The organism is Streptomyces sp. NPDC031379 (assembly GCF_055569615.1).
In genome coordinates this window covers 12144-68306 of sequence record NZ_JBVIIT010000016.1, presented here as the reverse complement: position 1 = coordinate 68306, position 56163 = coordinate 12144, and the positions used below count along the sequence as shown (strand labels likewise).

50 protein-coding genes and 3 pseudogenes (1 of these 53 cut by a window edge) are annotated in these 56163 nt (G+C 72.2%); 28 read left to right on the top strand and 25 right to left on the bottom strand.

Annotation, left to right across the window (positions count from 1 at the left end; genetic code table 11):
• A protein-coding gene (locus ACZ5CW_RS23180; RefSeq protein WP_468604452.1) for a helix-turn-helix transcriptional regulator crosses the window boundary here: on the bottom strand, positions 1-667 show its 5' end (the start). 2081 nt of this gene lie to the left of the window's left edge; only the first 667 of its 2748 coding nucleotides appear in the window; its start codon is at positions 665-667; its stop codon lies beyond the left edge, outside the window.
• Positions 668-1108: 441 nt separating this feature from the next.
• On the opposite strand from ACZ5CW_RS23180, the pseudogene ACZ5CW_RS23175 reads away from it, so the two are divergent.
• Positions 1109-1393: pseudogene (locus ACZ5CW_RS23175) on the top strand (WhiB family transcriptional regulator); the annotation flags it as partial.
• Between the two features lie 298 nt (positions 1394-1691).
• Here ACZ5CW_RS23175 and ACZ5CW_RS23170 read toward each other — a convergent pair.
• Positions 1692-2270 carry a TetR/AcrR family transcriptional regulator gene (locus ACZ5CW_RS23170; protein ID WP_468604249.1) on the bottom strand — a complete coding sequence of 193 codons (579 nt, stop codon included), beginning with the start codon at positions 2268-2270 and terminating at the stop codon, positions 1692-1694.
• A 175-nt stretch (positions 2271-2445) separates the two neighbouring features.
• Between ACZ5CW_RS23170 and ACZ5CW_RS23165 the strand changes: the two genes are divergently transcribed.
• The 6 genes from ACZ5CW_RS23165 (at position 2446) to ACZ5CW_RS23140 (ending at position 8592) form a co-directional block, all read left to right on the top strand.
• Positions 2446-3648: an acyl-CoA dehydrogenase family protein gene (locus tag ACZ5CW_RS23165; protein WP_468604247.1), complete on the top strand. Its 1203-nt coding sequence runs from the start codon at positions 2446-2448 to the stop codon at positions 3646-3648.
• A gap of 484 nt (positions 3649-4132) precedes the next feature.
• The gene (locus ACZ5CW_RS23160) at positions 4133-5104 is read left to right on the top strand and encodes a 2-hydroxyacid dehydrogenase (protein WP_468604245.1); all 972 of its coding nucleotides are present in this window, start codon (positions 4133-4135) and stop codon (positions 5102-5104) included.
• A gap of 4 nt (positions 5105-5108) precedes the next feature.
• Positions 5109-6044: a hypothetical protein gene (locus ACZ5CW_RS23155; RefSeq protein WP_468604243.1), complete on the top strand. Its 936-nt coding sequence runs from the start codon at positions 5109-5111 to the stop codon at positions 6042-6044.
• Entirely contained in the window at positions 6041-6877 is an 837-nt protein-coding gene (locus tag ACZ5CW_RS23150) for a prephenate dehydratase (RefSeq protein WP_468604241.1), read from the top strand. The genes ACZ5CW_RS23155 and ACZ5CW_RS23150 overlap by 4 nt, the downstream gene beginning before the upstream one ends.
• 136 nt (positions 6878-7013) lie before the next feature.
• The gene (locus tag ACZ5CW_RS23145; RefSeq protein ID WP_468604239.1) at positions 7014-7664 is read left to right on the top strand and encodes an HAD-IA family hydrolase; all 651 of its coding nucleotides are present in this window, start codon (positions 7014-7016) and stop codon (positions 7662-7664) included.
• Positions 7665-7674: 10 nt separating this feature from the next.
• Entirely contained in the window at positions 7675-8592 is a 918-nt protein-coding gene (locus ACZ5CW_RS23140; RefSeq protein WP_468604237.1) for a TIGR03619 family F420-dependent LLM class oxidoreductase, read from the top strand.
• 49 nt (positions 8593-8641) lie between these two features.
• Here the strand turns inward: ACZ5CW_RS23140 and ACZ5CW_RS23135 are convergent, their stop codons facing one another.
• A complete protein-coding gene (locus ACZ5CW_RS23135) occupies positions 8642-12304 on the bottom strand; it encodes a S8 family serine peptidase (protein WP_468604450.1) in 3663 nt (1220 codons plus the stop codon).
• A gap of 304 nt (positions 12305-12608) precedes the next feature.
• On the opposite strand from ACZ5CW_RS23135, the gene ACZ5CW_RS23130 reads away from it, so the two are divergent.
• Positions 12609-12767 (top strand): hypothetical protein, encoded by a 159-nt coding sequence (locus ACZ5CW_RS23130; protein ID WP_468604235.1) that lies wholly within the window; start codon positions 12609-12611, stop codon positions 12765-12767.
• Positions 12768-12857: 90 nt separating this feature from the next.
• On the opposite strand, the gene ACZ5CW_RS23125 is transcribed toward ACZ5CW_RS23130, so the two are convergent.
• A complete protein-coding gene (locus tag ACZ5CW_RS23125) occupies positions 12858-13346 on the bottom strand; it encodes a TetR/AcrR family transcriptional regulator (protein ID WP_468604448.1) in 489 nt (162 codons plus the stop codon).
• Positions 13347-13587: 241 nt separating this feature from the next.
• Here ACZ5CW_RS23125 and ACZ5CW_RS23120 point away from each other — a divergent pair, with 241 nt between their 5' ends.
• On the top strand, positions 13588-15129 hold the full coding sequence (locus ACZ5CW_RS23120; protein ID WP_468604233.1) for an MDR family MFS transporter: 1542 nt from the start codon (positions 13588-13590) through the stop codon (positions 15127-15129).
• A 131-nt stretch (positions 15130-15260) separates the two neighbouring features.
• On the opposite strand, the gene ACZ5CW_RS23115 is transcribed toward ACZ5CW_RS23120, so the two are convergent.
• From ACZ5CW_RS23115 to ACZ5CW_RS23105, 3 genes are all read right to left on the bottom strand, one after another.
• Entirely contained in the window at positions 15261-15749 is a 489-nt protein-coding gene (locus tag ACZ5CW_RS23115) for an SRPBCC family protein (RefSeq protein WP_468604231.1), read from the bottom strand.
• A gap of 165 nt (positions 15750-15914) precedes the next feature.
• Positions 15915-18707: a helix-turn-helix transcriptional regulator gene (locus ACZ5CW_RS23110; protein WP_468604229.1), complete on the bottom strand. Its 2793-nt coding sequence runs from the start codon at positions 18705-18707 to the stop codon at positions 15915-15917.
• 328 nt (positions 18708-19035) lie between these two features.
• Entirely contained in the window at positions 19036-20550 is a 1515-nt protein-coding gene (locus ACZ5CW_RS23105) for a GMC family oxidoreductase (RefSeq protein ID WP_468604227.1), read from the bottom strand.
• A gap of 281 nt (positions 20551-20831) precedes the next feature.
• On the opposite strand from ACZ5CW_RS23105, the gene ACZ5CW_RS23100 reads away from it, so the two are divergent.
• The 4 genes from ACZ5CW_RS23100 (at position 20832) to ACZ5CW_RS23085 (ending at position 25090) form a co-directional block, all read left to right on the top strand.
• The gene (locus ACZ5CW_RS23100) at positions 20832-22217 is read left to right on the top strand and encodes an FAD-binding protein (protein WP_468604225.1); all 1386 of its coding nucleotides are present in this window, start codon (positions 20832-20834) and stop codon (positions 22215-22217) included.
• 349 nt (positions 22218-22566) lie between these two features.
• A complete protein-coding gene (locus ACZ5CW_RS23095) occupies positions 22567-23307 on the top strand; it encodes a GNAT family N-acetyltransferase (protein WP_468604446.1) in 741 nt (246 codons plus the stop codon).
• Between the two features lie 55 nt (positions 23308-23362).
• Complete coding sequence (locus tag ACZ5CW_RS23090) at positions 23363-24007, top strand: peptide deformylase (protein ID WP_468604223.1); 645 nt, start codon at positions 23363-23365, stop codon at positions 24005-24007.
• Between the two features lie 189 nt (positions 24008-24196).
• The gene (locus ACZ5CW_RS23085) at positions 24197-25090 is read left to right on the top strand and encodes a Bax inhibitor-1/YccA family membrane protein (RefSeq protein ID WP_468604221.1); all 894 of its coding nucleotides are present in this window, start codon (positions 24197-24199) and stop codon (positions 25088-25090) included.
• Here ACZ5CW_RS23085 and ACZ5CW_RS23080 read toward each other — a convergent pair.
• On the bottom strand, positions 25084-25431 hold the full coding sequence (locus ACZ5CW_RS23080) for a hypothetical protein (protein WP_468604219.1): 348 nt from the start codon (positions 25429-25431) through the stop codon (positions 25084-25086). The two genes, ACZ5CW_RS23085 and ACZ5CW_RS23080, sit on opposite strands and share 7 nt — an antisense overlap.
• The gene (locus ACZ5CW_RS23075) at positions 25428-26018 is read right to left on the bottom strand and encodes a TetR/AcrR family transcriptional regulator (protein WP_468604217.1); all 591 of its coding nucleotides are present in this window, start codon (positions 26016-26018) and stop codon (positions 25428-25430) included. The genes ACZ5CW_RS23080 and ACZ5CW_RS23075 overlap by 4 nt, the downstream gene beginning before the upstream one ends.
• A gap of 284 nt (positions 26019-26302) precedes the next feature.
• On the opposite strand from ACZ5CW_RS23075, the gene ACZ5CW_RS23070 reads away from it, so the two are divergent.
• Together ACZ5CW_RS23070 and ACZ5CW_RS23065 are read left to right on the top strand one after the other, a co-directional pair.
• On the top strand, positions 26303-26683 hold the full coding sequence (locus tag ACZ5CW_RS23070) for a hypothetical protein (protein WP_468604215.1): 381 nt from the start codon (positions 26303-26305) through the stop codon (positions 26681-26683).
• A gap of 225 nt (positions 26684-26908) precedes the next feature.
• Positions 26909-27274: a hypothetical protein gene (locus tag ACZ5CW_RS23065; protein ID WP_468604213.1), complete on the top strand. Its 366-nt coding sequence runs from the start codon at positions 26909-26911 to the stop codon at positions 27272-27274.
• Between the two features lie 78 nt (positions 27275-27352).
• Here ACZ5CW_RS23065 and ACZ5CW_RS23060 read toward each other — a convergent pair whose 3' ends face one another.
• From ACZ5CW_RS23060 to ACZ5CW_RS23025, 8 genes are all read right to left on the bottom strand, one after another.
• A complete protein-coding gene (locus ACZ5CW_RS23060; protein WP_468604211.1) occupies positions 27353-27883 on the bottom strand; it encodes a hypothetical protein in 531 nt (176 codons plus the stop codon).
• A 24-nt stretch (positions 27884-27907) separates the two neighbouring features.
• Entirely contained in the window at positions 27908-28768 is an 861-nt protein-coding gene (locus ACZ5CW_RS23055) for an alpha/beta fold hydrolase (RefSeq protein ID WP_468604209.1), read from the bottom strand.
• A 75-nt stretch (positions 28769-28843) separates the two neighbouring features.
• Complete coding sequence (locus ACZ5CW_RS23050) at positions 28844-29716, bottom strand: helix-turn-helix domain-containing protein (protein ID WP_468604444.1); 873 nt, start codon at positions 29714-29716, stop codon at positions 28844-28846.
• Between the two features lie 257 nt (positions 29717-29973).
• Positions 29974-30834: an alpha/beta fold hydrolase gene (locus tag ACZ5CW_RS23045; protein WP_468604207.1), complete on the bottom strand. Its 861-nt coding sequence runs from the start codon at positions 30832-30834 to the stop codon at positions 29974-29976.
• Positions 30835-31029: 195 nt separating this feature from the next.
• Positions 31030-31815 carry a creatininase family protein gene (locus ACZ5CW_RS23040; RefSeq protein WP_468604205.1) on the bottom strand — a complete coding sequence of 262 codons (786 nt, stop codon included), beginning with the start codon at positions 31813-31815 and terminating at the stop codon, positions 31030-31032.
• 67 nt (positions 31816-31882) lie between these two features.
• Positions 31883-32950 carry an alpha/beta fold hydrolase gene (locus tag ACZ5CW_RS23035; RefSeq protein ID WP_468604203.1) on the bottom strand — a complete coding sequence of 356 codons (1068 nt, stop codon included), beginning with the start codon at positions 32948-32950 and terminating at the stop codon, positions 31883-31885.
• A 459-nt stretch (positions 32951-33409) separates the two neighbouring features.
• A complete protein-coding gene (locus ACZ5CW_RS23030; protein ID WP_468604442.1) occupies positions 33410-36163 on the bottom strand; it encodes a helix-turn-helix transcriptional regulator in 2754 nt (917 codons plus the stop codon).
• A gap of 267 nt (positions 36164-36430) precedes the next feature.
• A complete protein-coding gene (locus ACZ5CW_RS23025; protein WP_468604440.1) occupies positions 36431-36919 on the bottom strand; it encodes a TetR family transcriptional regulator in 489 nt (162 codons plus the stop codon).
• Between the two features lie 188 nt (positions 36920-37107).
• Here ACZ5CW_RS23025 and ACZ5CW_RS23020 point away from each other — a divergent pair, with 188 nt between their 5' ends.
• Complete coding sequence (locus tag ACZ5CW_RS23020) at positions 37108-38550, top strand: aldehyde dehydrogenase (protein WP_468604201.1); 1443 nt, start codon at positions 37108-37110, stop codon at positions 38548-38550.
• A gap of 103 nt (positions 38551-38653) precedes the next feature.
• Here the strand turns inward: ACZ5CW_RS23020 and ACZ5CW_RS23015 are convergent, their stop codons facing one another.
• Positions 38654-40009: an amidase family protein gene (locus tag ACZ5CW_RS23015; RefSeq protein WP_468604199.1), complete on the bottom strand. Its 1356-nt coding sequence runs from the start codon at positions 40007-40009 to the stop codon at positions 38654-38656.
• A gap of 414 nt (positions 40010-40423) precedes the next feature.
• Between ACZ5CW_RS23015 and ACZ5CW_RS23010 the strand changes: the two genes are divergently transcribed.
• The 3 genes from ACZ5CW_RS23010 (at position 40424) to ACZ5CW_RS23000 (ending at position 42848) form a co-directional block, all read left to right on the top strand.
• On the top strand, positions 40424-41359 hold the full coding sequence (locus ACZ5CW_RS23010; protein ID WP_468604197.1) for an SDR family NAD(P)-dependent oxidoreductase: 936 nt from the start codon (positions 40424-40426) through the stop codon (positions 41357-41359).
• Positions 41360-41444: 85 nt separating this feature from the next.
• Positions 41445-42164 (top strand): alpha/beta hydrolase, encoded by a 720-nt coding sequence (locus tag ACZ5CW_RS23005; RefSeq protein WP_468604195.1) that lies wholly within the window; start codon positions 41445-41447, stop codon positions 42162-42164.
• A gap of 48 nt (positions 42165-42212) precedes the next feature.
• Complete coding sequence (locus ACZ5CW_RS23000) at positions 42213-42848, top strand: TetR/AcrR family transcriptional regulator (RefSeq protein ID WP_468604193.1); 636 nt, start codon at positions 42213-42215, stop codon at positions 42846-42848.
• A 171-nt stretch (positions 42849-43019) separates the two neighbouring features.
• Here the strand turns inward: ACZ5CW_RS23000 and ACZ5CW_RS22995 are convergent, their stop codons facing one another.
• Positions 43020-43625, bottom strand: coding sequence for a TetR/AcrR family transcriptional regulator (locus ACZ5CW_RS22995; RefSeq protein WP_468604191.1), 606 nt, complete (start codon positions 43623-43625; stop codon positions 43020-43022).
• Between the two features lie 154 nt (positions 43626-43779).
• Positions 43780-44139 (bottom strand): hypothetical protein, encoded by a 360-nt coding sequence (locus ACZ5CW_RS22990; RefSeq protein WP_468604189.1) that lies wholly within the window; start codon positions 44137-44139, stop codon positions 43780-43782.
• A gap of 287 nt (positions 44140-44426) precedes the next feature.
• Here ACZ5CW_RS22990 and ACZ5CW_RS22985 point away from each other — a divergent pair, with 287 nt between their 5' ends.
• Together ACZ5CW_RS22985 and ACZ5CW_RS22980 are read left to right on the top strand one after the other, a co-directional pair.
• The gene (locus ACZ5CW_RS22985) at positions 44427-44624 is read left to right on the top strand and encodes a hypothetical protein (RefSeq protein ID WP_468604187.1); all 198 of its coding nucleotides are present in this window, start codon (positions 44427-44429) and stop codon (positions 44622-44624) included.
• A gap of 124 nt (positions 44625-44748) precedes the next feature.
• The gene (locus ACZ5CW_RS22980; protein WP_468604185.1) at positions 44749-45231 is read left to right on the top strand and encodes an SRPBCC family protein; all 483 of its coding nucleotides are present in this window, start codon (positions 44749-44751) and stop codon (positions 45229-45231) included.
• Between the two features lie 100 nt (positions 45232-45331).
• Here the strand turns inward: ACZ5CW_RS22980 and ACZ5CW_RS22975 are convergent, their stop codons facing one another.
• Positions 45332-46531 carry a helix-turn-helix transcriptional regulator gene (locus ACZ5CW_RS22975; RefSeq protein WP_468604182.1) on the bottom strand — a complete coding sequence of 400 codons (1200 nt, stop codon included), beginning with the start codon at positions 46529-46531 and terminating at the stop codon, positions 45332-45334.
• A gap of 180 nt (positions 46532-46711) precedes the next feature.
• Between ACZ5CW_RS22975 and ACZ5CW_RS22970 the strand changes: the two genes are divergently transcribed.
• The 3 genes from ACZ5CW_RS22970 (at position 46712) to ACZ5CW_RS22960 (ending at position 49444) form a co-directional block, all read left to right on the top strand.
• A complete protein-coding gene (locus ACZ5CW_RS22970; protein ID WP_468604180.1) occupies positions 46712-47272 on the top strand; it encodes a TetR/AcrR family transcriptional regulator in 561 nt (186 codons plus the stop codon).
• Positions 47273-47439: 167 nt separating this feature from the next.
• Positions 47440-48903, top strand: a complete 1464-nt coding sequence (locus ACZ5CW_RS22965) for a catalase (RefSeq protein ID WP_468604178.1) — start codon at positions 47440-47442, stop codon at positions 48901-48903.
• 154 nt (positions 48904-49057) lie between these two features.
• Positions 49058-49444 carry an ankyrin repeat domain-containing protein gene (locus ACZ5CW_RS22960; protein ID WP_468604176.1) on the top strand — a complete coding sequence of 129 codons (387 nt, stop codon included), beginning with the start codon at positions 49058-49060 and terminating at the stop codon, positions 49442-49444.
• A gap of 109 nt (positions 49445-49553) precedes the next feature.
• Here the strand turns inward: ACZ5CW_RS22960 and ACZ5CW_RS22955 are convergent, their stop codons facing one another.
• The 3 genes and pseudogenes from ACZ5CW_RS22955 to ACZ5CW_RS22945 form a co-directional block, all read right to left on the bottom strand.
• On the bottom strand, positions 49554-50420 hold the full coding sequence (locus ACZ5CW_RS22955; protein WP_468604174.1) for a L,D-transpeptidase family protein: 867 nt from the start codon (positions 50418-50420) through the stop codon (positions 49554-49556).
• Between the two features lie 57 nt (positions 50421-50477).
• Positions 50478-51755 (bottom strand): M20 metallopeptidase family protein, encoded by a 1278-nt coding sequence (locus tag ACZ5CW_RS22950; RefSeq protein ID WP_468604172.1) that lies wholly within the window; start codon positions 51753-51755, stop codon positions 50478-50480.
• A 104-nt stretch (positions 51756-51859) separates the two neighbouring features.
• A pseudogene (locus ACZ5CW_RS22945) lies at positions 51860-52677 on the bottom strand (LysR family transcriptional regulator); the annotation flags it as partial.
• Between ACZ5CW_RS22945 and ACZ5CW_RS22940 the strand changes: the two are divergent.
• From ACZ5CW_RS22940 to ACZ5CW_RS22930, 3 genes and pseudogenes are all read left to right on the top strand, one after another.
• Positions 52646-53350 (top strand): annotated as a pseudogene (locus tag ACZ5CW_RS22940) (AraC family ligand binding domain-containing protein); the annotation flags it as partial. The pseudogenes ACZ5CW_RS22945 and ACZ5CW_RS22940 sit on opposite strands and share 32 nt — an antisense overlap.
• Positions 53351-54133: 783 nt before the next feature.
• Complete coding sequence (locus ACZ5CW_RS22935) at positions 54134-54460, top strand: helix-turn-helix transcriptional regulator (RefSeq protein ID WP_468604438.1); 327 nt, start codon at positions 54134-54136, stop codon at positions 54458-54460.
• A 38-nt stretch (positions 54461-54498) separates the two neighbouring features.
• A complete protein-coding gene (locus ACZ5CW_RS22930; RefSeq protein ID WP_468604170.1) occupies positions 54499-55338 on the top strand; it encodes a dioxygenase family protein in 840 nt (279 codons plus the stop codon).
• A gap of 149 nt (positions 55339-55487) precedes the next feature.
• Here the strand turns inward: ACZ5CW_RS22930 and ACZ5CW_RS22925 are convergent, their stop codons facing one another.
• Positions 55488-55661, bottom strand: coding sequence for a CsbD family protein (locus tag ACZ5CW_RS22925; RefSeq protein WP_468604168.1), 174 nt, complete (start codon positions 55659-55661; stop codon positions 55488-55490).
• Positions 55662-55837: 176 nt separating this feature from the next.
• Here ACZ5CW_RS22925 and ACZ5CW_RS22920 point away from each other — a divergent pair, with 176 nt between their 5' ends.
• Positions 55838-56008, top strand: a complete 171-nt coding sequence (locus ACZ5CW_RS22920; protein WP_398172262.1) for a DUF5670 family protein — start codon at positions 55838-55840, stop codon at positions 56006-56008.
• Positions 56009-56163 lie beyond the last annotated feature (155 nt).

Sequence of the window (56163 nt, the reverse complement as noted above, 5' to 3'; positions counted from 1 at the left end):
CATGGGGCGGCAGTTCCAGCAGGGCCAGCGGGTTGCCGTGTGCCTCGTCCAGGACCAGGCGGCGGATCCGGGGATCCAGCCCGGGGTGGTGCATGTCCAGGAGCTGCTCGGAGGCCTTCTCCGACAGGGTGGTCACCGGCAGTTGGGGCAGCGCGGCGGTGTCGAAGCCGGAGGAGACGTCGGAGCGCAGGCCGACGGCGAGCTTCACCGAGCTGCCGGTGAGCCGTCGTCCGACGAACCCGCACACCTCGGTGCTGGAGGTGTCGAGCCACTGGCCGTCGTCGAGCACCAGCAGGAGGGGTTTGTGCGACGCCGCGAGCGAGAGCAGGTCGAGGACGGCGATGCCGAGGGTCATGACCGAGGGAGGCGGGCCCTCGCTCCTGCCGAAGACGACGTCGAAGACCCCTCGATGGCTGTCGTCCAGCCGGTCGATGTAGGAGAGCAGCGGGTACAGGAACTGGTGCAGGCCGGCGAACGGCAGCTCCGACTCCGCCTCGACCCCGGCCGCCCTGATCACCCGGTGGTTCTCGCCCGTGGCGAGGTCGGTGACGTGGTCCAGCAGGGCGCTCTTGCCCACACCCGTGTCGCCCCGCAGGACGAGAGCCCGGCCCCCGGAGGCCGTCACGAAGCCGGACAGCACCTCCTGCTCGCGTTCGCGGCCGACCATCGTGCCGTCGATCGACTCCACCCGTCCCCCACTCCCTTCCCCGTTGCACAGCCCGGCCCGCCGAACGCCGCCGCGCCCGTACGTACGGATCGCGCCAGGCGCAAGGGCGAGGGTACGTGGCGCGTTCACATGCTCCGTGCTGCCTCCTGAGCAGTGGTTGTACCCCATGACGTGTGCCGGCCGCCCGGTGAGGCGCCTTGAGCCAGAAGACTAGATGTACCCAGGAGGTTCGTCACCTGGTATGGCCGAAAATGTTCTTGATATGCGACCTTCGCCGAGGATTGCGACCCTGGCCGGACGGCTCGCACCCTGTACCGCGCCGTTCCTTGCACTGCGAGACACATGTCGTTGTGGGCTAGTGTCATACGTATCTATTGAGTACGTGTGTACAGACGCAGCAGGCGGGCCCCGGCCGGGGCGCCGCAGGGGAGCGAGGCGGGCATGGACTGGGTCGACCGTGGGCTGTGCCGGACGGAGCCGGACCGGATGTTCGCCGAAGGCGCCGCACAGAACGAGGCCAAGATCGTGTGCATCGCCTGCCCGGTCCGGCTCGACTGCCTGGCCTACGCCCTGGACCACCGCGAGGAGTACGGCGTGTGGGGCGCGATGACCGAGCGGGAGCGCCGGGCGCTGCGGCGCAGCCGCCCGTCCGTGACGTCCTGGGCGGAGGTCTTCCGTACGGCCGGCCTGAACCAGGAGCCGGCCCCGGCCGGGACACCTCCCGGGCCTGCCGCCAGGCCCCACCGCCCGACTCCGGCCGACCCGCACCACGACTCGGCGCGGCCCGGCCCGCACCACGAGCAGGCGCCGGCCCGGACGCGTCGCAGGACGGCGGCGGCACGGGGGAGCCAGGACGCGGCGTCGGCACGGCCGCGTCAGGACCCGGCGTCGCCCCGCGGTCCTCAGGCGGCCGACCGGACGCCGTCCGGGCCGGTTCAGGCACGGGTGCGGCGACCGGGCACGGCGCCGGCGGGGCTCGACCGCTGAGCCCCCGGCGGGTTCAGGGCCGTAGCGCCTGGAGGGTTCAGGGCCGCAGCGCCTGGAGGGTCAGTTCGCCGTACCTGCGCCACAACGCCGGATCCCGCTCCGCGAGGCCGACCAGTTGCAGGCACATGCCGCACAGCACCACGCGCAGGTCCAGCGGGCTCGCGTCCGGGCGGATCCGGCCGGCGTTCTTGGCCTCCTCCATCAGGGCGGCCAGCCGGTCGAGCAGGGGGCCGGTGTACGCCGTCGACCGCCCCTCCGCGAGCGCCTCCGACAGCAGACGGTCCCGGGCGAGGTTCTCGAAGAGCAGGAGCACGTAGGTGTCGAAGGCCCGCGCCGGCTCGGCCTCGGCCAGGGCGGGCGCGGTGATCCGGTCGAGTTCCCCCAGCCGATGCCCTACGACCGCTTCGACCAGGTCTTCCTTCGCCGGGTAGCTGCGGTACACCGTTGCCTTCCCCACGTCGGCGCGCTCGGCGACCTGCGGCACGGTGCCCTGGAGCCCGAACTCCTCGAAGACCTCCAGCGCCGCGGCGAAGACCCGCTCGTGGTTGCGCCGGGCGTCGGCCCGTCTGCGGGGCGCGTCCTGCCGGTTCTGCGGACTCGTCTGCACCGGATTCACCCGCTCATTGTGCCCGCCCCTGTTTGTGCGGGGACGCCGTGCCCGGAGACTACGAAGGGACCGCCGTGCCCCAGGGGTCACGACGGACCGCGCGGCAACCGGACCAAGGGGTCCGGTTACGCTGGTGAGAGAGAACCGGACCCCTGGGTCCGCATCCTGCTGTCCTGGAGTGGTGATGACCGCATCGACCAGCGGCGAGCGCGCCACGCTCACCGATCCGACCCGCCGACTCATGGCGGCGGCCCGAGAGATCGCCCCCGTGCTGCGCCGCGCCGCGAACGCGGCCGAGCGCGACAGCCGGCTGACACCCGAGGCCGAGCGGGCGCTGCGGGAGGCCGGCCTGTTCCGCCTCGGCGTGCCGAAGGCCTCGGGCGGCGAGGAACTGGCGCCCGCCGACAGCCTGGAGGTGACGGCCGAAGTGGCGTCGGCCTGCCCGTCGAGTTCCTGGGTGGTGATGGTCTCGTACGTGGCACAGCAGATCGCCGCGTCCTTCGGGGAGCAGGCGCGGCAGGACCTGCGGGGTGACGGCCCCGACGTCCCCATGTGCGGGGTGTTCGGCAGCGTGGGAGTCGTCGCCGCGCCCCTCGAGGGCGGGCTGCTCGTCTCCGGCTCCTGGGCCTGGGCGTCCGGCGGCCACCACGCCGACTGGGCCGTGCTCGGCGTCCCGCTGCCGGGGGAGCCGGGCGCCGCTTCCGAGCGCGGACTGGCGCTCGTGCCGGTCTCCGCCCTCGCCATCGAGAAGACCTGGGACATGGCGGGCATGCGCGGCACGGGCAGCGACACCCTGGTCGCCGACGAGGTGTTCGTCCCGTACCACCGGCTCCGGCGCTTCGACGACATCGTCCGGGGCAGGGGGCTCCCCGAGGAGCCGTTGTACCGGATTCCCCCGGGATCCATGACGCTCGTCTCCATGGGACCGCTGCTGGGCATCGCGCAGGCGGTCCTCCAGCTCACCCTGCGGACCGTCGAGGACGGCAAGCCGATGGCCATGTCCCTGCACGCCCGGCTCGCCGACTCGCCCAGCGTGCAGGCGGCGCTCGCCGAGGCGGCCACCCTCATCGACTCCGCCCACCTGCACCTGAGGCGGTCGGCGGAGTTCATCGGCACGGCGGCGGCCTCCGGGACCACCCCCACGCCGGTCGAACGGGCGCGGGTGCGCATGGACGCGGGACACGCCTCCATCTGCCTGCGCCAGGCGGTGCAGGCACTGCTGACCGTCAGCGGAGCGGGCAGCTTCTCGCTCGCCAAGACCATCCAGCGGCACTGGCGCGACCTGGAGACCGCGTCCCGGCATCCCACGCTCAACCCCGGGCTCGCCAAGGAGATGTACGGCCGTGCGCTGGTGGGCGACGGGCGGCCGGTCAGCCCCATGGTCTGAGGCACGGCCGCGTCCCGCCTGCGCCCGTACGCCCGGCGGGCGCGCACACGGCCGCCCGCCGGGCAGCGCGAGGTGCTCGGGCACTTCGCGACGGGCGTCGTCGTCACGGCCCGCGGGCCGCTCGGCCTCACCTGCCCCCTCGGCCCACCCGGGCGGCACGTCGTGGGGGGACCGGAACACGCCGCCGGGACCGTGACGCCGCCGCCCGGCCGTCGGCCGTGCGCGGCGGGCGCCGACACATATGTCGTCCGTGCGGCCGATTCACACGCCTTAGTGGCGAGTCTCACGTGAACCTCCGCCGATGACACACACGTCCCCGGAGTGAGGGAACGACCACATACCGACCGAGGCGGCCCGGACACCGTCCGCCGCGCGGACAGGCTCCGCGGGGACGCGGTCCGGCGCGAAGAACCCACCGCTTCACGGACGGCGGCACGTCGGTGCCGTCCCACACGGCACCCGAGCGGGAAGAAGCTGATACACGATGAAGGACGGCACGACCGTCTGGCTCCCGTACCACCGAAGCCGGCTCCCCGGCCTGCCGGAGGGGCTCTCCTACGCGTACTGGGACGGGTCCGGCCCGTTGCCGGGTGACCCCGGCAAGGTCCGCTTCCTCGTCGGCCCGCCCGCGCCCGGTGCCGAACGCGTCCTGGGACCCGTCCTGCCGCGGATGCGCAACCTGGAGGTGCTCCAGCTGCTGAGTTCCGGTTACGAGCACATGCTGCCGCTGCTGGGCGCGATGCCGCCCGGCACCCGGCTGGCCACCGGGCGCGGCGTGCATCGCGAGGCCACCGCCGAACTGGCGGTCACCCTGCTGCTGGGCCTGTGCCGGGGACTCGACGTGTTCGGTGCCCGTCAGGCCGAGGGAGTGTGGCAGCCCGAGTTCCGCACCACGCTGGTCGGCAAGCGCGTCCTGGTCATCGGCTACGGCGCCGTCGGCGCGGCCGTCGCCGCCCGGCTCGGCGCGTTCCGGTGCGAGGCGGTCCTCGTGGCCCGGACGGCGCGCACCACACCGGTCGGCCGGGTGCACGGGGCGGCGGAACTGCCCGAACTCCTGCCCACAGCGGACGCGGTGGTGCTGTGCGCACCGCTGACCGAGCAGACACGCGGCCTGTTCGGTGCGGACGCGCTGGCGCTGCTGAAGGACGGGGCCCTGCTGGTGAACGTCGCCCGCGGAGAACTGGTGGACACCGGCGCACTGGTCCGGGAGGTGCGCGCGGGCCGGCTCCGGGTCGCGCTCGACGTCACCGATCCGGAACCGCTGCCGCCCGGCCATCCTCTGTGGCACCTGCCCGGCGCCCTGATCACCCCGCACGTGGCGGCCTTCACCGACGCGTTCCCGGCGATGACCGAGGACTTCGTGCGCCGGCAGCTGCACCGCTACGCGCGGGGCGAGCAGCCGCACAACGTCGTCCTGACGACGACCGCGGCCGATCGTGTCGAGCAGGCTGCCTGAGCCCATGACGACGTTCACGCACGACGACCATCTGCAGGTGTTCGGACCCCACACCGGCCTCGCGCAGGTGTTCGCGTTCCACGAGGAGCGCGCCCATGGCGACCCGTCCGCCGCCTGGCAGGCGTTCACCACCGCCTGGAACTGGGCCGCGCCACTGACCACTGCCGTACCCGGCGCGGACGTCGCGGACCGGCCGGTGGTGCGGTCGGCCGTCGGCGGCTTCACCCTGTCCGGACTGTGGCACCTGCCGTCGCCCGACGGAACCGGACCGTGGCTGGCGCTGCCGCTCACCGGCGGCGCACGGCGGTCCGTGCCGGTCATGGCCACGCGCGGCGGCCCGGATCTCTTCGCGGTGCCCTCCAGGGCGCTGTCGGGTGCGGCCTGCGCCGACACGGGCGACGCCGATGTGCCCGGACCGGTTTTCCGGCTGGAGGACGTGCACGTGCCCGCAGGGTTCGTCACGCACACGGCGGCCACGCCGCTGCGCGCCGGGGACGCTCCGTTCCTGTGGACGGCGGTCGCGGCCCAGGCCCTGGGCGCGGCCCGGCGCATGACCGACGTACTGGCCGGCCCGGACCCGGCGTCCGGCGCGGCCCGGGGACGGGTGCCGACCGACGCTGTGGCCGCCGAACTGGCCGCCGTGCTGCACGACGAGCGACTGAGCCTGGCGGCGGCCCTGCACGGCGCCCCCTCCGCGCGGCAGGGCTTGCCGCCGGCCGTCCAGGAGCGGCTCGCCGCGCGCGTCCAGCGGGCCGGCAACGCGGTCCACCATGTGGTCGCGTCGGCGTACGAGCACGCGTCGGCGCCGTGCGGGAGCGGCGGTCGGCACCCCCTGGTGCACCTGATGGAGGGCAGTGCACCGATACTTCAGCAGGTGCGGTACGCGATGCAGCTTCTGCCGCCCGACGACGGGACCTCCTGGAAAGGTGCAATACGGTGACAACCGTCACATATCAGGGTGAGCCTGGATCCAACTCCGCGACCGCCGCACGTGCCCTGTACCCCGAGAGCGCTGAACTGCCCTGCACGAGCTTCGAGCAGGCCCTGGACGCGGTGACACTCGGCGCCGCCGACGTCGCCGTGATCCCGGTGGACAACTCCGCGGCCGGACGCGTCGCCGACGTGCACCATCTGCTGCCCGAATCGGGGCTGTTCATCGTCGCCGAGTACTTCCTCGCCATCCGCTTCGACCTGATGGCGGTGCCCGGCACGACCCTGGACCAGGTGGAGTGCGTACGTAGCCATGTCCATGCCCTGGGCCAGTGCCGCAAGCTGCTGCGGGAGGGCGGCTGGCGCACCCTCGTCAGCGACGACACGGCCGGGGCGGCGCGGGAGGTGGCCGAGCTGGGCGACCCGCGGCACGCGGCGCTCGCCCCGCCCGCCGCGGCCGGTCTCCACGGCCTCGAGGTACTGCGCTCCGGCGTCGAGGACGACCCGGACAACACCACGCGGTTCGTCGTGCTGTCCCGGGACGCCGCCCCGGCCCCGGACACGGGGGAGCCGACGATGACGAGTCTGTTCTTCTGCGTGCGCAACATCCCCAGCGCGCTGTACAAGGCACTCGGCGGGTTCGCCACCAGCGGCGTGAACCTCACCAAGATCGAGAGCTACCAGATGGGCGCGGGGCTCAACGCCAGCCGCTTCTACGTCGAGATCGAGGGGCACCCCGACGACCAGCGCGTCGCCCTCGCCCTGCACGAGCTGCGGTTCTTCTCCTCCGAGGTGCGCATCCTGGGTGTGTACCCCGCGCATCCGCACCGGCTGAAGGGCTGAAGGGCTGAAGGGCTGAAGGGCTGAAGGGCTGAAGGGCTGAAGGAGCACCGTCACGGCCGTCACACATGTTCCAGGTCGGCGAGAAACATGGCGACCTGGCCGCAGGCCGGATCCGGCGCCCTTCTAGGGTGTGAGCATGACTCAGCACCGCAAGGGCCTCGTCCTCGACTTCGGTGGTGTGCTGACGACCCCTCTGCTGCCCGCCGCGCTCGCCTTCGAGAAGCGCGCGGGACTGGCCGAGGGGACGCTGCTCACCGGCCTCTACCTGAATGCCGAGGGGATCCGGCTCACCGAGGAGCTGGAGCGTGGCACGCTCACCCAGACGCAGTGGAACGAAGCGGCCGGACGGCTCCTCGGTGTCGCACCGGACAACCTGATGGGCCGCATCTTCGCCGACCTGCGCCCCGAGACCTCGGTGATCTCCGCGGCCGCCGCCGCCCGCCGGGCCGGGGTGAAGGTCGGCATCCTCTCCAACTCCGTCGGCCTGACCCCGTGGAACCTGTACGACGGATACCAGGTGGACGCGCTCTACGACGCCGTGGTGCTGTCCGAACTCCACGCGACGCGCAAGCCCGAGCGGGAGATCTTCCGGCTCGTGCTCGAGCAGCTCGGCCTGTCGGCCGAGGAGTGCGTCTTCGTCGACGACACCGAGCAGTACCTGCCCCCCGCGGCCGAACTCGGCTTCACCACCGTCCACGCGGTGGAGCCCGCACGGACGGTCGCCACCCTGGAAGAGCTGTTCGGCATTGCGCTGACCGGCGTGCATGCCGAGCGGACGACCTCATGAGGAGACACCTGTGCGACTAGGCCTGGCCCTTCCGACCTTCGGTCCCGACGCCACGCCGGAAGGCATGCTCCGCGTCTGCCGCACCGCGGAGGAGATGGGATACGACTCCCTGTGGACGGGCGACCGGGTCCTCGCCCCCCGCGTCCCGAGCGCCCCCTATCCGAGCCCCGACGGCAGGATGCCGCGCGTCTACGAGAACCACATGGACCCCCTGGTGGCCCTCACCTTCGCCGCGTCGCACACGAGCCGCGTCCGCCTGGGCACGAGCACGCTGAACGGCCTGTGGCAGCCGCCGATCATGCTGGCCCGGTCGCTGACCACCCTCGACGTCCTCAGCCGGGGACGGCTGACCGTGGGCCTCGGCCTGGGCTGGATGCCCGACGAGTACGCCGCGGTCTCCGTGCCCTGGAAGGACCGGGGCGCGCGGCTCGACGAGACGCTGGACGTCCTGGAGGGGTACTGGGCCGACGACGTCTTCGCCCACCAAGGACCGCTGTTCACCATCCCTCAGACCGTGGTGGGGCTCAAGCCGCGCCAGCGGCCCGGACCCCCCGTGCTGCTCGCGGCGTTCACCCCCAGGGGCCTGCGGCGGATCGGGCGCAGGCTCGACGGCTGGCTGCCCGTCGCGATGCCGCTCACGCACCTCATGGGCATGTGGGACACCGTCCTGAAGGAGGCGGTGGAGGCGCAACGGGACCCGTCCGCCCTGCACATGGCGTTGCGCGTCAACCCCGAGCTGACCGACACGAGGACCGGCCCGGAGCAGATGCCCCGGGCGGGCACGCTGGGCCAGTACATCGACTACGCGCGCGCCGCGGCCGAGGCGGGGGTGCACGAACTGTTCGTGGACTTCGGGCAGACTCCCGCCACCCTCGCCGAGCGCGTCGACCTGGCAGGCCGCTTCCTCGAAGGGGTCCGCGCGGGCTGAACGCACCACGATGAAGCCGCGCGGCTCCCGGCCGGCCGCCCCGGTGCCGCTACTTGAGCCCGAAGGCCCGTACGACGCTCTGCCGCACGCTGTTGCCGCGGGCGTCGCGCGCACTGGTGCGCAGGGTGACGAACCGGGCGGCACGAGGGGCGTCGAGCCGTGTCCGCCACCCCGTGCCCGAGTGCCGGAGCGCCGCGCGGTGCCAGGTGACCCCGTCGTCGTACGAGACCTCCAGGCCCACCGCGTCGACGGCGGCGGTGCCGGTGGACCCCGGCAGGTGCGAGGCGGTCACCGTCAGGTCGGCGTGCCGCCCGGCCCGCCCGGAGGCATCGGTGGCGATCCCGTAGTCGAGCTGGATCAGCGGCAGTTGGGCCTGCTCGCCCGCCGCGCCCGCCCGGGAGGTGAACCCCCACTCGGTCCGGGTGGCGGTGGAGTAGGGGGCGGCCCAGGCGTCACGGGAGTTCTGCGAGACCAGACGGTAGGGGAGCGGGGCCGGACGCAGGCCGGACACCGTCATGGTGAGCTGGTAGCGGCCCATCTCACGGACGAGTGTGTCCCCTTGGTAGAGCCTCACCTGGTTGTCGACGTCGAAGTTGCCGTACGTGCCGCCCAGATGGTCGGTTCCCGAGTCGCCCCAGCCGGGGACGGACACGTACAGCCTGTCGTCCTGGCGGACCGGTGCGTCGCCGTCGATGAGCCGGGGCCGCTGGACCGGACCGAACCAGCCGACCCGGGCGGCGGATCCGGCGCGGTAGGTGACGGCCGGGGCGTACTGCTGCTGCTCGCCCGGGATCTGCGCCCGGTCCGACCAGGGTTCGCCCGCCGTGACCCAGTCCGTGCGGTCGCCCCGTGCCGGGGCGTCCGAGGGGTTCAGGGCGCTGCCGCCGGCCGGTGTGACGTCGTCGCGGTTCTCCAGCGCCCGCCCGGCACGGTAGTTGCGGAACGAGACGTCGACGCGGGCGAGTTCGCGCCGCTCGGCCCGGTGGACCAGGTCGGCGGGGACGGCGTCCCGGTAGTCGTGGGCGAGGTCGTAGACGTACTCGGTGACGGGGTGCGAGGTGATCTCGAGCCGGGTGCGGCCGAGGCCGGACGCCCGGGCGATGAGCCGCTCGCCCTCGTCGTGGGTGAGCGTGGCGACGGTCAGCGGCGGCGGATCCGCCGGCAGCCAGGGGGAGTCCTCCCACGGTTGCAGGCGGCCGTCGCCGTCGTTCACGACCAGGAGCAGCCGGGCGCCCGCCGCGGCCGCCGCCACGGCCTGCTCCGTCACGGGCACCGTGTCGGTGCGGCGCACCACGGCGGCCTTCCCCCGGACGTCCACCGAGCTGTACGCGGGTGCCGCGCCGTCTCCGGCGAGGACCGTGTCGAGGCGGTGGTGTCCTTCGGGCAGCGGGGTCGCTCCCGCTACGACGCGCAGATCGTCGAAGACGCCGTCGCCGGAGGCCACCGTCAGGGTCGGCTGCCGCAGTCGCCACCGCGTACCGAACACGAACTCCCCTTCCGCCACCTCGCGTCCGGTGGGCAGGGCCCAGACGCTGTCGTAGGAGGCGTCGGTCCAGCGGGAGGACGAGGACCAGTCGTCGGCGGCGAAGCCGCGGTAGAGGTCCACGCGGGAGTCGTCGGGCGTGCTCGGATCCGGCGTGACGGCCCGGACCTGGCGGGCCTTGGTGCCGTCGAAGACCGCCGTGCGGTCCTGTCTCAGGTCGATGTCGGTGACGGCCAGCAGGCCCTGACCGATCGAGTGCGGACCGTGGGCACCCTCCAGGGGGGTGTCCAGCCACGCGGTGTACGAACCCGGCGGCAGCCGGAGGTCCAGGGTTCCGGAGCCGTCGAGCGCCAGGGGCAGCCACAGCTTCTTCGCCGTGAGGATGACGGTGCCGCCGACCGGCCGGCCGCCGCGGTCCTTCGCCTTCAGCGTCAGCCGGTGGCGCTCGCCCTCCTTGGCCGCGCTCAGGGACGTACGGGCGCGGACGGTGCCCGAGTCGTCGGTCGCCGTCAAGAAGGCGGCCGTCGCCCGGTCGGCGGGGACCTGGTCGTAGTGCGCGGTCACGGTGACCGCGGCGGTGCCGTGCGCCGGGACGGAGAGCCGGTCGGCGGAGAGGGTGAACGGACCGTCGGCCGTCAGACGCAGGGCGACCGGGCGGTCGGCGGTGTTGGTGTACGTCACCTTCCGCTCGGCGGTCGTGCCGGCCGGGATCGGCCAGGCGTGGAAGCCGAAGTCGGCGCCGCCGGAGGCGAAGACGGTCGCCGTCGTGGTGGCGGCCACGTCCAGGCGGCCGGCGCCGGCCTCGAAGGGGGTGTACCTGGGCGTCGCCTCGGTCGTGCTGACGAGGGCGTCCTTGAGCTGACGGCCGCTCCAGTCCGGGTGCTCCGCGGCCAGCAGTGCGGCCGCCCCGGCGACATGCGGCGTGGCCATCGAGGTGCCGCTCAGGGTCTGGTACGGGCCCGAACCCTCCGGCGCGTACCGGGACCGCGCCGCGAGGATGTCCACGCCGGGAGCGGTGAGGTCCGGCTTGACGTCCCGGTCGCCGGGACGCGGGCCCCGGCTGGAGAAGTCCGCGAGCGTGTCGGAGCCGTCGACGGCGCCCACGGTCAGGGCGGCATCGGCCACGCCGGGGGCGCCCACGGTGTAGCCGTCGGGGCCGGAGTTGCCCGCGGCCACCGTGAACAGCGCCCCGGTCTCCTCGCTGAGCCGGTCGACGGCCATGCTCAGCGGATCGGAGCCGTCGGTGGACGGGCCGCCCAGGCTCATGCTGATGATCTTCGCGTGCTGGTCGCGGGCCGCCCACTCCATGCCGGCCAGCAGCCAGGAGTCCTGGCCCGTGCCGTCGTCGGAGAGCACCTTGCCGATGTGCAGCCGCGCGCCCGGCGCGACGCCCTTCTCCCGGCCGCCGGACGCGGCACCGGTCCCGGCGACGGTGGAGGCGACGTGCGTGCCGTGGCCGTTCCCGTCGGTCACGGACTCACCGGGCACGAAGTCCTCGGCGGCGGCGATCCGCCCGGCGAGGTCGGGGTGTTCGGTGTCCACGCCGGTGTCGAGGACTGCGACGTCCACACCCTCGCCGGTGTCGCCGGACGCCCACACCCGCGGCGCCCCCACCTGCGCGGTGCTGTCGGCGAGAGCGGCCTTCACCTTGCCGTCGAGCCAGATCTTGGCGATGCCGCCCCGGAGCCGGGGGCGCCGGTTCGCGTCCCGTGCGACGGCGCCGTCGGTGACCGACGTCCAGAACGCCGCCGAACGGTCCACGGAGAGCGCCGCACCCCCGATGCTCTCCAGCGGGCGCGACGTACGGGCGCCCCGCGGTGACGCCTGGCGGCCGGAGTGCCGGACCGCGTCGGTGTAGGTGACGATCAGCGGCAGCCGGTCCCGGTGCGCGTCGTCGTAGCCGTCCGCCAACAGCTGTGTGACGTCGAACAGTTCACGGTCCAGCAGGCCGGCGGCGACGTACGGCAGCGCGTCGCGGGGATAGACGTAGGTGTTCCGTCCGCTGCGGTGGGTCTCGAAGCCGGTGTAGCGGCCCTCCGGGTCCCGCACCAGATGGCTCTGCGTGCCGTCGGCGGCCCGTACGACGGTGACCGTGTCGCCCGTCACCAGGGTCACCCTGGGGGCGTCGGGCGGGACCGTCGCGGGTGCCGCGGAAGCGGTGGGCGCAGGGGCGGGTGGTTCGGCGGCCGGGAAGGCCGGGGCGGGTGACGCCGCCAGCACCGCGACCACGGTGCACAGCGTCGTCCACCCGCCCCTGCGCGAAGGCAGAGGCGACACGACGGGTCCCTTCGTCGGACGGGGGAGGGGATACCGGAATCATCCGACGGCCGGCCCCCGCACATGTCGCTGCGCCCTGGCGCGGTTGTGCCGTGACGCCATGTGGACACATCGATCCGGCCGGCCGGCGCGAATCCGGACCGAACCGGAATGTGTGCGCGCCGTCGCCGGTTTCCCATAACACTCACCCGTCCACCCCCTCGGCGCCGCGCCCGCCGGGGGGTACGGCATGTCGAACGCATCGATGGGAGAAGCCTTGAAGCGCCCCGACTCCGACAACGAGCCGTCCCGGCTCCGCCGCGTCCGTCTCCCCGGAACCGTGCCCCTGCCCTCGTCGGCGGCTTCCCGGCGCCCTCGCGAGGAGGAGGGCCGGGAGGCCTCCGGCGCGGACACGGCACGGCAGGTCGTGGAATGAGATGAGCCGCGGCGATCCCACCGCCGCCACAGAGGCCGACGGGCCCCCGGGAACACATGGACACATGTGTTCCCGGGGGCCCGTCAGGTGTCAGGAGGCCCCGAGGCCGTTCAGCAGAGTGTCGACGACGACGTCCGCCGCCTGACCGGGACTCAGCTCGGGCAGCTGCCGGGACACCAGGTGCATGAGCTGGGGCAGCAGCGCGCTCGCCCACCCCTCGGGCACACCGGGACGCAGGAGGCCCTCGTCGGTGGCGCGCGCGAGGAAGGCGTCGACCTCGCGGACGGACGCGTCGCGGCGCGCGCGGACGGTGTCGTCGGCGAGCATGCGGGTGAGGTCGACGGGCCAGGTCCGGTTGACGGCGATGATGTTCTCGACGTAGCGGTGCAGCGCGACGGCGACGGGTGCCTCGCGCAGCCGTGCGTCCTCGATGGCCTGCTCGATGGCCGTCAGGCGGGATGCGTAGATGGCGGCGAGGAGTTCCTCGCGGGAGGCGAAGCGCCGGTAGACGGTGCGCCGGTCCACCCCCGCCTCGGCGGCGATGCTCGCGATGCTCGCGCCCGGGTCGGCGGCGAGCATGCGCGCCCCGGTGGTCAGGACGGCTTCCAGATTGCGTGCTGCGTCGGCTCTCACCGCACCGAGTCTAGCGGGCTGATTGTGAAACCTGAGACACCTAACGCCTCTCGTGTGTGAAGCACTCTCTGATAAGTGCTACATTGAAGTGGCAGTTAGTTCAGATAGTGCCAGCCGAGTGAGGCTCCATCGCCGTGTCCCGGCAGGCGTACCGCTCCGGCCCACCCCTTCAGAAAGGCAAGTTCCGATGTCGAAGGCACAGCAGTCCCCCTCACCCAGGGCGGGTGGTGTCGCCGCCGCGATGAGCGCGCTGATCCTGGCCGTCCTCCTGGCGGCCCTGGACCAGACGATCGTCTCGACCGCGCTGCCCCGCATAGCGCAGGACCTCGACGGGTTCGACGACATCGCGTGGGTCAGCGCCGCCTATCTCCTCGCGTCGACTGCGGTGACGCCGCTGTGGGGCAAGCTCGGCGACATGTTCGGCCGCAAGCGCCTGTACCTGGCCTCGACCACGATCTTCCTGATCGCGTCGGTGGCCTGCGGCCTGGCGCAGAACCTGCCCGAACTGATCGGCGCCCGCGTGCTCCAGGGCGTGGGCGGCGGCGGCATGATCGTGCTGACCTTCGCGCTGGTCGGCGACATCGCCGCCCCGGCCGAACGCGGCCGCTACCAGGGCATGTTCGGCTCGGTCTACGGCGTCGCCAGCATCGTCGGCCCCCTGCTGGGCGGTGTCTTCACCGACCAGCTGTCCTGGCGGTGGGCCTTCCTGGTCAACCTGCCCATCGGCGCCGTCGCCCTGGTCGTCGCCGCGCGGGCGCTGCCCGCGGCCACCAGGGGAGCCAAGGCCCGCATCGACTACCTGGGCGCCACCGTCCTGGCCGCGATCGCCACCGGCCTGGTCCTGGTCACCTCGTTCGGTGAGCGCTGGGGCTGGGGTTCGCCGGCCATCATCGGCCTGATCGCCGCCACCGTCGCGCTGGCGGCGCTGCTGGTGCCCGTCGAGCGCCGCGCCGCCGCCCCGGTCCTGCCGCCGGCCATGCTCGGCTCCCGGACCGTGGTCTTCTCCTCGCTGATCGGGTTCTTCGCCAACGCGGCGATGTTCGCCGTCCTGGTCTACCTGCCGACCTACCTCCAGATCGTCCACGGTGTCTCGGCCACCCTCTCCGGCATCTACATGCTGCCGCTGGTCGCCGGCCTGGTCATCAGCCAGTCCCTGGCCGGACGCTGGGCCGCGCACGTCGAGCGGCTGCGGGTGATCCTGCTCGCGGGTCTGGTCGCCAACCTCGCCGGACTGCTCCTGCTGGGCACCATCGGGGCCGCCACCGGCACCCTCGTGCTGAGCGTCTACTTCCTGATCACCGGAGTCGGCATCGGCATGGTGCCCATGGTCGTGCTGACCACCGTCCAGAACAGCGTGCCCGCCGGCGACCTCGGCGCCGCCAGCGCCGTGGTCACCTTCGCCCGCTCCATCGGCGCGGCCTTCGGGGTCGCCGTCTTCGGCACCCTGCTCAACAGCGGCTTCGCCGACCGCACCCGCGGCCTGCCGACCGCGACCGGCTTCGACGCCGCCCGCCCCGACACCATCGGCCGGCTCCCGGCCGCCCTGCGCGACACCGCGCTGGACGCCTTCGCCCACGCCACGGCCACCGGCTACGTCTACGTCGCCCCCGCCCTCGCCGTCGGCATCCTCCTCGCCGTCTTCCTCAGGCCCGCCCGCAAGCCCGGGGGCACGACCCCTGCCCCTGCCGCCGGCCCCGCCGCCGTCAAGGACACCGTCCCCGCCGCCTGAACCACCGCACACCGCGCCTCGACCGGCCGACGCCCGCACCGGGCGCCGGCCGTCGGCGTGTCCGGCCGCCCGCGACCCGGTGGCGCCGGCCCTCGGCGGATACCGACGCCCGCGCCGCTCGGTGGTGCCGGCTACGCGCCGCCCTCCTCCGGAGCGCTCTCGGAGAGTCTCTTGAGCTGCGCGACCCACAGGGTGTTCAGGCGCTGAGCCCACACGGGAGACAACGCGCTCAGGGACCTGGCGGCGGGACCACGGACGACGTTCGCGGTCACCACATGGGTGCCGTCCGCGACGGCGGTGAGCAGCCAGCCCTGGTACAACTGCACGCCGGCGCCGACGCCCGACCAGCCGAGCCGGTGGGGCGGCAGGTGCTCTCCCACGAAGATCTCGAACCGCTGCCCGTGGAAGACCACCTCGAAGGTCCGCACGAGCGGCCCGGGCCGCACCTCGGTGATGCCCGGAACCCAGCCGGGCCACCGCGTCACATCGGCGAGCAGGGCGAAGGCCGCGGCGGGCGGGGCGTGCACGACGCCCTGCGCCTGGCAGAAGCTGTGGGCCTGGTCGGGCGAGAACCCCGACGGCCAGTGGATGTCCGGATGACTGTCGGAGGCATCGAGCATCCGGTTCCCCCTCTCACGTCGCCCCGGCGGCTTCAGGTGCGGCCGCCGACGGGGGGACGGCCCCAGAAGGCCGCTCCCGCGTCCACTGTGCGCGGGGGCCCGCTGCCCGGCATACGTCAAATGACTGAGCGGACGGCCACCGCCGTCAGCCTTCGCCGGCACGCGTCAGCCGTCTCGGTCGAGGTCGAGGCCGGAGAGCGCGTCCCGCAGCGCGGCACGCGAAGTGATGCCCAGTTTCGGATAGATCTGGTAGAGGTGCGTGCCGATGGTGCGATGGGACAGAAACAGCCGCTCGGCGATCTGTTTGTTGGTCAGTCCCGTCGCCGCGAGCGTGGCGATCTGCAGTTCCTGCGCGGTCAGCGTCACGCTCCCCGGCCTGGCGGCGGTCGGCGCGGACAGTCCGCTCGCGCGCAACTCGGCCGCCGTGCGCGCCGCCCAGGGTTTGGCACCCAGCCGCTGGAAGGCCTCCAGCGCCTGGGTCAGCTGCTCCCTGGCCTCCGTCGTGGCACGCAGGCGCCTGAGGCGTTCACCGTGGAAGAGACGGACGCGTGCGGCGTCGAAGGGCCAGCGTTCCGGTCCGGGCAGGGACAACGCCCGCTCGAACAGGGCGACGGACTCCTCGCCGGGAGTGGTCAGCGCCTCGCAGGCCAGGACCAGCAGTTCCAGCCGGGGCGACAGCCCGGCCATCGCGGACGCGCGCATCGCCGCCGCGTGGGCGGCGGCCTCCTTTTCCCGGCCGGTCCGCATGGCCGCCTCGACCAGGTCCATCGTGCCCCACATGGCGATCGGCACGTAGGGGGCCACGGTCCCGGGCGGGCTGAGCGTGCAGGCGTGCTGGTAGGCGGTCTCGAAGTCGCCGTTGCCGAGGGCGGCCAGCGCTCTCGCGTGGCAGGCGAAGTACCGTGCGCCGTGGGCCCCGCGGGGCGTCGCCCACCGGACGATCTCCTCGGTCAGCGCGGCAGCGGTGTCCGCGTCGCCCTGCGCCGCGGCCACGGCCGCCTGCACGTACTGGAAGTACCACGCGAAGAAGCGGTAGTCGTGGTTGGTGCACAGGGTCAGTCCCTCGGCGGCCAGTTCCGCGGCGTCGTCCCAGCGCCCCAGGTGGTAGTAGTCCAGGCCCATGTGCATCAGCGCACCCAGGTGCCGGCGGACGGGCGCGGTGCCGGCGCGGCCCTGCTCGATCAGCCGGCGCGTCGCCCACCGGAAGTTCCCGAGCAGGTCGGGGAAGACCGAGGCGGTGCCGACACGCACCACCTGGGTGGGATCGTCCCCCACGGTGGCGATCAGCTCCGCGAGGCGTGGCAGCGCCGGGGGACCGGTGCGCGCCGGGTCGGCGAAGGTCTGGGCGATGACCCAGAGCAGCTCCGGCGGTTCGGGGGTCAGCCGGTCCAGGAACGTGAACAGCGGCTGCCACAGCTCGGGGGCACCGCCGTACCAGCACAGCAGCACCAGGAGGTGCAGGGCCTCGATGAGCCCGGCGTCCGAGGCGTCGTAGCCGTGGTTCCCGCCCTCGATCGCCCCGACCAGCAGCCGGTACGCGGTGTCGATGTCGCCGTCCCTGTTGATCAGCAGGAACGCGGACGCGGCCGCCGCGTGCAGCGACTGCTGTCCGGTGCCGGGATGGACGAGCCGGGCCCCGGCGAGCAGGCGCGAGGCGTCCTCCAGTTCACCACCGGAGTCCACGCCGACATAGGCCGCCTCGGCCAGCCGGCGGCTCTCGTCGGCCGCGACGGGGCTGAGCCCGGCGGCCCGGGTCATCGCCGTCACCGCGCCGAGCGCGTCACCGCGCCGAAGCCGGCGGCGCGCGGCCTCCTCCAGCAGGGCCGCGACGGTCTCGTCCGGGCCTACGGCCGCCTCTCCCAGGTGCCAGGCGCGGCGCTCCAGTTGGTCGCCGAGCACCCCGGCGAGCGCCTGGTGTGCTCTTCTGCGTTCCGAGGCGGTCGCCAGCTCCACCACCGCGGAGCCGATCAGCGGATGCCGGAAGGACAGCCGCCGGTTGTCCGCCGAGATCGTCACCAGTCGGTTGCGTTCGGCGGGGGCGAGGTCGTCGACGGTGGCCCGGCCGGTCGCGGCGGCCTCGATCGAGGCCAGGTCGCCGGTGCCGTCGAGGGCGGCGATCAGCAGCAGCTCCCGGCTGCGGTCGGGCAGTTCGGCCACCCGCGAGGCGAACATGGCCTGCAGACGTTCGGTCAGGGGCAGCACGGTGGGTATCGCCGCCAGGGTCGCGCGCTGCTCGCTGGAGAGCGCCACCGGCAGCTCCACCAGCGCCAGCGGGTTGCCGCGTGCCTCGGCGGCGATGCGACGCCGTACCGCGGGGGAGACCTCGGGGTGGGCCAGGGCGAGCAGTTCGGCCGACGACGCGTCGTCCAGCGGCTTGAGCCGGTGCTCGGACAGGCCGCTCGACTCGAAGAAGCTGTCGGAACCCTCACGGGAGGCCGCGAGGAAGCCGATACGGCTGCCGACGAGCCGCCGGGCCACGAAACCGAGCACGGCGTTGGTCGCCCGGTCCAGCCACGGCAGGTCGTCGACGACGAGCAGCAGCGGCGTCTCGACGGATATCAGCCGCAACAGCAGCAGCACCGCGGTCGAGGTCAGGAGGCGGTCGGGAGCCGGCCCGCTGCCGATGCCGACCGCGACCCGCAGGGCGTCGCGGTGCGGGTTGTCCAGAACGTCGAACTCGTCGAAGAGGGGCACGAGGAGCTGGTTGAGGCCCGCGAAGCTGATGTCCGCCTCGAACTGCACGCCGGCCGCGCGCAGGACCCGGACGCCGTTGCGCACGGCGCCCTTCGCCACCGCGTCGAGCACCGCGCTCTTGCCCACGCCGGCCTCGCCCGAGAGCAGCAGGGCAGCTCCCTGGACCTCGGGGTTGCTGAAGAAGGACTCGATGAACGAGAGGTCCGTGTCTCGTCCGACCAGCCGTGTCGACGCAGGGCAGACGGTCGAGTCCAGGTCATTCATCGGGCTGCCTCCAACGGCCGACGCATGGAGGCCCGGTGTTCTGTGCTGACCTGGTTGTGCCTGCACCCGGCTCCGTGCGGCCCATGCAATCACTGCAGTGTAAAGGACGTCCATATTCGGCCGTTCCCGTGACACCGGCTCGGCCACACGGGGCGGGGCCGGGAACGTCCCTGGTGGAGTCGTACCTATTACGGCGTAATAGGCGGCAGCCCGTGGGGCCGTGGAAAGAGGGGGCTCGTGCGGACGTCGCGGCGGGCGCCGGTGAAGGGCCGCGGCCGGAACGGGTGCGGGCCGTTCCGTGCGACCGGTTCGCCGCGCCCCGGGCGGATCAGGAACGGCGCAGCAGGTTGGCGGCGCGCTCGGCGATCGCGTACACGGTGGCATTGGTGTTGTTGGAGGGGATGGCGGGGATGACGGAGGCGTCGGCGACACGCAGGCCGTCCAGCCCCCGCACCCGCAGCTCGGAGTCGACGACGGACACCTCGTCCTCGCCCATCATGCAGGTGCCCACCGGGTGGCAGTACGAGCCGAAGTACCTGCGGGCGTGGTCGGCGATGGACTCCTCGTCCACCGCGGCGAGCCCCGGACTGACCTCCTCGATCCCCCATTCGGCCAGCGAGCGGGACCAGGCGATCCTGCGGGCCGCGGTGATGCCGGACAGCACCGCCCGGACGTCCTCCTCCTCGGTGAAGTAGCGGGGATCGATCACCGGCGGCGCGTACGGGTCGGCCGAGCTGATCCTGAGCCGGCCGCGGCTCGCCGGTCGCATCGGCGAGATGCCGATGGTGAAGCCGTTGTGCACCGGGGCGACCGGATTGGGCAGTGGGATGTCGATGAAGATGATCTGCACGTCCGGCCCCTCGGCGGCGGGAGTGCTGCGCAGCAGCCCCAGGATCTCGCCGTGGTTGTTGCGTGCCGCGGGCACCGGCCGCTGAGCCCGGTAGACGAGGTTGGCCCGCGGGTGGTCGTGCAGGTTGTGCCCCACGCCGGGCAGCGCGTGGAAGACCTCGACCCGGGCCTGCCGCAGATCGTCCTCCGCACCGACGCCGGAGCGCTGGAGGATCAGCGCCGATCCGATGGTCCCCGCCGTCAGCACCACCTCCGCGGTCGCTCGCGCGGTGTGGCTCCGGCCGCCGACGGCGTACTCCACCCCGACGCAGCGGTTGCCCTCGAAGAGCAGCCGGTGTGCCGTCGCTGAGGTGACCACCTGGAGGTTGGGGCGGTTCAGTGCCGGGGTGAGGTAGGCGTCGGCGGCGCTCTGCCGGCGTCCGCCGACGATGTTGAGGTCGACGGGGGCGAACCCCTCCTCCAGGCCGCCGCTGATGTCGAAGGCGCGGCGGTGTCCTGCCTCGACGGCGCCGTCGAGGCAGGCGAGGAGAACCTCGTTGGGCTCGGCCGCCGGGGCGACGACGAGCGGGCCGGCGGTGCCGCGGCCGGGGGCGCCGCTGAGGGCGGTCTCGGTGCGCTGGAAGTAGGGGAGCAGGTCGTCGAAGGTCCAGCCCTTGGCGCCGTGCGCGCTCCAGCTGTCGTAGCCGGTGCGGTGGCCGCGGGCGAAGACCATGGCGTTGATGGCGGACGAGCCGCCCAGGCCCCGGCCGCGCGGCAGCAACACCGGGGCACCGGAGACCTGCTGGACCACGGTCGTGTCGCCCCAGCCGGCTTCCGAGGCGGCGAGCGTGGGCCAGGCCGGGGGATGGGCCACGGCGTCCGGGAGCCGGGCCGGGCCGGCCTCCAGCAACAGCACGCGCAGGTCGGCGTCCTGGGTCAGACGCGCTGCGAGCACGCAGCCGGCCGTTCCGCCGCCGACGATGACGATGTCATGGGCAGGTTTGTGTGAAGACATGGTGATCCATTCTGACTGAATCAGCGATCCGCGATCAAACGTACCATTGATACGGATCAGCGCTCCGTAAACACATATCGCTGAACGGCGGATGTTCCGAAGGCGGCACACGTATTCATCAGCGGTTCCCGTCCACAGGGACGGAACAAATGACTCCGTCCCTGTGGACGGGCGCACGCCCATGTGAACGCCGAAGCACACCCGGCTCGTGTAGCTGGCGACAGGGCATGTGCGAGTGAGGTTGTGATCAGGTGAGTGCGGAAAACCCCGGTGGGACGAGTGTGGACCTTCGGCCGGAGGACGTGGCGGCGCTGCGGCGTTCCGTTCGGGGACCGGTCCTGGAGCCGGGAGCGGAAGGGTACGAGGCGGAGTGTGCCACGTTCAACCTGTCCTGCGGTCTCCGCCCGGCCGTCGTGGTCGGTGCGACCGGCGAGCAGGACGTCCGCACGGCGGTCCGGTTCGCCGTGCGGCACGGGCTGCCGGTCGCGGTGAAGGCCTCGGCCCATCAGATGGTCTCGCCGGCCGAGGGCGGGCTGCTGATCACGACGGAACGGATGAAGAGCGTCTCCGTCGACGCGCGGGAGCAGACCGTGCGGGTCGAGGCGGGCGTGCGGTGGCGTGACGTGCTGCCGCGCACCGCGAAGTTCGGCCTGGCCCCGATCGTGGGCTCGGCCCCGGACGTCGGCGTCGTCGGGTACACGCTGGGCGGCGGCCAGAGCCCGCTGCTGGGACGGTCGCTGGGGTACGCCGCCGACCATGTGCGGTGGCTGAACATGGTCACGGCGGACGGAGAGCTGCGCCGGGTGACCCCGCAGAGCGAACCCGACCTGTTCTGGGCGGTGCTGGGCGGCAAGGGCAACTTCGGTGTGGTGACCGAGATCGAGTTCGCGGTGTTCCCGCTCTCACGCTTCTACGGCGGCTGCCTCTACTTCGCGGGTGAGCACCTGGCCGAGGTGCTGGAGGCCTGGCGGACCTGGCTGCCGGGGACGGGGGAGGAGATGACCTCGTCCATAGGTGTCCAGCGGCTGCCGGACGTCCCCGCACTGCCCGAGCCGTTGCGCGGTGCCTTCGTGGTCCATCTGCGCATCGGCTACCTCGGGTCGGCGGCCGACGGCGCCGAACTGATCGCTCCGCTGCGTGCGTGCGCGCCGGTGCTGGTCGACCTGGTGGGGGAGAAGCCCTTCACCGCGATCGGGGAGATCCACATGGATCCGGTGGATCCCATCCCGTACTTCGACCGCAGTGTCTGTCTGGAGGAGTTCTCCGAGAAGACGGCGCAGGCCCTGGTGGACCTGACGGGCCCGCAGTCGGGATGCACGCTGGCGAACGTGGAGATCCGGGCGCTCGGCGGCGCGTTCGACCGGGAGCCCGCGGTGCCCAACGCGGTGTCCAGCCGTGGCCTTCCGTACGTCGTCTTCGCGTTCGCCGTGGGCGCCCCGGACCAGGCGGACACGCTGCGGGCCGACCTGGCGCGGGTCATGGACGGACTCGCGCCCTGGGAGGCGCAGCGGAACATGGTGAACTTCCTGTCACCGGACGAGGCGACCGACGCCGACGCAGTGCGGGCGGTGTACGGAGCGGAGCGGTTCGACCGGCTCGCCGCGGTGAAGAAGCGCTACGACCCGGCCAACGTCTTCCGCTTCAACCACAACATCACACCCGCCTGAGACCCGGCCCCGACGTCGCACATGACGCGCAGTGAACCCACCGCGGCCCCGCATCCGTGTGGAGGACGGCAGGTCCCCGCCGTCGGCCGCGGCGAGGACGGCGGCCGTCGGCGTGGTGCCACTGCGACGGCCGCCCACCGGGCTTCCGCTTCGTCCCGCGGTGGGGGGCGGGGCGCGAGCGGAGGCCCGGGACTGTCCGGAACGGGGCCGGTGACCGAACCCCTTGGCCGGTGAGCATCGTCGGGCCGGGGTAGGACGTACGCACACACGACACGATGAGGGAGCTGCGGTGACGGATCTCGAGGCTGCGGTCGAATCGGTGGCACAGCTGTCCACGGTCTGGCGCGCCATGGTGCTCGACCGGGACGAGGGAGCGGACGTACGGGATCTGCCGGGTCTCGCCGTCCGCTGGGCCGACTGCCGCTTCGCCTTCTGGAACGCGATCACCCTGACCGAGACCGGGGCGGACGCGGCGCTCCTGGAAAAGCGCCTGGGCCAGGCGGCGGACGTCATGAGGTCGAAAGAACGGCCGGGCTTCCTGTGGCTCTTCGAGGACCTGCTCGCGGACGACGCGCGCGAGGCGCTCGCGGAGGCGGCGCGGCGCGCGGGCCTGGTCCACGCCTTCCCCGGCACCGGCATGGCCGGCGACCTGCTGCCCGTCCCCGAGCCCCACCACCCGGACCTCACCTTCGAGCGGGTGACCACCGACGAACAGCTGCGGGCCTACGCGGACATCAACTCCCGGGCCTACGGCTTCGACCTGGAGGACGGCCGCGACGGGCTGGCCGGCTCCACGCTGTGGAAGCGGGACGTCTACGCCTACCTCGCGCTGCGGGACGGGGTCCCGGTCGCGTGCGCCGCGACCGTCGAGGCGGAGGGCCGCCTGTTCGTGGTGCTCGTCGCCACCGAACCGGACCAGCAACGCCGGGGGTACGGCGAGGCGGTGACGCGCAAGGCACTGCACGAGGGGGCCCGCGCCACCGGGCTGACCCGGGCCACCCTGCACGCCACCGTCGCCGGGGCACCCGTGTACCCGAGGATCGGTTTCGAGCCGAACTCCCCCATGCACTTCTACGCACTGGCGGACTGATCCGAAGACACCTGTGGTCAACACCCGCCCACGAGCGAACTGGCAAGCTGACACCATGACTGCTCCCACGACACACATATCCCTGTCCGAGCGCGTCGAGGAACTCCTCGAGACCGGCGGCCCGCTGCCCATCGTCGCCGCCGGCGATCCCGTACTGCGCGGCGTCGCCGAACCGTACGACGGCCAGCTCGACGACGCGCTGCTCGAGCGTTTCCTGGCCGCGCTGCGCGAGACGATGCACGCGGCCCCGGGCGTGGGACTGGCCGCGCCCCAGGTCGGGATACCGCTGAGCGTCGCGGTCGTGGAGGACCGGGCACGCGGGCCGCAGGAGGCGCTCGAGGCGCGCGGACGCACCCCCCTGCCGTTCCGGGTGCTGGTCAACCCCTCCTACGAGCCCGAGGGCGACACCAGGGCCGCGTTCTTCGAGGGCTGCCTGAGCGTGCCGGGCTGGCAGGCGGTGGTGGCCCGCCACGCCCAGGTGCGGCTGCGCGGGCAGGACGAGCGCGGTCACGCGATCGACGAGGTGTTCACCGGCTGGCCGGCGCGCATCGTGCAGCACGAGACCGACCACCTGGGCGGCACGCTCTACCTGGACGTGGCCGAGCCGCGGTCGCTGTCCACCAACGAGGCCGTCGCGCGGCGCTGGTCGCAGCCCACTCCCGAGACGGCCGCGCACGCGCTGGGATTCGAGATGCCGTGACTGCCCTTCGGCGGCCGGGGAGGGCCGCGCAACCCACCGTCAAGTGACTGATGCACACGGTTTGTCCCCTGCGACAGGCTGAGGCCGGCCGACACCCTGGCGAGCCCGTCGGCACCCGGGAACACACGACTGCCGGGAGTGGTACGTCCGACACGTCCGACACGTCCGACACGGAGAAGAGGATCCGGCGTGACACCGGTCGAGCAGCAGCGTTCGCTGACGAGCAGCAATCCGATACTCACCCGGCCCCAGTTCGAACGGCGGGGCGGGCAGAAGACGGCGACCCGGGACCCGCAGAGCGGGATCGCCGTCGCCCGGGACCGGATCAGGACGGGCAAGGACTGGGAACAGGCGCACACCGACGAGCCCGCTCCGCCGCCCGTCCTCGTCGGCGACCTGATGACGATGGACGACATCCTGCCCCGTGCGGCGGCCGCGCTCGCGGCCACGGCCCTGACGGCCGTGCTGTCGTGGACCCTGCTGCCGCACGCCGCGCTCGGCACGGCCGCGTCGTACGGCGTCGCCGCCGGCGCCGGACTCCTCGCCGCCGCGCTGGTGGTGGTCCAGTGCCGCAGGAACCCGCGGTCCGCCACCCTGACCCTGACGTTCGCCGCGTTCCAGGGCGTGTTCCTCGGCGTGCTCTCGACGACGGCCTCCAGCCACCTGTCACCGGGCGTCTTCGTCCAGACCGTGCTCGGGACGATGGCGACCTCCGCCGCGGCCCTCCTCGCCCGCAGACTGCACTGGATGCGGGTGCACCGCAGGTCCTACGGTTTCGCCGGCGCCGCCCTGCTCGGACTGGGCTTCCTCGCCCTGGCGGACTGGCTCCTCCTCCCCCTCATGGGCGCGGAGGGCCTCGGTCTGCGTCCCCTCGGCCTCGGCGTCTTCATGGGGGTCCTGGGCGTCGTCCCCGCGGCGTCCTTCCTGGCCCTGCACTTCCGGCAGGTCGAGGACGGCATCATGTACGGAGCCCCCCGCGCCCAGTCCTGGCCGGCCGCGTTCGGGCTCACCCTGACCCTGGCGTGGCTGTACGTGGAGACCACGCGGCTGCTCACCTTCTTCCCGAGCGAGGAGGTCTACTGACCGCACGGCGGACGGTCCTGGGCTCCGGCCGCCCACGGGGTCGGCCGGCGGTTCACAGCATCTTGATCAGCGCCAAGGACGTTGTCCCAGGAGCGCGGCGCACGGTCGGTCGGGAAGAGGAACTGGGCTCTCGGCGCAGAACCGCCCGTGTACAGCCGGACGGTGCACAGGCCGAGCACCATGTTGTTGATCTCGGCCCAGCGCAGGAACTGGTTGTCCGCGACGAACGCGAGTGTGCCGTCGGCCTTCCTGTTGACCGAGATGAGCACCACGGCCAGCGAGTCGAGGGTGAGCAGCAGATGCAGCCTGCCGTGCGCGAGACGGTGCCCGAAGAGGTTCACGCCCTGTGCCGCGTCTCGCCGGGGCCCCTGGTGCCGTGCGTTGCGGACGCCGGACACAGCCCCCGCATCAGCACGTCGAACAGCCGAGCGGCCCGGGCGCGGTCCTCGTCCTGAGGGCCGGCGTGCCACAGGGGACCCAGCAGCACCAGCACGTCGTCGGCTGTCGTTGCGGGCAGGACCGTTCCGGCGGCCTCGTTGGCGCTCACCAGCGCCGACAGGGCCTCGAGCAACGGCCGGTACGGCTCGCGGCACCGCTCCGTCATCGCGGTGGTGGCCCCTCGCATCGCGTCCGCGAACTCGGGTGTGCCCCTGCCCAGGCTCAGCAGGCGTTCCAGCCACACCCGCAGCGCGTGCTGCGGGCTCAGGGTCTCCAGGAGCGCCGGCACGGCGGTGACCAGCTCGTCCACCTCGGCTCCGTACACCTTCAGCATCAGGGACTCCCGGGTCGGGAAATGGCGATAGAGCGTCCCCTGGCCCACGCCCGCTCTGCGCGCGATGGACTTCAGCGAGGTGTCGCCAGGAGCGGCGAGCGCCTCCGTCGCCGCCTCGAGGATGCGCAGCCGGTTGGAGCGTGCGTCCGATCTCATCGATGCTCCGGTCTCTCTTCCGTGGTGATGCCGCCGGGCGGGCGCCCGCCATGCCGCGGCAGCGGACTCCGTGCCGCACACATTGCTGTGAGATCTCGACATCCTGAGGGGCGGAACCCGGCACTCGTCGAGCCGGTGCTGCACACACCTGCGAGACACGTATCCTGAGGGAAATCTACACTCCGCCGCCGCTGTCCTGCCGGACAGGCCCTCGCGGACGCGTCCTCCGACGGGCAGGGCGGGCACACACACCACCCGCACCGAGCAGAAGGCCATCGATACCCATGTCCCATGACGCAGTCGCTCCTGTCACCGTCCTGCGGCACACGTCGGCCGAGCGGCTCACCCAGCTGACCGCCGCCCTCGCCGACGACCTCGACCAGGGCAGATGGGCCCCGGGGGCGCTGGAACGGACCCTGGCGTCCCGCCTGCTCGTGGCCTGCGCCGGGGACGGGCAGTTCACCCCGGACCGCCTGCGCGAGACCCTGTGGGAGGGCAGCATCGCCCTGACGTACGCCGGCGGCGGCCGGCTGGCCCGGCTCCTCGCCCAGGTGTGCGAAGTGGCCGCGCACCCGGCGCCGGATGCCGAACCCGCGCTGACCGCCGCCGCACGCCTGCTCGAGCGCACAGCTCAGGGCGTACCCGGGGACGACGACCGGCTCTGACGGCGCCGGCGACGAGGTCCGGGGCAGTCAGATGACGGATGTGGCCGGCTTCCCGCCTCCGGAAGACTGAATGCCACGAAGCGCGCACACCGGGCTCGGAGGGGAGAGAACATGACGAGGTACCACAGGTGCGGCCGGCCTTGCTGTGACCCTTCGCCGGCCCGGCCGTCATCGTCCGGGCGGCGGTCCAGGCGCGCCGGCGCGGGTGGGCCCGTACTCACCCTGGTGCGGAACCCCGAGCCCCGTCGGACCGCCGAACTGTCCACGCTGACGCGGGAACCCATGCCGGCCGACGTCCGGGGCGCGATCGTGACGCCGGTGGGCGGCAGGCTCATGGCCACCTGGATGCCGCTGAGCGGACCGTCCCGCGTCCCGCAGGGCCGCGTCCTGCTGTCCTGGACGCCCGCGGGCGAGGACCGGACGGATGTCACGGCCCACCTGGGCCTCGCGGGAGCCCAGGTCCTGCTCGCTGTCTGGCCCGGCCTGCGCGGCGAGTGGTCCGGCGTCGTCCGTCCCACCGTCGCCGAGGTGACGGAGCTGCATGCCGCGCTCCGCGTCGCGACCGTCGTCCTGGACCGCCTGGCCGACTGACGGGCGGCGAGGTATGCGCCGAGCGACGTCGTCACGCGTGACGCGACGAGACATGCACAGCTACGGACGAGCCACCACTCACACTTTGGACACACGTCCGGCCTGTTGCCCGCCGTCGGCCGGTCCGGCCCCGGCGTAGTCGGCGGTCAGCCGGTCCAGGAACATCTCGAGCCGCTCGTTCATCGCGCGGTGGTCATTGCGCCGCAGCCGATCCGGCCGCTGGACGAAGCGGTGGCCGTCGAGTGCCGCGATCTCCTGCCGGGCCGACTCGATGCGCCCTTCGACGATGTCCCGGTCGAACTCCAGGTGACACTGGAATCCGTCCAGGACCATGCCGTACGCCACGATCTGCCGGGGGCACCCCTCACTGGTGGCCAGCACGGTCGCGTCGGACGTGAGTCCGGGCATGTCGTGGTGCCAGTGCCCGGCGTCGAAGGTCTCGTCGCAGCCGTCGAACAGCGGGTGCCGTCGGCCGGCCTCGGTGAGAGTGACCGGGAAGGAGCCGACTTCCGGCTCCGGGCCGTGCTGGCAGGGAGCCCCGAGGGCCTCCCCGAGCAGTTGTGCCCCGGGGGCCTCGAACTCTTCATGGACGACGAAGTGCACGCGCATGGTCTGTCGGATACCTGTCGGGGGTCAGCCGCGGTGAGGGCGGCGGGGGCGCGGGACGGGCAGGAGCCACGGCCCCTGGTCCGCCGACGGGCGGCGGTCGGCGGTGCGGGCGGCCTCGGGCCGGTACCGGTGGACGTCACGGAGGAAGGCGCCGAGGATCTCCAGGGTCCGGCCGGGCTCCTCGACGGCCGCCGTGTGCCCGCCCTGGACCGCGGCCAGCCGTGCGCCCGGTATGCCCACCGCGAGTTCCACCGAGTGCTCCGGTGCCACGAGCCGGTCTCCCGCGGCGGCGACGACCAGGGTGGGGGCGGCGACCGCGGGGAGGTCACCGCGGACGTCCAGACCCAGGGCGAGGGCGATCTGCTCGGCGGTGCCGGGAGCGGACGCCACGAGCCGGGCGGTCAGCTGCCGGGCCGCTTCCGTGGTACGGGCGGCCAGATACTCCTCGGAGAAGAAAGCCGAGGTCAGGAACGCGCTCAGCTTGTCGTCGCGGCGGGCGTGCAACGCCGCCCACATCTCCAGGCCGAGCCACAACGAGGTGCGTGGCCGGGCGAAGCCGGCGAGGGTGAACAGGCCCCGGACCCGCTCGGGATGGCGGGCGGCGACCTTGACGGCGACGGCCGCGCCGAGCGAGGCCCCGGCGACCACGAAGTCCCGCAGCCCGGGCTTCCGGGCCGTGGCCACGACCTGGTCGGCCACGGCAGCCGCCCGCAGCGGGCCGCCGGGCAGCGGGCTGCGCCCCGAGCCCGGGAGGTCGGGCAGCACGAGGGTGTGCTCGGCCGCGAGGCTGTCGAGCAGCGTCCCCCAGGTCTCGGTCGAGGTGCTCCCGATGCCGTGCAGGAGCACCAGACCCGGTCCGCGGCCCTGGATGTCGTACGCGAGCATGTGTCCCTCTGTCCGCCCGTTCCCTACGAACACGAGAGGGGACGGCACGCGGGTTCATCCGCCCGGGCCGGGCCGCTACGAGATTCTGTCCCGTACCGGATCCGCGTGCCCGGTGGTCCAGGAGGTGAGGATGCGCAGGGCGTCGTGGGAGGGGCTGCCGGGTTCGGCGGTCAGCACCATCAGGCGCTGTCCGGAGCCGTCGGGGCTGGCCCAGGTGTCGCAGTCGAGGGTGAGATCGCCGGCCACGGGGTGGCGGTAGTGCTTGGTGCCGTAGGTCGCGCTGGTGACGCGGTGTTCGGCCCACCAGGTGCGGAAGTCGGGGTCCTGGACGGTCAGTTCGCCGACGAGACGGGCGAGTTCGGGGTCGTCGGGGTCGGCGGCGGCCTCCATGCGCAGCGCGGCCACCGCGTCGCGGGCGTCGTGCGCCCACTCCCGGTGCATCTCCCGGATCCGGGGGTCGGTGAACATCAGACGCAGGTAGTTGCGCCGGCCGTCCGGGACGGCGCCGAAGTCGGTGTAGAGGGCGGTGGCGGCCGGGTTCCAGGCGAGGATGTCCAGGCGTCTGCCGAGGACGAGGGCGGGGGTGTGGGTGAGCTGGTCGAGCAGGCGCCGCACGGCGGGCCGTACCCGCTGGGCGGGCGCGCGGCCACGGGGCCGGTCATCGCCGCGGCCGGCCAGCTCGTAGAGGTAGCGCTTCTGGTCGTCGTCGAGACGCAGCGCGCGGGTCAGGGTGCCGAGGACGGGGGCCGAGGCCCGGACCCGGCCCTGTTCCAGCCGGGTGTAGTAGTCGACGCTGATCGCGGCGAGCCGGGCGACCTCCTCGCGGCGCAGCCCCGCGACCCGGCGGGCGGAGTCCGTCTCGGGCAGACCGCACTCCTGCGGCGCGAGCTGCGCCCGGCGGGCCTTGAGGAAGTCTCCCAGTGCGCGGGGGTCGGAGCGGGAGGTCATGTCGTCCCTTCGTCGGTCGAACACGAGGATGCCGCGGATGTTCTTGCCGTCGCGCAGGTCCTGGTGTCCCTCGTTCACCTGGTCCAGGGTGCGCCTGGCGGTCACCAGCCCGTCCAGCATGCCCAGCCGGAGCGGTACGGGTCCAGCAGCCGGACTTCTGCCCCCTCTCGCCGACGTGGCCGGCGTCCGGTCGGCCGTCGACCGCACCGCCGGGTCCGGCACCGCCCCGCTGCCGGACCGGACCCGTGCCGGGTGTGTCAGCGGACGGTGGCGCGGGCCGCTCGCTCGATGACGTCGGCGACGAGGTGGGGGTGGGAGACGGCGACGGAGTGGGAGGCGGCCACCTCGGTGGTGTGCGCGTGGGCGCGCTTGGCCATGTAGCGCTGGACGGCGGCGGGGATGTTGAGGTCCTGGGTGGTGACGATGTCCCAGCTGGGCGTCGTCTTCCAGGCGGCGGATGTGGCCTTCTCCTCCAGGGCGGCCTGGGCGATGGGCCGCTGTTCGGCGGCCATGAGGGCGGCCTCGCCGGCGGGGACGTCGGCGGCGAACTGGTGGCGGAACTTGTCCTGCTGGATGTACAGGTCGGTGGCCGTGGTGCCGTCGGCCTGCTGGTAGGTGACCGGGTCGAGGGCGTCGGGGAGGGTGGAGCCCGGGTACTTGTTGGTGAGTTCCAGGGCGGTCTCGCCGGGGGCCGGAAGGAAGGCCGCGACGTAGACGAGGGCCTTCACCTGCGGGTCGTCGGTGGCGGCCTCGCTGATGACGTTGCCGCCGTAGGAGTGGCCGACGAGGATCTTGGGGCCCTTGACGTGGTCGAGGACGGTGCGCAGGGCCGCGGCGTCGGAGGCGGGTCCGCGCAGCGGGTTGGCGGCGGCGACGACGGGGTAGCCGTCGGCGCGCAGGTCGGCGATGACGCCGTTCCAGCTGGAGCCGTCGGCGAAGGCACCGTGTTCCAGGACGATGGTCGGCTTGGCGTGTCTGCCGGTGTCGGCGGCCTCGGCGGTCTTGGTCGCGCCGTTGGCGGTGCCGCTGAGGGCGAACGCGCCGAGCGCGAGACCCGCCGTGAGCGTCGAGACCACACCCGTCACCACTCGCTTGCGTCCACCCTTGATGCTCACCACGACAAACCCCTCTCAGGAATTTCGGCAATGGGGCGGGTCGGCTTTCGCCGGGAAGAATCACCGCCCTGACTGGTGATGAATCTGTCATGCCTTGCGTCACCTGTCAAGGTGGTGACGTAAGGCGTGGCACGCACACAGACGTGCGGCCGGGAAGGGCGGTGCCCTTCCCGGCCGCACGTGCGAGGCAGACCGTCCTCACCGCGTCGTAGACGCTTCGCCGCCCTCTTTCGCCCACGGGTCGCGCACGATGATGTCGGCCAGGGCCGCCGCGCAGCCGGAGAGCATGGTCTCCCCCTTCTGCGGGCTCGCCACCCGGGCGTCACCCGCGACCCCGGACGGGGTGATCCGGTCGAAGGACACGGCCATGTAGACCGGGTCGGCGGACTCCGCGGGCAGCGTGATCCGCGGCCCGTGCGCCTCGGTCAGATGCTCGGCGCGGATCAGCTCGGGGTGGGCGGCCATCATCATGGACGTCTCCCCTTCACACGCGTGCATGAGCCCGTCCTGGGTCTCCAGGGTCTCCCGCACCACTTCCCGTCCGGCGCCGAAGTAGCTGGCGAAGGCGATCGGCGTCGCCAGTTCCGCCGTCAGCTCGGTCGTGAGGGCGTGGAGGGCGGTCATGTTCCCGCCGTGCCCGTTGACGATCAGGATGCGGGAGAAACCCGCCCGGATCACGGAGCGGCAGATGTCCCGCAGCAGTGCGTGCAACGTGGGCAGACTGAGCGTGAGGGTGCCGCCGAAGGCCATGTGGTGCTCCGACAGGCCCGTCGGCACCGACGGTGTCACCACCACACCGGTGTGCTCGCCGGCCAGCACCGCCGCCCGCCGGCACACCTCCGCGGCCAGGAAGTCGTCCACGCCGGTGGGCAGATGAGGGCCGTGCTGCTCGGTGGCCCCTATGGGCAGCAGCACCACGGCGTCCCTGGCCGCTAGGGCCCGCAGCTGCGCGGCGGTCAGACGGTTCCACTGGACTTCGCTCATCTGGGACTCCTCCTGGGAGTGACCGACGCGGTGGTACCGGTCGCCGCGTCGCTGTCGGATGCGTGGCTCAGAGGCGGTCGGCGTCGACGACGGCCTGGGCGAAGACCGTGGGCGCTTCCTGCGGCAGGTTGTGGCCGATGTTCGTGATCGTGCGGTGCTCGTAGGGGCCGGTGAAGTGATTGCGGTAGCCGGTGCCGTCGCCGGCCGGGGTGAAGGGGTCGAGGGCCGGGTCGAGGGTGACGGTGGGGACGTCGATGGGGGGCTGGGCGGCGAGCTGCCGCTCGTAGCGGTCGTAGCGGCGCTCGCCCTCGATGAGGCCGATGCGCCAGCGGTAGTTGTAGAGGACGATCGCCGCGTAGTCCGGGTTGAGGAAGGCCTGTGCGGTGCGCTCGAAGGTGGCGTCGTCGAAGTTCCAGTTGGGGGAGACGAGGGTCCACACGTAGCGGCAGAAGGCGATGCGCTTCTCGGGGTCCTCCATGGTCTGCCTGCCGCGGTCGGTGGCGAAGTACCACTGGTACCACCAGTTGTGCTCGACGGCCGGGGCGGCGGGCGTCAGCTGCGACTTGACGTTGGTGATCACGTAACCGGTCGTGGAGACCAGGGCCTTGACGCGCTCGGGCCACAGCGCGGCGATGATGTCGGCGGTGCGCGAGCCCCAGTCGAAGCCGGCGAGCAGGGCCTTGGGGATCTTGAGGGCGTCCATCAGGGCGATGATGTCGAGCGCGATCGCGGACTGCTCGGCGTTGCGGGGGGTGTGGCGGGACAGGAAGCGGGTGCTGCCGTGGCCGCGCAGGTAGGGGACGATGACGCGGTAGCCCAGGTCGGCGAGGAGCGGGGCGACGTCGACGTAGCTGTGGATGTCGTAGGGCCAGCCGTGCAGGAGGATGACCACCGGGCCGTGGGCGGGGCCGGCCTCGGCGTAGCCGATGTCGAGGACGCCCGCCTTGACCTGCTTGATCGTGCGGAAGCCGGTGTGGGTGCCGGGGGTGATGGTGGGCACGGTGGGAGCGGGCCTGCCGCTCGGCCGGTGCGGGGCGGTCGTGGCGGACGCCTGGGTCTGCAGGCCGGACAGGGAGACGGCGGCCGCGCCGGTGCCCAGGCCGACGGCCTTGCTGAAAGTACGCCTGTTGATCATCTGAAACCCTCCGTCGTGCGTGTCCGGTGACCCGTCCGTGCCCGGGAAACCTCTCGCTCACATCGGCGGCACGGGACCACCGCGGCTGTTGGCGCGATGACCCTCGCACACGGTCCGTCACCTGTCAAACAGGTGACGCGAGGTTGTTCCCGGCGGTCGAGAGCAGTGCGGAAAGACCGCTCCTTCCCGTGACCCGGACCGGCGGCACATACTCTCGTCTGCGGCGAATACGGACACATCCGTCACATGACGGTAGGACGCGGCGACGGCGCCGGGTGTGCAACGCGCCCCGCGCGATGCCCGGCGTCCCGCCACGGCACCGCAGGTGACGAGCCCGGCCGGCACACCCGCCATCGTGGCGGCCACACCTCGTCCCGGAGCCCCGGAACCCGAGGAACCTAAGTCATTCGACTGAGCTGACACTCATGGGCACCCGCCCGGCCGCGGGGTCCCGCCCGGTCAGGTGTCCTCCTCCAGCCTGGCCAGCGCGTCGCGCAGCGCGGCGCGGGAGGTGATGCCCAGTTTGGGGAACACCCGGTAGAGGTGGGAGCTGACCGTACGCGGCGACAGGTGCATCCGCGCGCCGACCTCCTTGTTGGTCAGACCGCCGGCGGCCAGATCCGCGATCTGTCGTTCCTGCCACGTCAGTTCGGCCAGCTGCGCGAAGGTGACGCCGGTGGCCAGCCCCGACGCCCTGAGTTCCGTCCGGGCCCGTTCGGTCCAGGTGGGCGCGCCGAGCCGTTCGAACGTCTCCGCCGCCTGGACGAGGAGCTGACGGGCGCTCCTGGGGCCCTGGGTGTGGCGCAGGCGGATGCCGTGGGCGAGGCGGATGCGGGCGAGTTCGAAGGGGAAGGTGGCGGCGGCGGGGTGGGTTTCGGCGTGGTGGTAGTTCTCGTCGGCTTCGGTGGGGTCGGTGGCGGTCATGGCGAGGGCGCCGTGGGTGAGGAGGGCGAGGCGGGGGGAGATGTCGGGCAGGTGTGCGTCGCGGGCGGCGAGGGCGTGGGTGCGGGCTTGTTCGGAGCGGCCGGTGTGCAGGGCTGCTTCGACGAGGTCGAGGAGGGTGCGGGGGGCTTGGTGGGCGTAGGGTTCGAAGGTGCCGGGGGGTGTGATGCCGATGGCGTGGAGGTAGGCGGCTTCGTAGTCGCCTTCGGCGAGGGCGGCGGTGGTGCCGATGGCGTCGGCGATCTGGGTGAGGAAGCCGACGCCGCGGGGGCGGGCCCAGGCGTCTACGGCGGCCTGGAGTTCGCGTGCGCGTTCGGCCTGGCCGCGCATCGCGGCCAGCAGCCCGAGATACGCCCGGGTGTGATGGGCGAGCAACGAGTATCCGTGGGACGACGTCAGTTCCAGGTTGCGCTGTCCGGTCCGCTCGGCCTCGTCCCACTCGCCGACCGCCATCTGGTCGAGCATGATCAGATGCAGCATGGTCATGCTGTTGCGCACGAAGCCGGTCTCCGCCTCGCGGTCGACGGTGCGCTGGAGGTGCGGCCGGTACTGGCTGAGGGTGTCCACGTGATAGGCGGCGACGGCCAGCCGGCTGATGTCCCAGGGCTCCATGGCCGACAGGTCGGTGAACGCACGCTCCACCCGCTCCCGCACACCGGCACCGTGCCGGACCACGTCGCCCCACGCGTCCCGGTAGATCAGCGACCGTGAGGGGACCGGATCGCCCAGTGAGCCGAGCAGCGCGCGGGTCTCCTCCCACTGGGCGGGGTCGCCGGCGTACTGGTCGACCGCGAGCAGCAGGTTCACCAGCCGCGTGAGGACGTCGGACGCCTTGCCCGGCGCACGCTCGCGCAGGCTCTCGATCGCCGTCACCACCTGACGGTGCGAGTGCCGTACGTCCCCGTCCTCGAAGAACGCCAGATAGGCCGAGGTGACCACGGAGGCCGGGGACTCGTCCGAGCCCGGTGTCCGGTCGGAGCGGACGAGGCGCTGCGCCTGTTCGAAGAGCCCGGCGTGGCCGGCGACGAAGGCCGCGTCACCGAGCCTGCGGGACCGGTCCTCGTGGTTCTCGCTCAGCTCCGCGGACCGCGTCAGCCAGGCCACGGCGGCCACGGCGCTGCCGCGCCGGGTCGCGGAGTCGGCCGCCGCCTCCAGCGCGGCCGCGACCTCCTCGTCCGGGTCGACCGTCGCGGCCGCCAGATGCGTGGCGCTCCGCTCGACGTCCTCGCGGTGCACCTGGGCGAGGGCCGCGTGGGCGGCCCGGCGCTCATTGGGCGTCGCCGTCCGGACCACGGTGGAACGCACCAGCGGGTGCCGGAAGACGAAGTCGCCGCTGACCGGGTCGATGCTCAGCAGGCCGGCTGCCACCGCCTCTTCGGCGTCGCGCATGCGGTAGCGCCTCGAGCCGGGTGCGGGCACGGTTCCCGGTGTCGCTCCGACACCGTCGAGGGCGCCGCGCAGCAGCTCCTGACGGACGCCTTCGGCGAGGCCCTTGATCCGGGTGCCGTACACGTGTTGCAGACGCCGGGGCACCGGCAGCGGCGCCGAGGCATCGGGTGAGCCGAGGAGTTCCGCGGCCGGACGTCCCGTGTGGCCGGCGTGGAGGTGGGCGGGGAGTTCGAGCAGCGCCAGCGGGTTGCCCTGGGCCTGGTCCAGCACCAGACGGCGGACGTGTGAGTCCAGGCCCGGGTGACGCAGGTCGAGCAGTCGGCGCGCGGCCTCGTCCGGCAGAGCCCTGACCGCCAGTTCGGGCAGGGCTGCGGTGTCGAAGCCCGACGCCACGTCCGAGCGCAGGCCGACGACGAGCTTCACCGAGCTGCCGGTGAGCCGGCGCCCCACGAACCCGATCACCGCGATGCTGGAGGCGTCCAGCCACTGGCCGTCGTCGAGGAGCAGCAGCAGCGGCTTCGCCGAGGAGGCCAGGGACAGCAGGTCGAGGACGGCGATGCCGAGCGACATGACGGACGGCGGCTTGCCGCCGCTGCGCCCGAAGACGGTGTCGAACACGGCGCGATGCACCTGGTCCAGGCCGTCGACGGAGGAGAGCAGGGGGTGGACGAGCTGGTGCAGGCCCGCGAACGGGAGTCCGGACTCCGCCTCGACACCCGCGGCCCGGATCACCGCGTGGCCCGCCCGCGACGCCAGCTGGGCGACATGGTCGAGCAGGGCGCTCTTGCCCACCCCCGTCTCCCCTCTGAGGACCAGGGTCTGCCCCCTCGCTGCCGTCACGAACGAGGACAGCTGCCCCAGTTCGCCGTCCCGGCCGATCATCGTTACGAGCGACTCCACGGCGCCCCACTCCCTTTCCCACCGGACCCGCATCGTGCGTTCCCCTCCGAGCCTATGTGTGTGGGCCGGTACTCTCGCGGTGAAGGAAACGTTGAAACCCATGTTCCGCTTGCTCCCGGAGTGGTGACACCGGGCGAAGCCGCCCGTGATGGACCCATGTGACAGGGTGCGGCGGCGAGTCGCCCGGTGCCCGGGAGGGGCGCGGCAGGTGTGAACCGGGCCGGCCGGCCCGCCGTACGGCGACCGGCCTCACGACGCTCCCATGCCGTGCAGGAACGTGTCGACCACGACGTCGGCCGCCTGACCGGGGCTCAGATGTGCCTGCTGGTGCGACGCCAGGTTCACCAGCTCGGGCAGCAGCGGTCCCGCCCACCCCTCCGGCCGGTCCCGCCGCAGCAGTCCTTCGTCGGTGGCGCGCCGCAGGAAGGCCTCGACCTCGGCGATACACGCGTCCCGGCGTCGGCGGACGGCGTCGTCGGCGAGCATGCGGGCGAGGTCGACGGGCCAGGTCCGGTTGACGACGATGATGCTCTCGACGTAGCGGTGCAGCGCCACGGCGACCGGCGCCTCGCGCAGCCGCGCGTCCTCGATGGCCTGCTCGACGGCCGTCAGGCGGGATGCGTAGACGGCGGCGAGGAGTTCCTCACGGCAGGCGAAGCGCCGGTAGACGGTGCGCCGGTCCACCCCCGCCTCGGCGGCGATGCTCGCGATGCTCGCGCCGGGGTCGGCGGCGAGCATGCGCGCCCCGGTGGTCAGGACGGTTTCCAGGTTGCGTGCTGCGTCGGCTCTCATCCCTCAAGAGTATCGACGATGCGGAGGATCAGTGATCTGTCACCACGCTTATGTGTATCTAACGAATTTAAGTGCTACATTGAAGTGGCAGTTGATGAGCACCGAAGAACCGAGCACCGGAAGAGAGACAGCGCATGATCACCTACGACCGGCTTTTCATCGGGGGTTCCTGGGTGGAGCCGAGCAACCCGGAACTGCTGGACATCACCTCGCCGCACGACCAGTCGGTGATCGGCCGCGTGGCACAGGCGCAGCCGGCCGACGTCGACCGCGCGGTGGCCGCTGCGCGGGCGTCGTTCGACGCGGGTGTGTGGCGTTCGACGCCGTCGGCGGAGCGGATCGCGGTCCTGCGGCGGTTCAACGCGCTGCGGGAGGAGAACGCGGAGAAGGCCGCCCACCTGATCTCGCTGGAGAACGGTTCGGCGGGATGGTTCACCCGGGCCGGACAGCCCGGCCTGACCCGGCAGGCCAACGCCTACCTGAAGGCGGCGGAGGAGTTCGGCTGGGAGGAGACCCTGGTGCCCTCCGACCCGGCCTCCCCGGTGCGCAGCGTGGTGCGCCGCGAGGCGGTCGGCGTCGTGGCCGCGGTGATCCCGTGGAACTCGCCGTTCTCCTCGGCCACCTCGAAGATCATCCCCGCTCTGGTCGCCGGCAACTCCGTGGTCCTCAAGGTGTCCCCGGAGAACTCGCTGAGCATGGGCTTCCTGGCCGAGCTGCTGGAGCGGGCGGGCCTGCCCGAGGGCGTGATCAGCGTCCTGCCCGCGGACCGGGAGACCAGCGAACACCTGGTGTCGCACCAGGACGTCGACAAGATCGCCTTCACCGGCTCGACGCGGGCCGGCCGCCGCATCGCCTCGATCGCGGGCGAGCAGCTCAAGCGGGTCAGCCTGGAGCTGGGCGGCAAGTCCGCCGCCATCATCCTGCCGGACGCCGACATCGCGAAGGCGGTCGCGGGCCTGAAGTTCGGCTCCCTGCTCAACAACGGCGAGTCCTGCATCGCCCAGACCCGGATCCTGGCCCCGCGCAGCCGGTACGAGGAGGTCGTGGCCGGGCTGAAGGAGCTGGTGGAGTCGCTGAAGGTCGGCGACCCGAACGACCCCGACACCTTCATCGGCCCGATGATCCGCCCCGACCAGCAGGAGCGGGTGCGCAACTACATCCAGCTCGGCATCGAGGAGGGCGCCCGCCTGGTCACCGGCGGCCCGCAGATCCCCGAGGGCCTGGAGAAGGGCAACTACGTCACGCCCACCGTCTTCGCCGACGTCGACAACTCCATGCGCATCGCGCAGGAGGAGATCTTCGGTCCGGTCCTGGTCGTCATCGCCTACGACGACGAGGACGACGCCGTCCGCATCGCCAACGACTCCGAGTACGGCCTCTCCGGCGGCGTCTGGTCCGCCGACGAGGAGCACGCCCTGGCGGTCGCCCGCCGCGTCCGCACCGGCACCGTCACGGTCAACGGCGCCTCCGTCGCCTTCGACGGCCCGTTCGGCGGCTTCAAGGCCAGCGGCATCGGCCGCGAGTACGGCGCGGTCGGCCTCGGCACCTACACCGAGTACAAGACCATCACCGTCTGACTCCGTCGTACGGCACGGACCACAACCGGATACGCCTACGGCGGCAGGTGGCCCGGCCACCTGCCGCCGGCGCGGCATGGCGGCCGCGAGCCTCTCCGGTGCCCTACCCCGCCTCCCCGTCTCGCAGAAGAGCGTCGATCCGCACGGCCACGGACAGCAGATCCCGGTCGGCCGTGCGCGGCCCGATGAGCTGGAGGCCGACGGGAGGGGACGCGGTGACCGGGAGCGGCACCGTCACCGACGGCAGGCCGGCGGTGGCCGCGGGCGAGGTGTTGCGGATCAGGGTGAAGAACGTGGGCACCTCCCGGCCGTTGAGGGGGAGGGACGTCTCGTACCGGTGGAGCGGCCGGGCACACACCGCAACAGTGGGGCTGACGATCGCGTCCAGGCCGTTCGCCGTGAAGAGGTCGTCGTAGGCGGCCTGCATCGCACGGCGCTCCGCGACCGCCCCGCGCAGAGCGGCGGGCCCCGCGTACGCCGGACCGGTGGGCAGCGCACCGGCCCTGAGCATGTCCGCGATGACCGGGTCACCGGCCGCGTCGAGGACTTCGGCGGGTGTGAGCCCGGTGCGGTGTTCGTCGAGATAACGGCCGAAGGCAGCGGCGAACTCGCCGAGGACGAGGTGGATTCCGACCCGGGAGTCGAACTCGGCCAGGTGCGCCGTGTCCACGGGAACCCATTCGGTCCGCTCCGTGGTGAGACGGTCGACGGCCTCCGCCCAGGCGGCTTCGACCGGGCCCTCCAGGTCCTCGGTGAACACGTGCCTCGGCAGGCCCAGCCGGACAGGGCGTGCCGGGTCCAGGTCCCTCCCGGTCTCCCCGGTGATGACGGTGTCCAGAGCCATGAGACGGTCCAGGGTGTGTGCCAGCGGTCCGGGTGTGTCCCGCGTGACCGACAGCGGTGTGACACCGGCCGCGGGGTAACGCCCGGCACTGGGGCGCAGGCCGTAGATCCCGTTGAGCGCGGCCGGGATGGTGACGGAGCCGCCCGTGTCGGTGCCGAGTCCGGCGTCCGCGATCCCCGCGGCCACCGCGGCAGCCGTACCTCCGCTGCTGCCGCCCGCGAACAGGGTCGCGTCGGTGGCGTTGCCGACGGCGCCGAAGGCGGGGTTGCACGAGGTGGCTCCCAGCGCCAGCTCGTGCATGTTCGTCTTGCCCAGGACGATCGCCCCCGCCGCGCGCAGCGCCGCGACGACGGGCGCGTCGGCGTCCGGGACGAAGTCGGTGAGCGCGGGGGTGCCCGCGGTGTTGGGCAGGCCCGCGACGTGGATGTTGTCCTTGACGACGAGGCACCAGCGGCCGTGATCGCCCCGGGCGTCGTGCCGGGCCGCCTCTGCGAGTGCCCCCTCGGAGTCGAGGGTGATGAACGCGTTGAGGTGGCCGGTGTCGGCGGCCCGGTCGAGTGCCGCCGACACCGACGCCTGCGCGCCGCCCTGTCCCGCTGTTTCCGGCTTGACCATGGGGTGTCTCCTCAGTGCTGACCGGTGGTCACACTTTCACGTCGGCCGAAGCGGCTCAATCCCCACCGGTCCGATCGAAGGCGGAGCAGAGGCAGAGAGCGCGAGCGGCCGGGCCCGGCGACCACAGGTCTCCGGGCGCGGTCCTCGACACATGTCAGCGGGGGCAGCACCTGACGGCCCCGGTACGTTCCGCAGTGCTGACAGGCTTCCTGAGGTCCGCCGTCCCGGGGCCCTGACAGGGATGTCGGCCGACACGTTCACATACACACAGACACATGTATGCAGTCACCGTCACACCGGCCGTCATGTCCGAATACGTTGTATGGTTGCTCTCGCACGACCTGGGCGGCAGCGGCACATGTGGCACGCCCCCGCCCACGAGAAACCATCCCCTTCTGAAGGCATGGCACAGGTATGACGCTGACAAGCACGTCGTTCGGAATGCGGACCACCGCCGCGGAGATACTCGACGGAGTGGATCTGAGCGGGCGCCGGATGATCGTCACCGGAGGGTCCTCCGGTCTCGGTGCCGAGACGGTGCGCGCGCTCGCCGGGGCCGGAGCGCAGGTGACCGTCGCCACCCGGAACCCCGCCGCCGCCGAGTCGCTGGTCGAGGAGTTCCCGGGAACGCGGGCCGTCGCACTCGACCTCGCCGACCTGGCTTCCGTCCGTGCCTTCTGCGACGCCTGGAGCGGGCCGGTCGACGCCCTGGTCGCCAACGCCGGCGTGATGATGCTCCCGACCCGTCAGGTCAACGCACAGGGCTGGGAGATGCAGCTCGCCACCAACTACCTCGGCCACTTCGCCCTGGCCGTCGGCCTGCGCTCCGCCCTCCAGGCGGCCGAGCGGCCGCGCGTGGTCGTGTTGAGTTCCGGCGCCCAGCTGCGGGCGGGGTTCGACTTCGACGACCCGCAGTTCGAGCGGCGGCCCTACGACCCGTTCGTCGCCTACGCGCAGTCGAAGACCGCCGACGTGCTGCTCGCCGTCGGGATCAGCCGTCGGTGGGCCGAACACGGCATCACCGCCAACGCCTGCGCGCCGGGGTGGATCCACACCAACCTGACGCGCCACCTCGACCAGGCGACCATGCAGGCCTTCGGCGCCATGGACGCGGACGGCAACCTGCTCACCCCCGACTACTACAAGACCCCGGCCCAGGGCGCCGCCACCACGGTGCTGCTGGCCGCGTCACCGCTCCTCGACGGTGTGACCGGGCGGTACTTCGAGGACAACCAGGAATCGGAGGTCGTCGACGGCGGCCCCGAGGTGATGGCGGGCGTCGCCCGGTGGTCGGCCGACCCCGCCGCCGCGGACCGGCTGTGGGACCACGTCCTTCCCCTGGTGCGCTGACGGCCGGTGACCGGTGTGCCGATGCGGGACCGACCCGCACGGCCGCACGACGCGTGCGAAGGAACGAGAGGAACAGCGGTACGAGATGAACGACGGAACGAGAAACCCCCAGTTCCTCCTGGTGCACGGGGCCTGGCACGGCTCGTGGTGCTGGCGCGCACTCCAGGACGTCCTCGCCGACCGGGGCTGGACCAGCCACACGGTCGACCTGCCGAGCGTCGTCCCCGAGGGGTCCGGCGGCACGCTCCCCGGTCTGCTGGACGACGCCCGGGTGGTCCGCGAGGAGATCGACGCCGTCCAGGCCCCCCTGGTGGTCGTCGGGCACTCCTACGGTGGCGCTCCGGTCACCCAGGCGACCGCGGGAGCCGGCAACGTGTCCCACATCGTGTATGTGGCCGCTTTCGCCCTGGACGAGGGGGAGAGCCTGATGACATGTTTCGGCGGTGAGCAGCCGGACCCCGCCGCGGTGGAAGGCGTCGTCCCCGTCCGGGAGAACCCCGCGGTGACTCTCTACAACGACGTGCCCGAGGACATGAGGGACGCCGCTCTGACGCGGCTGCTGCCCCAGACCGCGCTCTCCTTCGCCGAACCGGTGAGCCGGGCCGGATGGAAGACGCTTCCCAGCAGCTACGTCGTCTGCGACGACGACCGAAGCCTCCCCCCGTCCTACCAGGCGCCGTTCGCCGAGCGGACCGGTGCCACGTATCACCTGCCCAGTGGCCACACCCCGCTGCTCTCCATGCCCGACAGGCTGGCTGACCTCCTCGAACAGATCGCGCACGGCGTACCGGCCCAGGGGCTGTGAGCGGACCGCAGAGCCGGTGATGCCGGCACGAAGACCGGAAGGTTCCCGATGAGACCCGTGACCCGGCGCCAGGCCGACCATCACGCCGCGCGTTCGGCCGCGACCCGGGCGCAGGTGATGTCCACCCTGGAGCGGCTGCTGGACTCCGGCGAGGCCTTCTCCGAGATCAGCGTCCAGCGGATCCTCGAGGAGGCGGGCGTGTCCCGGGCCACGTTCTACGCGCACTTCCACAGCAAGTCGGACGTCCTGGTGCGGCTCACCGACCAACTGCGGGAGTCGCTGCTGGCGCTGGCCCAGCAGTGGAACCCGGGCGCCGGGGAGGACGGGGCCGACCGGTTCGCCCGCTTCTTCGAGGATGTGCTCACGATCCACCGTGCCCACCAGGGCGTGCTCACCGCGGTCCGTGAGGCGGCGTCCTACGACTCCGCGGTGGGCGATTTCTACACCGCCGACCTCGAGGGTTTCGACGAGGCGGTGCTGTGGACCCTGTTGTCCGAACAGGCCGCCGGCTCGACGCCGGCCGACCTCGACGCCGTCGCCGCGAGCCGGATCATCGTCTGGGGCGGCGCCCAGGCGATCGCGCACCACATCGGTGTCGACGACGGCAGCGGCGATGCCGTCTTCGCCCGCGAACTCGCGCGCATCTGGTGGCACGGCGCCTATCGCCGCCCCGCCGGGACCTAGGGGGCTTCGTTCGGATCAGCCCGGGTCCGCGACGCCCGGCACGGCACCTCGCCGCGTTGTCGGACCACCCGAGTACGCCCAGAGGGCGGGTGATCCTCCGCCTTGCGATGCACCGCACCGGACGCCGCGGCCTGATCCGACCCGATCCGAACGAAACCCCCTGGGGGCCGTTCAGGCGGCCGTCAGCTCCGCACCCCGCAGCTGGGCGATGGACCAGTCCAGCGCGGCTTCCAGATGGGTGATCTCAGCCGTGGACAGCAGCAGCGCCACTCCGCCCTGCAGGCCGGCCAGCAGCGCGGCCGCGGCCGTGTCCACGTCGAAGGACCGGGGCAGCCGGCCGCTGCTCTGCAGTGCCCTCATTCCGCCGGCGATTTGGTCCTGCCACTTCCGCATCAGCTCGACGACGACCGCTCGGGTGCCGGGGGAGCCGGGGCCCACCTGCCGGAGCAGGGCACTCAGCGGGCAGGTGTCACCTTGCTCGGCATAGCGGGCGACGACCGCGTCCCGCCACTGGTACCAGGCCTCCCAGGTGTCCAGGTGGCCCAGATACGGTTGCTGGTCGTCCAATACCCGGTCCGCCTCGTAGCCGGCCACCGCGAGCAGAAGCTGGTCCCTGCCTCCGGGGAAGTAGTGGAACAACTGGCTCTTGCTCGTCTGGGTCCGTTCCCGGATGTCGTCCAGCGTGGCCGTGAGCCCTGTCTCCCGCAACACCTCGGACGCACCCACCACGATCCGCGACCGCGTCGCCCGCCCCTTGGGCGTGAGAACGTGTGCCATGAGCCAGCTCCCCTCCACCGAACCCGTTCCGGTCATTCTACGACCGGCGAGCTGGCCAGGGAGGATTCCTGCCGGGTCGGCCAGGTGTGCCGGGTGTGCCCGGAATTCGAGCACACCCGGCCTCGCCACGAAGGCAGGACGGCCACAAGCGCCGTTACGCGCTGATCGCCCGGTAGCTCAGCATCGCCCAGGGAAGGTTGGCCTGGGCCAGCGAACCGGTGGCCCACGGCATCTTGCTGTCGCAGTTGGCACCGCTGTACAGCTCGACGGCCCCGAAGCCGGAGGCGACCTGGACGGAGGCGGCCGGCTGCGACAGCGTGTGACATGTGCCGCGGTCGTGCAGGTCGACCACCGTCACCGTGCCCGTTCCGTTGGGACCGGAGTAGAGGTATGCGCCTTCCTGCAAGGGCGGCCAGCCGGCGGCGTTCGCCGCCCCGGAGGTGAGGCCGATCAGTGCCGCGGCCATGACCGCGACGCCTGCCGCTCTGCGGAGCCGCGCCGTGAGGGTGACCATATGACCCATCCTTCCCTCTGGTGACGACGTCGGGGGAGGCGGCGTCACCTTGGTTCGGTCGAATGTGACTAGCAGTCAGACCCTTGCAGGTTCAACCATGCCTCGGGGAGGGCAAATCTGGCCACTCACATGTGTGCTCCGTGCACGACGTTCCGAGAGGAGTTCACCTGTCTGCACCCGAGACGGCGCGTCACCGCCTTGACTGGTGACGCAGAACGGTGCATGCTGATAGTCGTCCAAGGCGACAAGCAGGACACCATCCACGATCGACGAAGTGGAGCATGGTCATGAACAAGGAACTCACCACGGATGCCGCCGCGGCAGCACTGCGTCACGCACGGTTCGGCAAGCTTCCCGAGCGCGTCCGCTTCGAGGACATGACCCAAGAGGTGGAGGCCGCGTCGGTCGGCGGGGTGCAGAGTTCGTACAACCCCGAAGGCCAGTGGAAGTACTACTCGTGCCTGGCCCTCGACCTGGGGCTGTAGGCATCCTCGAGAGCGCCGGCTGACGAAACCGTCATCCCCCACAGTCGGATGACGTATGCGGGAGGAGGAGTCGCTCTGCACACTGAGCGCGCCCGCCCCCACAGCAGCGCGAAAGAGAATGCCGATGCACGACACGTCGGACAGCCACCCTGACATCCACTGGCCGTCCGGTCACTCACCCGACGACGCTCACGGTTTCCACCGGGCGCGGGCCGCTGTGCACGGTCCGCCGGAACGCGTCTTCGCGCTCCTCACCGACGTGGCCGGATGGACAGGTTGGATTCCCGGCTGCACGGAGGTGAGCACCGACACCTTCACACAGGAATTCGAGGTGCGCTGGGACGGCCATCGCTTCGAGATCTTCGTGGGGGAGTACGAGCCACCCCGCAGACTCGGCTGGCTGGCGCTGGGCCCGGGTGCGCGGCTGTACCAGGCATGGCTGCTCACCGAGGTCGAGGGCGGCACGGAGGTGGTGGTCGAGACCGTCGTCCGCAGCTCCGCTCCGAAGGCGTTCGACACGCTGTCGCGTGCACTGGTACAGCGCCTGGACGAGCTGTGGCCCGCCCAGCTCGCGAGACTCTCGCAGGACCCGCCGGAACCACGGTGACCGTCGTGGCCGCGGGCGATGCGTCACGACCGACGTGTCGCCCGGGGCCGGACAGCCCGCCCCGCTCACGCAAGGAGCGTGCCTCGGGCCCCGCCCTCGCTCACCGCTGGAGGGCCGTTGCCCGACCACGGTCGTGCACGCCGCCGGGCAGGTTACCAGGCTCCACCGCCTGCGCCGCGTCGGACGAACCCCGCGCAAGGTCGTCCCGCCCGGTCAAGACGTCGCGGAGCGCCGCACGCGTCGTCACCCCCAGTTTCGGATAGATGCGGTACAGGTACGTGCCGACGGCGCGCGGCGACAGACACATGTGGTCGCCGATCTCCTCGTTGGTCATACCGGTGGCGGCCAGCTCGGCGATCCGGCGCTCCTGCCACGACAACGCCACCGCGGCGTGCGGTACGCGGAGCGGGACACCGGTCGCCCTCAGCTCGGCCCGGGCCCGCCCGGCCCATGCGCTCGCGCCGAGCCCGGCGAGCGTCTCGGCCGTCTGCGCCGGCAACCGCCGGGCCATCGCACCCCCCTTGTCACGGCGTATCTGCAAGAGCCTCCGGGACAACGGCACGCCGGGGCGGGCGGACAGGCCGTCCGGCAGCCCGTCACCTGAGCGGTCGGCCAGGTGCGCGGGCAGCTCCAGCAGCGCCAGCGGATTTCCCTGGGCCTGGTCCAGCACGAGTCGGCGGATCCGCTGGTCCAGTGCCGGGTGGTGCCGGTCCAGCAGGAGCGCGGCGTCCTCGTCCGCAAGTGCCGCGACCTGTGCCTCCGGCAGCGCAGCGGTGTCGAAGCGCGAGGTGATGTCGGCACGGACGGCCACCAGCAGCTTCACCGGGCCGTCGGCCGGCCGGCGGCCCACGAAACCGCAGACGGCGGCGCTGGAGTCGTCCAGCCACTGACCGTCGTCGACGATCAGCAGCAGCGGCTGCCTCGAAGCCGCCGCCGACAGCAGGCCGAGTACCGCGAGACCGAGAGACCTGGCCGAGGGCGGATCGCCCTTCGACCCGCCGAGGACGACGTCGAACACGTTGCGCGTGCCGGTGTCCAGGTGTGACATGTCGTCGCTCAGCGGATGGAGGAGCCGGCGCAGCCCGGCACAGGGCAGCTCCGACTCCGTCTCCACACCGGTGGCCCGGATCACGAGGTGCCCGTCCCGGGCGGCCCGGTCCGCCGCGTGGTCGAGCAGGGCGCTCTTGCCGACCCCCGTCTCTCCCCTGAGGATGAGGGACCGCCCCTCGCGGGTCTGGACGAATGCGGACAGCCGCGCCTGCTCGGCACCCCGGCCGACCAGCGTCATGCCTGATTCCACGTCCCCGCTCCCCTCCCACCAGCCCCCGTGCCGATGAGTGCTACGGCCTTCGAATCGATGTGGTCAGGACCCGGGGGACTGCCGCACACGCATTCAACTACCCGGTTAGTTGATTAGATCCCCGCGGTGATGGAACTGTCAAGTAAACGGTTAGTTAGCTACTGCGCTAGGCTTCGGCGCATGCAGCGCGACGCCGAAGCCACCAAGCAACGACTCATCGCGGCCGGCCGGGCCGAGTTCGCCGCGTACGGGTTGCACGGTGCCCGCGTCGACCGCATCGCCGACGCCGCGCGATGCAACAAGGCGCAGATCTACCACTACTTCAAGAACAAGGCCGGCCTGTTCGACGCCGTCTGGAACAGCCTGGTCGAACACATCGTGGTGCACCTGCCCCGCGACCCCGAGGACCTCCCCGAGGTCGCGGCCTGCCTGAGCGACATCTACGCCGACCATCCGGAGTTCCCCCGGCTGATCACCTGGCAGCGCATGGAACGCGGGGACGACCCGCCCAACGCCGTCGGGGTGGAAGAAGTGCGACTCAGGAGCGCCGCCATCGCCGAGGCACAGGCCCGGGGCGTGGTCTCGACCCGGTTCGAGCCCGAGGTGGTCCAGGCCCTGATGATTCACATCGCGATGCTGTGGGACGCGTCGAACCCCGAGGTGCTGGCAGTGGTGAACATCGACGACCGTGCGCGACGCCGTGACATCGTCAAACGTGTGACCGCCGCCCTGGTGAACTGAAGCGGTCCCAGGCTCCCGGCGGGCCGTCGTATACATGTGAACCCGGCGGGCATCGGCCAGAGAACACATGTGTCCTTAGCCGCATCTTGACGTAGATATGCTCCCACATAGGATGTGTGCTGGTACGAGCCCCCACCTGCGTAGTAGCACTCACCGAGGAGCGAGCTGTGCCCGAGAACAACCAGAAACCGTTGACCACGGCCGCCGGCGCACCGGTTCCCGACAACCAGAACTCCCTGACGTCCGGTCCGCGCGGCCCGATGCTCCTGCAGGACGTGTGGTTCCTGGAGAAACTCGCCCACTTCGACCGCGAGGTCATTCCGGAGCGCCGCATGCACGCCAAGGGCTCGGGCGCGTTCGGGACCTTCACGGTCACCCACGACATCACGCGGTACACGAGCGCGAAGATCTTCTCCGAAGTCGGCAAGCAGACCGCGCTGTTCGCCCGCTTCTCCACCGTCGCCGGTGAGCGCGGCGCGGCCGACGCCGAGCGCGACATCCGCGGCTTCGCCCTGAAGTTCTACACGGACGAAGGCAACTGGGACCTGGTCGGGAACAACACCCCGGTGTTCTTCTTCCGCGACCCGCTGAAGTTCCCCGACCTCAACCACGCGGTGAAGCGCGACCCGCGCACCAACCTCCGCGACCCCGAGAACAACTGGGACTTCTGGACCAACCTCCCCGAAGCCCTGCACCAGGTCACCATCGTCATGTCCGACCGCGGCATCCCCGCCTCGTACCGGCACATGCACGGCTTCGGCTCCCACACCTACAGTCTGGTCAACGCCGAGGGCGAACGGTTCTGGGTCAAGTTCCACCACCGCACCCAGCAGGGCATCAAGAACCTCACCGACGCCGAAGCCCAGGCCCTCATCGGCAAGGACCGCGAGTCGCACCAGCGCGACCTCTTCGACGCGATCGAGAACGGCGACTTCCCGAAGTGGAAGCTGTTCATCCAGGTCATGCCGGAGTCCGACGCGGAGAACTACCGCTTCCACCCCTTCGACCTCACCAAGATCTGGTCGAAGAAGGACTACCCGCTGATCGAGGTCGGCGAGTGGGAACTGAACCGCAACCCCGACAACTACTTCGCGGACGTCGAGCAGGCCGCCTTCACCCCGGCGAACGTCGTTCCGGGCATCGGCTTCTCCCCCGACCGGATGCTGCAGGGCCGCCTCTTCTCCTACGGCGACGCCCAGCGCTACCGCCTCGGCGTCAACCACCACCAGATACCCGTCAACACCCCGAAGAACCCGGTCAACTCCTACCACCGCGACGGCGGCATGCGCGTCGACGGCAACCAGGGAGCCACCCCCGGCATCGAGCCCAACTCCTACGGACGCTGGCAGGAACAGCCCGCCTACCGCGAGCCGAGCCAGGCCGTGGGTGCCGTCGCCGACCGGTTCGACTTCCGTGCGGACGACGACAACTACTTCGAGCAGCCCGGCGACCTCTTCCGCCTGATGAGCCCCGAGCAGCAGCAGGCTCTCTTCGAGAACACGGCACGCGCGATCGACGGCGCGTCCCGGCAGACCGTCGAACGGCACATCGCCCACTGCACCCAGGCCGACCCGGCCTACGGCGAAGGCGTCCGCAAGGCGATCGAGGCCCTGGCCGCCGGCGACCTCTGACCCTCCCACCAGAACACGCGAAACGCCCCCACGCTGCCCGGCGCGAGCACGTGAAACACGCCCGCGCCGGGCCCGTACACCACCGGAACACCACCGGCCGCCGCACGGACATGCCCGGAAGCCGCTGCCACCGCACGCTCAGGAGAAGCCACACATGACCAGCGGTGCACTGACTCCTGAGCAGACGCGACGCGTCGTGGCCCTCGCCATGGACCTGGCCCGGGACGGCAGCACCGGACACCTGGTGGCCTTCGTGGAGCACGGTCTCCCGGTGAACACGAGCGACGCGGCCGGCAACACCCTTCTGATGCTCGCCGCCTACCACGGCCACGCCGACACCGTACACGCCCTGATCGCACTCGGTGCCGACCCGGACCTGCGCAACGCCCGCGACCAGACCCCCATCGCCGGCGCCCTGTTCAAGGGCGCGGACGACGTGGTGGTGGCCCTGCGGCAGGCCGGCGCGGACCTGGACTCCGGCACACCGACCGCGCGAACCGCCGCCACCCTGTTCGGCCGCGCCCACCTGCTCACGAACTGATCCGAGAACACACCGGCTGGTGAGTCCGGCACCGTGCGCCTCCTGAGCGCGGCCCAGGACACCGGCACTCCTGACGCAGTCGGTCACGCCCCACGACCGCCGCAGCGCCTCAGCGGCCGAGTGATGCGCTGTCCCCCATCACGACCACCGGGTGCAGTGCCGGGTCGAGGGTGCGCAGCAGCTCCTTCATGTGCTCCTTGGCGATGCTCACGCACCCGTGGGTGGGGCCGCCGTGGTCGACGTGCAGCCAGATGCCGCCGCCCTTGTCCGCGCCGAGCGGTCGCGTCCAGTCGAGCGGCGAGGTGCCCTTCTGGTGGTTGTAGTCGATGGCGACGACGTAGTCGAAGGACCCGGCGAGGGGTTCGCCCCGGAAGCCGGTGCCGCCGAGGGCGAACCCGGTGGAGCGCGTGTACGGCAGCTTGGAGCCCGGATCGGACAGCAGGCCCCCGGCGTCGCTGAGGGTGAACACACCGATGGGCGAGCGCAGATCACCGAGGTGGTGGTCGTCGGTCCAGCCCCTGAGCGCGTTGTGCGCGGACCAGGTCGCGCCCGCCCGCCAGCCCGCCGGGGTCCGCGTGTACAGCACGACCCGGGAGCGGTTGGAGTCCTTGCCCCGGCCGGTCACCAGGACGACCTGCCGGGTGTCGCCGGGTATCTTCGACAGCGTCCGGGGGCCCAGGCCGGGAAGCTGCTGGGGGAGGGCGGGGGCCGAGTCGCCGACGCCGGCCACCGGACGCGCATCGTTGCGCCCGGAGTGCGGGGCGGGGGGTGTCTTGTCCACACGGACGGCGGCGGAGCCGTCGTGCACCGCACCGCTCCCGCCCGCCCCGCATCCGGTGACGGCGGCGGCGACCACCAGGGCGGCGGCCGTCAGCGGAATACGTCCCCCCGCCCGGGACAGAGAGGCGAGAACCTGGTCGCCCGAGGAGGGGGCGCGGTGACGCCCACGGGAAGTGCGCTTGCTCTGAGCGGTCATACCCCCAGCATGCGAAACACATATCACGAACTTGTTAGCACTCGGCACATGTGTGTCTCAGCGCCGGCCTCTCCCGTCGTCGAGGGAGGCGAAGGCCAGAGCGATCGCCGCGTGGCAGGCGATGCCGGCCGCCAGCGCGTCCTCGTCGATGTCCGCGCGAGACGAGTGCAGGGACGGCGCCTGATCGGGTGTCAGGCCAGGTGGGCAGACACCGAGGAAGGCCAGGGCGCCCGGGACCGCGTCGAGGACGTAGGAGAAGTCCTCCGCCGTCATCGGGGCGGTCGGCATCACGTCCACGGCCTGCCCGCCGAGGACACCGGCGGCGGTGCGCAGGACGAAGCCGGTGAAGTCCGGGTCGTTGACGGTCACGGGGTAGCCCTCCTCGACGCGCACCTCGGCCGTCGCGCCGTGGGCCGCGGCCACCCCGTCGGCCACCCGGCCGACCGTATCCAGCAGCCGTCGGCGAGTGGCGGGCTCGAGCGTCCTCAGCGTCCCGGCCAGCTCGGCGGTGTCCGGGATGATCCCGATCCCGGTGCCGGCCGACAGACGGGTGACGCTGAGCACGGCCGCGTCGTCGGCGGCGACGCTCCGGGTCAGCGTGGTCTGCAGCGCGAGGACGATCTCGCAGGCCACGGGAACCGGGTCACATGTCATGTGCGGGGCCGAGGCGTGGCCGCCCCGCCCGCGCACCGTCACATACACCCGGTCGGAGGCCGCCATCTGCGGCCCCGGCCGCAACCGCAGCACACCGCTGGGCAGATTCGGCGTCACGTGCAGCGCGAACGCCGCGTCCACCCCGTCCAGCACCCCCTCGTCGATCATGTGCCGGGCGCCGTGGTCGCCCTCCTCGCCCGGCTGGAACACGAACACCACCCGCCCGGCCAGTTCGGCGCGCCGGCCCGCGAGCAGCCTCGCCGCGGCCACCAGCATCGCCATATGCGCGTCATGACCGCACGCGTGCATCACCCCACGGGTACGGGAGGCGAAGTCCCGGCCGGTCTTCTCGGTCAGCGGCAGGGCGTCCATGTCGGAACGCAGCAGCAGCGTCGGTCCGGGAGCCGCTCCCGTCAGGGTCGCCACGACGGAGGAGAGCCGACGACCGGTACGCACCGGAAGGTCCAGGGCTTCCAGCGCGGCCAGCACCCGTCGCTGCGTGCCCGGCAGATCCAGGCCGGTCTCCGGCCGGGCGTGCAGCTCCCGGCGCAGCGCGACGGCCTCGGGCGCCAGCCTGCGGGCCTCCTCCAGGACCGAGGAGGCCACAGCCGGAGGCAGGGCCGCCGGACCGTCGTACGCCGTGCCGGCCGCGGTCTCCGCGTCACCGCCGGGGCTCGTCATGAGATCGATCTCCTTCCCCTGTACGCGCCTTGCCCGTCGTCGTCCAGGACTCGACCACTACCACAAGATCGCCGATACCGGACGGAACGCGCAGGAGGGTCTCGCACGTGCCGCCAGACCAGGGGAGTGCCGGCGAGCGGCCGGGTGGCGACGCCGGGCGTCGTCGGGAACGTGGCCCGGCACAGGACCACCGCGCGGCCGACCTGCACCAGATGCACACAGGACGCGGTGTCCGTCTCGTACGTGCGGCGCGGGGCGAACCCGGCCCGGGTACAGGCCGCGGTGACGCAGTCCGCGAAGCAGCCGTCACCCGGTACGCAGGCCCACTCCTCGCCGGCCAGCGCGGCCAGGGCGACCTCGGCGGAGGCGGCCAGCGGATGACGCTCGGGCAGCATGACGAACACCGGGTCCACGCGATCTCCCGCCGGGCCAGCTGGGCGGCGTCGGGCGGCGCGGTGGAGCCGCAGGTGCCCGCGAGGGCGAAGTCCAGCCGTCCCTCGGCCACCAGACCGGCCAGCTCCCGCTCGGACCACGAGGCGCGAGTCGTCACCGTCGCGCCGGGCACGGCGTCGGCCAGCCGGTCCACCAGAGCACCCAGCAGGGGACCGTGCGTGCCACCGAGCCGCAACCGCAGACGCTGCGGCTCGCGCCGGGCACGGGCGAACCGGTGTGCCTCCTGCTGGAGTTGGGTCACCGCCGGCAGCACGATCCGGGTGCGCTCCAGCACCAGTTCGCCCAGTGCGGTGGCCCGCACCCCCTGCCGTCCTCGCTCGAACAGCGGCCCGCCCACGGCCCGTTCGATCCGCTTGAGCTGGGCACTCAGCGCCGGCTGTGCGAGCCCCAGCCGCGTCGCGGCCCGGGTGAGACTGCCCGCCTCGGCGATCGTCCGGATGGTCCTCAGATGCCGCAACTCCAGCTCCATGAAGGGAGCTTGCGATGCGGGGGAGGCGGCAGGCAAGGGGTTGGTGCGGACCTATGACGGGACCGCTGGCGCGCCCTGTCGCGATGCGTACGGCTGTGGGATCGTGACACCCGCCTCAAATGGTCTGGACCTGCCTTGGGGGTCGATGCGATCGATGCGGAACACCACCGTCCTACCGGGAACGCCCTGTCTCGCTCCGCGCGCCGGAGAGCCGCCCCTGCACCGGCTGGAGGTGGCCGGACCGGGAGCGGTGCCGTTCGCCGCGGGCTCCTTCGAGGAGGTGGGCCCGCTCTCCCGGACGAATCACCCGCACCGCCACACGTTCTACGAGATCGTCCACGTCACCGCCGGGTCGGGCACCCACGTCGTCGATCTCGCCCGGTGGCCGGTGCACCCGCCGCACCTGGCCGTGATCCTCCCCGGGCAGATCCACCACTGGCAGGGCGATCGCGGTCTAGACGGCACGCTCGCCCTGTTCACCGAGGACTTCCTGGTGGACCACCCCGGCGACCGCCGCCTCCTGCGACGACTCGGCAGGACCTGCTGGTTCGCCCTGGACGCCGAGGCCGACGCCTGGACCGGCAGGCTGATGGCCGACCTCGTGGCCGAGGGACGACACAGGGCCCCCGGTTACGAGAGCGTGCTGCGTGCCCTGCTCCACGTCCTGGTCGTCCGCGCGGCCCGACTCGACGTGCGGGACGGCACCGGTACGGGGCGGGGGAGCGGCGCCGGGTCTGTGGCTTCTGTTGGCTCTGTGGCTTCTGTTGGCTCTGTGGCTCAGGTCGGGTCCGTGACTCCTGCCGGGTCCGTGACTCCTGCCGGGTCTGGGGCCCCCGCCGGGTCCGTGGCCCCCGCCAGGTCCCTGACTCCTGCCGGGCCGTTAGCCCTTGCCGGGCCGGTGCCCCCTTCGGGGCCGCTGGCCTGCCCCGACCCGATCGCCGACCCACCGCCGCGGCCCGGTCACCCGCTCCGACCCGATGGTCCCCTCTCGCCCGGTCACCCCCTCCGGCCGGATCGCCTCACTCGGCCGGTTGACCCGTCTCGACCGAGGGGCACGGACCCGGCGGGGGTCACCGTCCCGTCGGGGAGCACGAACCTGCCGGGAGCCACGGACCTGCCGCGAGCCACGGACCCGGCGCGAGCCACGAACTCGTCAGAGGTCACCGGCCCACCAGGGGTCACCGACCCGCCGCCGTCCGCGAACCCGCCACCGGTCACGAACCCACCGCCGTCCGCGAACCCGCCACCGGTCACGAACCCGCCGCCGGCCACTGACCCGGCCCGGGCGGCTGGCTCGGAGAAGGCCGCCGGCTCGGAGCAGGCCACCGGCCCGGAGCAGGCCGTCGGCCCGGAGCAGGCAGCTGGCCTGGAGAAGGCAGCTGGCCCAAAGAACACCACCGGCCCAAACAAGATCACCGCCCGTTCGTCGGCGCTCGCCGAGGCGTTCGCCCGGCTCATGTCCCGGCGGGAAGCGGTGGCCTGGTCGGTGCGGGAGTGCGCCGGACGGCTCGGAGTCACTCCCGGCCATCTCACCCAGGCCGTGCGCACCGCCACCGGCCGCAGCCCAGGCAGGCTCCTGATCGAGGCCCGTGTGTACCAGGCCCAACGACTGCTCGTGCACACCGAGTTGCCCGTACGGCAGGTCGCCGCCCGCGTGGGGTTCACCGACCCCGCCTACTTCTGCCGCTTCTTCCGGCGGGAGACCGGCACCAGCCCCGGCGACTTCCGAAAACACCACAGCCGCCATCACCAGTCCATCGAAGCTCCGGGGACACCCGCCTAGGTTCGTTGCCGATCCGACGGCCCCCACAAGGAGCAGGTATGGACAGCGAGACGCACTCCCCGTATCCCGAGCACCCCCGGCGCGTGACCCGTAAGACCGTGCTGCGCGCGGCGGTCGCGGCCACCGCCGCGATACCCGTCGCCCTCATCGGCGGCCCGGCCCTCGCCCGCACCCTCGCCGACACCGGCACGGCCGTGCCCCTCACCCCGCCCTGCGACGACGGCGACGACCCCACGCCCGAGCAGATCGAGGGACCGTACTTCAAGCCCGCCTCGCCCGAGCGCACCAGCCTGCTGGAGCCCGGCCTGCCCGGCACCCGGCTGACCGTGACCGGCTACGTCTTCGGCCGCGCCTGCCTCCCCGTCACCGGCGCCCTGCTCGACTTCTGGCAGGCCGACACCAACGGCGCCTACGACAACACCGGGTTCCGGCTGCGCGGCCACCAGTACACCGACTCGCGCGGCTCGTTCGCGCTGACCACGATCGTCCCGGGCCTCTACCCCGGCCGCACCCGGCACCTCCACGTCAAGGTGCAGGCTCCGGGCCGCCCGATCCTGACGACCCAGCTGTACTTCCCGAACGAACCGCGCAACAACACCGACACGATCTTCGACCCACGGCTGCTGATGACCGTACGCGACGGCGACGGCGACGGCGGCCGCGAGGCGGCCTTCGACTTCGTGCTGGACGTCCCGCAGGACCCGGGCCCAGGTGGCCCCAGCACCCCGCCACCAGGCACGACCTGGGCCGCGGGCACGGCCTACACGGCCGGCGACCGGGTCACCTATGGCGGCCGCGGCTACGTCTGCCTCCAAGCCCACACGGCCCAGCCCGGCTGGGAACCTCCGTCGGTTCCCGCGCTGTGGCGGGCCGCCTGAGGGTGGGGGCGATCAGATGCCCGTGGCGCAGCACACGGGTGGCACGGAGCACACGGGTGGCATGGAGACGAGGGCCGAGGCGAGTCGCGACATGCGCCGGAGGCGGCCCCGCAACAGGACCGCCCCCCGGCGCAGGTGTTCCTCGCCGGTCAGTGCCGACCGGTGTCCTTGAGTGACTCCTTGGCCTCTCGGGCCTTGCCGGCGACCTGCGCGGCGTGGCCCTTGGCGATCAGCTTGTTGTTGCCGATGGCGCGTCCGGCTGCCTGAGCGGCCTTGCCGATCGCCTGTTCGGCCTTGGCCCGGGCCTTCTCACTGGCGGCCATGCTGCTCACCTTCCTCGATGCCGATATCAGCTGCTGAGGTCCGCATGACCCCTCATGGCGCCGCTAAACGAACGTTGCGCGGCGCGCGCATGCCCTCCATGGCGTGAAAGTAACCAGTTTTTTATGTGCTTGTAGGGCTGAAGTAAGGGCATCCGGTGGCCAGGAGGTTGATAACGATGGTTCCCCTGCTTCTGGTTCTTCTTCTGGCTCTGATCCTCTTCGGTGCGGGCTTCGCACTGAAGGCGCTGTGGTGGATCGCGGTGATCGTGCTGGTCGTGTGGCTGCTGGGCTTCGTGGTCCGGCCTGCGGGCGGCGGTGGCCGCAGGGGCCGCTGGTACCGCTGGTAGACACGGGCGTCTCACAGCTGTACGCCACGCGGGACGAAGTGGGGGGGGGGGGGGGGGGGGGGGGGGGGGGAAGAAGGGGGGGGAGGGGGGGGGGGGGGGGGGGGGGGCGGGGGGGGGGGGGGGGGGGGGGGGGGGGGGGGGGGGGGGGGGTGGGG

Excerpts from the sequence above, each read along its gene's own strand:
- ACZ5CW_RS23165 (WP_468604247.1), top strand. The coding sequence starts at position 2,446 with ATGACCGCATCGACCAGCGGCGAGCGCGCCACGCTCACCGATCCGACC.
- ACZ5CW_RS23160 (WP_468604245.1), top strand. The coding sequence starts at position 4,133 with ATGAAGGACGGCACGACCGTCTGGCTCCCGTACCACCGAAGCCGGCTC.
- ACZ5CW_RS23155 (WP_468604243.1), top strand. The coding sequence starts at position 5,109 with ATGACGACGTTCACGCACGACGACCATCTGCAGGTGTTCGGACCCCAC.
- ACZ5CW_RS23145 (WP_468604239.1), top strand. The coding sequence starts at position 7,014 with ATGACTCAGCACCGCAAGGGCCTCGTCCTCGACTTCGGTGGTGTGCTG.
- ACZ5CW_RS23125 (WP_468604448.1), bottom strand. The coding sequence starts at position 13,346 with ATGCTCGCCGCCGACCCGGGCGCGAGCATCGCGAGCATCGCCGCCGAG.
- ACZ5CW_RS23120 (WP_468604233.1), top strand. The coding sequence starts at position 13,588 with ATGTCGAAGGCACAGCAGTCCCCCTCACCCAGGGCGGGTGGTGTCGCC.
- ACZ5CW_RS23115 (WP_468604231.1), bottom strand. The coding sequence starts at position 15,749 with ATGCTCGATGCCTCCGACAGTCATCCGGACATCCACTGGCCGTCGGGG.
- ACZ5CW_RS23110 (WP_468604229.1), bottom strand. The coding sequence starts at position 18,707 with ATGAATGACCTGGACTCGACCGTCTGCCCTGCGTCGACACGGCTGGTC.
- ACZ5CW_RS23105 (WP_468604227.1), bottom strand. The coding sequence starts at position 20,550 with ATGTCTTCACACAAACCTGCCCATGACATCGTCATCGTCGGCGGCGGA.
- ACZ5CW_RS23095 (WP_468604446.1), top strand. The coding sequence starts at position 22,567 with ATGGTGCTCGACCGGGACGAGGGAGCGGACGTACGGGATCTGCCGGGT.
- ACZ5CW_RS23090 (WP_468604223.1), top strand. The coding sequence starts at position 23,363 with ATGACTGCTCCCACGACACACATATCCCTGTCCGAGCGCGTCGAGGAA.
- ACZ5CW_RS23075 (WP_468604217.1), bottom strand. The coding sequence starts at position 26,018 with ATGAGATCGGACGCACGCTCCAACCGGCTGCGCATCCTCGAGGCGGCG.
- ACZ5CW_RS23070 (WP_468604215.1), top strand. The coding sequence starts at position 26,303 with ATGTCCCATGACGCAGTCGCTCCTGTCACCGTCCTGCGGCACACGTCG.
- ACZ5CW_RS23060 (WP_468604211.1), bottom strand. The coding sequence starts at position 27,883 with ATGCGCGTGCACTTCGTCGTCCATGAAGAGTTCGAGGCCCCCGGGGCA.
- ACZ5CW_RS23055 (WP_468604209.1), bottom strand. The coding sequence starts at position 28,768 with ATGCTCGCGTACGACATCCAGGGCCGCGGACCGGGTCTGGTGCTCCTG.
- ACZ5CW_RS23050 (WP_468604444.1), bottom strand. The coding sequence starts at position 29,716 with ATGACCTCCCGCTCCGACCCCCGCGCACTGGGAGACTTCCTCAAGGCC.
- ACZ5CW_RS23040 (WP_468604205.1), bottom strand. The coding sequence starts at position 31,815 with ATGAGCGAAGTCCAGTGGAACCGTCTGACCGCCGCGCAGCTGCGGGCC.
- ACZ5CW_RS23035 (WP_468604203.1), bottom strand. The coding sequence starts at position 32,950 with ATGATCAACAGGCGTACTTTCAGCAAGGCCGTCGGCCTGGGCACCGGC.
- ACZ5CW_RS23030 (WP_468604442.1), bottom strand. The coding sequence starts at position 36,163 with ATGATCGGCCGGGACGGCGAACTGGGGCAGCTGTCCTCGTTCGTGACG.
- ACZ5CW_RS23025 (WP_468604440.1), bottom strand. The coding sequence starts at position 36,919 with ATGCTCGCCGCCGACCCCGGCGCGAGCATCGCGAGCATCGCCGCCGAG.
- ACZ5CW_RS23020 (WP_468604201.1), top strand. The coding sequence starts at position 37,108 with ATGATCACCTACGACCGGCTTTTCATCGGGGGTTCCTGGGTGGAGCCG.
- ACZ5CW_RS23015 (WP_468604199.1), bottom strand. The coding sequence starts at position 40,009 with ATGGTCAAGCCGGAAACAGCGGGACAGGGCGGCGCGCAGGCGTCGGTG.
- ACZ5CW_RS23010 (WP_468604197.1), top strand. The coding sequence starts at position 40,424 with ATGACGCTGACAAGCACGTCGTTCGGAATGCGGACCACCGCCGCGGAG.
- ACZ5CW_RS23005 (WP_468604195.1), top strand. The coding sequence starts at position 41,445 with ATGAACGACGGAACGAGAAACCCCCAGTTCCTCCTGGTGCACGGGGCC.
- ACZ5CW_RS23000 (WP_468604193.1), top strand. The coding sequence starts at position 42,213 with ATGAGACCCGTGACCCGGCGCCAGGCCGACCATCACGCCGCGCGTTCG.
- ACZ5CW_RS22995 (WP_468604191.1), bottom strand. The coding sequence starts at position 43,625 with ATGGCACACGTTCTCACGCCCAAGGGGCGGGCGACGCGGTCGCGGATC.
- ACZ5CW_RS22990 (WP_468604189.1), bottom strand. The coding sequence starts at position 44,139 with ATGGTCACCCTCACGGCGCGGCTCCGCAGAGCGGCAGGCGTCGCGGTC.
- ACZ5CW_RS22985 (WP_468604187.1), top strand. The coding sequence starts at position 44,427 with ATGAACAAGGAACTCACCACGGATGCCGCCGCGGCAGCACTGCGTCAC.
- ACZ5CW_RS22980 (WP_468604185.1), top strand. The coding sequence starts at position 44,749 with ATGCACGACACGTCGGACAGCCACCCTGACATCCACTGGCCGTCCGGT.
- ACZ5CW_RS22970 (WP_468604180.1), top strand. The coding sequence starts at position 46,712 with ATGCAGCGCGACGCCGAAGCCACCAAGCAACGACTCATCGCGGCCGGC.
- ACZ5CW_RS22960 (WP_468604176.1), top strand. The coding sequence starts at position 49,058 with ATGACCAGCGGTGCACTGACTCCTGAGCAGACGCGACGCGTCGTGGCC.
- ACZ5CW_RS22955 (WP_468604174.1), bottom strand. The coding sequence starts at position 50,420 with ATGACCGCTCAGAGCAAGCGCACTTCCCGTGGGCGTCACCGCGCCCCC.
- ACZ5CW_RS22950 (WP_468604172.1), bottom strand. The coding sequence starts at position 51,755 with ATGACGAGCCCCGGCGGTGACGCGGAGACCGCGGCCGGCACGGCGTAC.
- ACZ5CW_RS22935 (WP_468604438.1), top strand. The coding sequence starts at position 54,134 with ATGTCCCGGCGGGAAGCGGTGGCCTGGTCGGTGCGGGAGTGCGCCGGA.
- ACZ5CW_RS22930 (WP_468604170.1), top strand. The coding sequence starts at position 54,499 with ATGGACAGCGAGACGCACTCCCCGTATCCCGAGCACCCCCGGCGCGTG.
- ACZ5CW_RS22925 (WP_468604168.1), bottom strand. The coding sequence starts at position 55,661 with ATGGCCGCCAGTGAGAAGGCCCGGGCCAAGGCCGAACAGGCGATCGGC.
- ACZ5CW_RS22920 (WP_398172262.1), top strand. The coding sequence starts at position 55,838 with ATGGTTCCCCTGCTTCTGGTTCTTCTTCTGGCTCTGATCCTCTTCGGT.